Source organism: Chryseobacterium sp. Leaf405, from assembly GCF_001425355.1.
Taxonomy (GTDB): domain Bacteria; phylum Bacteroidota; class Bacteroidia; order Flavobacteriales; family Weeksellaceae; genus Chryseobacterium.
Map to the genome: position 1 here is coordinate 403699 of NZ_LMQN01000012.1, position 57671 is coordinate 461369.

Genomic DNA, 57671 nt, shown 5'->3' on the forward strand with positions numbered 1-57671 from the left:
AGACAGGTTTGTCGAGATCGGAAGCAAAACAGATGATTGAAGCATACTACGAAACCTATCCCAAATTGAAAGAATACATGGCTGCACAGGTACATAGAGCCCGTGAACAGGGATATGTTGAAACCATTTTAGGGAGAAAACGTCATTTAAAAGATATCAATTCAGGAAATTTTGTTGTGCGCGCACATGCTGAAAGAAACGCGGTAAATGCTCCAATTCAGGGAAGTGCGGCAGATGTAGTAAAAATGGCGATGATTAAAATCCAGAAAGAACTGGAAAAAGAAAAGCTGCAGACAAAAATGTTGCTTCAGGTACATGACGAATTGGTTTTTGAATCTCCAATTGATGAGGTTGAATTAGCAACCAATATTATTAAAATGGAAATGGAAAGTGCGATTGAAACGCAGGTTCCCCTATTGGTGGAAGTTGGAGTGGGAGATAACTGGTTGGAAGCGCATTAATTTTGAAATAAATTAGATGCTTTGACTTCGCTCAGCATGGCATTCCTAATACTAACTTTTTTTAAGCAGTAAATTTTAGGAATGCCATGCTGAGCGAAGTCAAAGCATTTTTTATTAGTTTTTTTTAATTGTAAGAGGTAATAATATGATTTTCACCAAAATAAAAACAAGAAGGATCATAATCATACCAACAAGCCTGATAATTGAGTCCATCCCCATAATTAGAAGTATTAACATTATTTGGTTTTCCTCTCATATAAACTAACATTTCATAACTCATCCCAATCCAAATTTTACGCTCTGAAATTCCAATACAATCCTCTTTTGACCATTCCGGATGCTTTTTGTAGATTTTTCCAGCTTTCGTTTTCATAAATTTTTCTTCTTCAATTTTATCTTTTTTATCAATACTATCAATACGGGCTTGATTTTTAATACTATCTTCTTTTGAAATTTTTGTTTCAATTTCAGTTTTAGTTGAAATATCAGTGTTTTTCTTAGTATTAGAATCGGAACATTTATTTACTAAAAATATTAGAAATCCAAAAATAATTAAAATTAATACTACAATTCCACAGCCATTGTTTGGCTTTTGAGCAGTATTAACATTTTGAGATTGAAGTGGTAGTTTGGTCTTTTGAATAGAATCCAGATTATCTTTTATAGAATAACCGCATTTTGGACATTGCACAGCAGTATCACTTACAAAATTACTACACTCAGGACATTTGATTAATGACATAATAGTTATTTATTTTTATGCCTCAAATTTATATGAGTAATTAAAAATAAACATATGGTTTCCCGTAATAAAATACTATTTCATTAATTTTTTTCCAAGAGTATTCATTCTAATCTAAAGCGAATGTTGAGCGGAACCGAAGCATTATGAGATTTATTATTTGATTTCCCATTCAAAAACTTTTTCCAATCCGGGTCTGTTGTTTTTGTATTGGCTTTCTGTTTTTGTTCCTGAAGACATTTTGCTGAGTAATTCTGCCAATTCTTTGTTTTGAGTTCCTTCTTTCATTTCGACAAATTGTCTCATATTCATTTTAGGATAGCGGCTTAATTTTGGAGTGAAATTTATTTTCGGATCTACGGTTAATTCAACTTTTTCTGCTTTCCAGATATTATAATTATTATTGTCTTCCCGGATATCTAAAATAAGTCCAGGCAAACCAAAAAATTTATAAGGTCCCGTAGAATAGGGAAGTTCTTTGGTAAAATAGGCAGTAACTTCAGAACCTCTGAAATTGGTGGTAGCTTTTATGCAACTGTAACCCAATATTTTTTTTGTCTTTGTTTCTTCAATTTTCCAGATCGGCTTTGAAACTTCATCGTGTACAAAATACTTGGTCTCTCTATCCAAAACTGTAAAAAAAATATCTTTAAGATTATTATTACTTTGTAATTGAGAAATGAAATAGTTTTTAGTTGCCGGTTTATTACTTTTTCTAACGGCAGAAATGCTTCCGGTTCCATTTAAATTAACATTCATAATTGAATCCTGAACCGAGATCACATTATTATCTTTAATGTATAAATCTTCATATAAAGTTGCAATAGGAGACCTTACATAATAATATTTTACATGGACTTGCTGTTGAGCAAATCCACGTAAAAAAAATAGTATGACAAAAATTGTAAATGATATTTTTTTTAAATCCATAATTACTTATTATTAAGGAGTGATCGTATAACCACCTTGTGTTAGATTCCACTGAACAAAAGACTGATATGCCTGACAAGATGATAAAGTAGGTGTGTCAGTTAGAAACCATTGTGAACCTGTGGGATTATTATCACTATCATAAAAAGTAACGAGTACACCACAAAGCCTAAATTTTGCTTCTTTTTTCTCAGTCTGCTTTTCAGATTTCTTTACAAATGTAGGTTTTGCGCTTACTAATCCGGCAATGCCAAAGGCAGCCAATAAAATCATTTTCTTCATGTTTTTAGAATTAAAATTAAAAATAAATTGTAGATATCAAAAGTATTTCGCGAAAACTTTCCTCAAAATTGTGGATATTTAGGGTTTGAGACAATTCGTTTTCGAATAAAAGATATTCGAGATCGAATAAAATGAAAATCGTAGAATTTTATAAAAAAGAATTATCTTTATCCTTTAATTTTTCAACAAATGAACAGTGTAGGCTTTAAAATAAAAAGACTTAGAGAAAGAAAAAATATTTCTCAGGAAGAATTAGCATATAAATTGGAAGTTTATCAGGGAACTTTGAGTAAGATGGAAAACGGAATGGTTGAAAGAATCGATTTCAGTTTTATGCAGAAAGTCTGTGATTATTTTGAAGTTGATCCTAACTATTTTTTGGAAGGAGAAACTGTTATTAACGAAGTTCAGACAAATAATGGAGTTGTTTATAATAAGGGTACATTTAATAATTTCTCTGAAGAAATATTGAAAAATCAGGAACAGATTACAAAACTTATTGAATCTCAGAATAAACTTATTGAAAAACTGCTTAATAAATAAAAACTTTCGCTCTTGGCGAAAGTTTTTGTTTTGTACATTAAATATTTTTAAACATTATACTCAATTCCTCCAATATAAACCAAAGAAAACAAATCATTTTCCACAGAAACCGGTTTTGGAATTTGTTTGTTTAAGAAAATAATAGCATTGATATCGAACTTTAAATCGAGTTCATTCAGTCTGTTTACTAAAATTGGAAGCCATTGTTCAGCAAAAGAATATTCTGAAAATTTCTCGTAAATCGTTCTGTTTCCATCTTCAAAACCATATTCTACAAAATCGTGATCTAGCCAAAGCGTATCCTGAGATTCTGCAAATTTTGAAATATACGTTTCGTCAGATTCTTCTTCCATATAAAAATTTTCATCCTCTTCCACAAATTCATGAAAATCTTCTTCACTCTGGAAATTTCCTACCCAAAAATCTAATGTATCTGTATTCATAATTGTTTGATTGTTGTTCCTTTTATTTAGGAAGTTCAAATTTATGATATTATCATGAAATTTTCAGGTGTAAACAAATAATAAAATTTATTGTACTCTTTTCCCTGATTCACTTTCCTTAATCGTTTTCTCCAACCTCGACAGTCTCGTTTTTTCCTGTTTTGCACGCATAATCCAGTGAAGCATTACTTTTTTGTACGACGGCGCCTGATTGTTGAAAAATTCCCAGGCTTTTCTGTTGGCTTTAAATTGTTTCTCATAGTCAGAATCCAGAACCGCAGGTTCTTTTTCGTGAGAATAAATTCCGGATTTTTCTTCTTTTCGCAATTCAAAAGCTTTTATGCCCTCTGCAGTCATTAATCCGGCTTTTGTCAGTTCTTCAATTTTTTTAACATTAACCGTACTCCAGATGCTTGTTGATTTTCTTGGAGTAAATCTGATGCTGTAACTTTCTTCGTCAATAGATTTTCTCACCCCGTCGATCCAGCCGAAACATAATACCTGATCCACAGATTCCGGCCACGTCATAGAAGGTTTTTTAGTGTTGACTTTGTAGAAACCGACCAATAATTCTTTTTCTGTTTTGTAATGATTTTGCAGCCATTTTCTGAATTTTTCCGGTGTTTCAAAAAAGGTAGCCGATTGCTTTTGATTATCTGCCATATGTTTCGATTTTCTGTTGTAATCGTTGTTCAAGATAATCATTTCCGCCTTTCAGTTCATGTAAAATTAATTGAGCTTCAGTTTTATACTTTTTAATTTTTTCTTCCGACCAATCAGGAGGTGGAGTCTGAAGATTCGTAATTCTGTCGGCTAATTTTACTGCCCAAACCTCTTTTGGCTGTTGTTTGATTCTGAATAAACTATCCGTCATTTGATGAGATTTTTCTAAACTTGAATTTTTAGTTAATGCTAAAACTCCCTCCGCAACAGATTTCCCGAAAATATTTTCGAGTTCCTGAAAAGTGGTGTCTGTATCTTCTAAAGAATCGTGAAGTAAAGCAACCTGAACAGCAAATTCCAAATTAAAATCTTTTGACTTTTCAAAAGCAATCAAAATTTCCATAGTTACATTGCTCAGATGAACTACATACGGAAGATTGGTTCCCGGAATAGTCTGATTTCTATCGGTGTGTTTTTGGGTTGCAAGTTTTATAGTTTCCTGATAAATGGTTTGAATATTCATATCATTGTGATTGAAAGTTGAATTTACGGATTAATGATAGAATAATATGACTTTGAAAAGTTCCTTTTAAAGGTTAGTCATTAGTCTTCTTATTTAAAACAGATTCCAAGAGAATTATCTGCTCATTAGTAAGATTTTTTAAATATAATTTTGAGGTTTCAAACATCAATCTATCTCTCATGAAAACGATTTCTATATTATTTTTGTTGACATTAAACTCTCTTACTTGCTTGGGTTTTCTGGTTTGCTTTAGATATTTATTATTCGAAGTTGAATAAACCAAATTGATTAAACGACTTGGAATAAAGTAAAAATTCTTTGTAAATAAGAAAACAGAATTTTGATTGACTAATATGTCAAATTTACACCATTCAAATCTCTGGCGAAGCATTCCGCTTTTAGTAACAATTGTACCGTAAATGTTTTTAAATTCTATGGAATTTACTTGTTTATAGTTTTCAAGGATTGTCTTTTTTTCGATGAAATAATAAATGCTTTTGCCAATAGCAAATAAAACAAAACCTATAAAGAAATAGAGAAATATATTATCAGGCATTATTTAATTTTATTGTCGTTACTTAAACTGCTTAAAATTTCTTTAGGATTTGTTAGAAATTTATAACTGTTGGAAATTTTGGCTAATTTATAAACTTCTTTTTGTTCGGGAATGACAAGATTTCCCTGAATATCCATCAAAAGGCAATCATATTTTTTTGCAATTCCGATAAACTCATTTAAAAATTTTAAACCATCTTCTCTAAGATCTGCCCTAAAGTGAGGCATCATGATCTATTGTACTTTTAACTGTGATTTTGTAATGCTTCCAGTAATAATAGTCGGATTTGCTTTCCAATGGTTTTCTGGGAAATAATTTGTTGATATAATAAATAATTTCTGTAGGAAGAATATCAACAGAATCCCAAAATTTCATAGTTAAAGCATCAATGAAAAAATCATTCGGTTCCAATAAATTATCTTCGCTAAGGTAATAATGCTCTTCTCTTTCCTGAAGATTGATATTTAGTTTATTAGGAATAAATCCAAATTCATTAATAATTCCTTCTCTTGGAATTAAGTTTAATCGAAATTGATAAATTGCCATGATCAAATATAGTAAATAACTAAGCCATCGGCAACACAAAATAAAAACTACTTCCCTGATTTAATGAACTCTCTACTCCAATTTCCCCATGTTGTTTTTCTATAAAGTTTTTGGAAATGGCTAAACCAAGACCTGTTCCGTTCTGATGATCTCCCGGAACCTGAAAATAGCGGTCAAAAACCTGACGGTGGTATTTTTCCTCAATTCCCTTGCCCGAATCTGTAACGCTGAATCTGATTTTTGAATCAATTTTTTCAACTAAAATCTGAATATTTTCATCCTGAAAAGAATGTTTAATGGCATTGCTTAGAAAATTATTCATTACCCAAACTGTTTTGTCAAAATCTGCGGTGACAAAGTCATTTTCATTCAGAAGAATTTGAGAATTGATGGAAATATTTTTCTGTTCGGCTAATTTTGCAATATTTTTTACGGCTGTCTGCACAATTTCTGTGGGAGAGCAGTTTTCAATATTCAGACGGATATTTCCGGTTTCAACTTGTGATAAATTCAATAATTCTCCAGTGATATTTAACAATCTCTGACCGTCTTCATTGATGCCATTTAACAGTTCTTTTTGCTGTTCATTCAATTCTCCGAATTTTTGATTTCCTAATAATTGAACACCCATTTTTATCGCAGAAATCGGGGTCTTCAGTTCATGCGAAATGGTGGCAATAAAATTAGTTTTCGCAAAATCAAGCTCTTTGAAAGGCGTAATATTTCTAAGCAGAATTACTCTTCCGATGTACTTTTTTTCTTTTTCGCCTGTCTTTACAATATTAATCGGAATGATATCCTGCTCGAAATAATTTTCTTTGTGATCCGAAACAATTTTAATGGGTTCTTGTACAGGATGATCGATATTTTTTAATAATTCTCGTACCAAATCATTGTTTACCGCTACTTCATGAGCCGTCTTTCCGATGATTTCATCTTTATTTAAATTGGTGATTTTCAAGGCTTCATCGTTAATCATGTAGATGAAATGATTTTCATCCAGACCAATCACGGCATCGTGCATATTGTTGACCAAAGTCTCGATGCGCTTTTTATCCATCAGCTGTTCCGATAGAGTACTGCTCTCATATTCCTGAAGTTTTTCTGCCATAATGTTGAAAGAATTGGCAAGATCATTAAATTCTTCACTTCCTTTAAAATGAACTCTTTCGTTGTAATTTTTATTGGCAATCTGCCGGATACTGAATGTCAGCTGGTTGATGGGTTCCGCAATCGTTTGAGGAAGATTAAATAATAAGACAACAGCAATTAAAAAACAGACCGTTCCTAAAGTGGCAATCCAAAAAGTAGCATTTTCTGCGGTAATAATGGCAATGTCACTTTTCCGTTCGATCCCTTTCATGTTGAGCGACATAATTTTAACCAAATCTTCACGAATCAGTTTTTCTTTTTCAGGAGAAGGCTGATTTATGTAATTATTAAAATGTAAATTGAGATTTTGGGTAGCTTCTTTTTCACCAAATTCGGTTAAATTTTTTTCCTGTAAAATATTATTTTTCTTAAAATCTTTAATCGCAATGGCGCTGTCGGTTTTTATTTTATCTAAAGCCAACAACATATTCTGGGAAAATTCGAGACTGTTGTAATTGGCGGTGAGAATTTTTTCTGTATCGGATTTTAATTTGTTGATGTACACCGAACCAATCACAGAAAGTAAAACGATCAGCACAAACAAAAGACCGACTCCCAAGGTGAGTTTTGTTTTAATTTTCATTGTTTTAAGATAAAATAATAATGTCTATTTGTCTTTCGTTCAATCGGTTCATCAGGGTATAAATCCAGCTGTAGCCGAAGATTCTCAGCCAAAATTTCGCATGAGGTTTTCCCATACAAACGGTTGTAATGTTATGTTCAACTACATAATCTAAAATTCCTTTGTGAATACTGTTTTCCTTTAATCGGATTACTTTTGCTCCCAATTCCTGTGCTAAATTAAAATTATTAATCAAATATCGCTGTTTATTCAATGCAATTTTTTCAGGATCTTCAGATGATTTTTGAATATATAAAACCGTCCACGGACTGTTATAATAACTCGCCAGTCTTGCCGTTTTTCGGATAATATTTTTTGCAATTTTCTCATTACTGCTTATACAGGCGAGAAATTTTATAGGTTTGAAATTTTCAGTTTTAATTTCCGTTTCTACTTTTCTTTCGACGTGGGTTGCGACTTCTTTTAAAGCCAGTTCACGGAGCTGTAAAATATGTCCGCTCTGAAAGAAATTGTTTAAAGCAGTTTGAATTTTTTCTTTTTTATAAATTTTTCCTTCTTTTAACCTTGTCAGCAATTCGTCTGCAGTCAAATCAATATTCACCAGTTCATCAGCAAGTCCTAAAATTTTATCGGGAACCCGCTCTGTAACTTCAATTCCTGTTATTTTTTTTACTTCCTCGTTTAAACTTTCAATATGCTGAATATTCATCGCACTGATAACGTTGATTCCGTTATCGAGAATTTCCAGAACATCCTGCCATCTTTTTTTATTTTTTGAACCTTCAATATTCGTATGCGCCAATTCATCCACCAAAACAACTTCGGGATGAATATTGATAATCGTCTGGAGATCCATTTCTTCCAGATTTTTACCTTTATAAAAAGAAGATCGTCGCGGAATTTCAGGAATTCCATCAACCAAAGCCACGGTTTCTTTTCTGTCATGCGTTTCAATATAGCCGATTTTTACATCAATACCGTTTCGCAAAAGAGAATGAGCTTCCTGGAGCATGCGAAAAGTTTTCCCCACACCCGCACTCATTCCGATATAAATTTTAAACTTTCCTTTTTTGGATTTTTGGATGAGTTCTAGAAAATCTGTTGCTGATGACATGGGTTTTATTCTTTTTAATTTAATCTTTTGAAGCATAAAAATAAGGAAAGTCAGAAGCTGGAAATCAATCTTAGCTTCCGGCTTCTGATTTATTTAAAACCAAGCTGCAATACTTGTGGTAATGAAAAAGTTCCCTTGTTTAAATTGATCGTTTTTCATGAAAATAGCATCTTTAGAAGTAAATCCTCTTGCTTCTGTACGGAAAACAACGTTCTTTAAGATGGCATAATCTACATTCAGAGAATATCCGAAGGTTTGAAAGCCATTGGGTGTTTCCGTGCTGATGATGACTCCTTTTTTATCATTATAGTATTCAAATCTTCCTGCCAGAGCCCATTTGTCATTCACCTGATATTTCATCAGAACATTGGGAGAATACCACAGATTATAGCTGTCACTTCTTTTTTCTTTCTGTTCGGCTCCGATATCAAAACCCAGCAAAGCTGAGAATTTATCCGTCAGCTGAAAATTTCCATATAAATCATGAAAATAGCGCATTTTTTTCTCTTCTTTAGATTTATCATTTCCGATGAATGAACTGCTGTTTAATGTAATTTTTTCATTCGGTTTGTATGTGATCTGATGTCCGAAAGAAATAGTTTGGTTTCCTTCCGGCTTAGCAATTCTCTGCCATCCGTTTAAAACCAATCCGCTTAAAAACCATTTCCCGTTATCCGAAGTATAGGAAATTTTTGCTCCGGTTTCAAAATAAGGAGAATTTTCTGCTGCAAAACTTCTTGTAAGACTTATATTATCCTTTCCGATGGCACTTTCCCAGCCAATGTGTGAAGGCATAATTCCGGCATCGATCCACAGATTTTTTGTTTTTGAAATTTTAATTCCAATATTAGCTTCATTTACATACCGTAAAGCATCCTGTTCGGCAGCCATGTTATCCTGAGCGTACGTTCCTGCCATGAGCGCAAGATTGGCCCGGAGATTATCATTTTGATAAGCAGCTTTTACAAGTCCTAAATTAAGATTTAATTCATTGTGACGGTTATAGGAATATAAAAAATTCTGACGGATATGATTTGCAGGTTCATTAAAATCGTAAGTGTAAAACAATTCTGCATAAGCTGAAAAAGTAACTTTATGATCTGCTTTTAATGAATCCGAAGATTGTGCCTTCGGAAAAAATATCCCAACCATAAATCCAATGACAATATACTTTTTCATTTTCAAATTGTTTTTTTAAGAATTGTAATTTGTTTAATAACAGCTCGAAACAATTAAATTTAATTATTTCGAGCTTGTAGTAAGTATTAAAATGTAGTTCTATCAATTAAAGTCTAAACATTACCGCTAAAGTCAATCTGCTGTCAGATTTTTTTAAATCCGGTCTCCAAGAGTCAACCGGCGTATCGATCCATCCATCGGGGCTTGTTGTTCCTTGAGGTCCTGCGAAATAAGGGATATTACTTTTTCTGAATCCGTACTCTAACCTGAAAGTTACGAATTGATTCGGCATTAAATCTACTGTTGCAGTTCCCTGAAACATTTTCAGTTTTTCTCCATTTGCAATTGCGTCATTAAAATCGTTGTTGGTAACCGGAGAAGGGGAGAATGCCAGATAAGCTCCCGGATTTGAAACGGCATCTGCTCTTAAAGATAAAGCGACTTTATTATGATGAAACCAAAGTCTGTTTGAAATAGAAGTTCCGATCATGTAATTGTCTTTTGCCTTCAAACCACCTCCGCTTTGAAACCCATAATGATTGTTGATACTGAATGCAGCCTGCGACAATCCATTGCTTTCTTTATTGTGGAAATATCTTGCAACAATACTGTGGTCGTGATGAAAACGGCGTACCTCGGAGTTATTTCTCGTATCTTTTCCGTTTAAATAAAAATTGGCAACCAACTGCAGATTTTCATTCGGACGGTAATAATTGGAAACTCCTAATCCAAGACCTTTGTTCCATGAATTATAACTTTGCCAACCGTTTAATATCCAAAGTTCAACCTTGTATTTTTTTGAAGGATATGCCTGAATTCTTGCTCCCTGAAAATAGAACGGTGTAAAATCACAAACCAAACTTCTTTGGTAATTCCAGTTTTCGCCCAAAACATAACTTTCCAAACCGATGTAGCTCATGAAAATTCCGGCTTCAACATTTAAACCATGCATTACATTGAAATGATAACCTGCAGCTGCTTCTCTGATGTTTTTTAAGTTATTGACGCTGGTATTTTTACCATGGTTTACCGTTCCGTCCAAATCCTGAACAATAGAACCCATCTGCCCGTATTGCAGCCATAAACGCCCGATCGTATTTTTGTAATTGGTTTCTAAACCGATACTTGCCATATTGATGGTAAATTCGTTGGAACGACCGATCGCTGCTGAAATCGTATGAGTATTATCTTTTGGATTTCGGAAATCGTAGTTGTAATAGGCATCTACATAGGTTACACCCGTTAAAATTGTTTCTCCATCCTTATCTTTTAAGGTTAAAGGAAAATCTGTCTGACGGTTTTGACCGTTGATCCAGGTCAGATCGTAGCCGTCAAAAGGAATTTTAGAATCGATTTTTGTAGTTAAAGAATCTTTAGGTTGTAAGGAAACAGAATCTTTCTGAGTTTCCTGTGCATTCATAGGATTTAAAGCAAAAAATCCCAATAAAAAAATAACCTGAATAGTTGTTGATTTCATTATATAGATATTGATAACAATGTGTTATTTTGTAAGTTATTTTAATTGGTCTAAAGCAATATTCAATTTCAAAACATTTACTTTAGACGGTCCGAAAAATGATTTTTCTGTTTGATTTTTAATAAGGTTTTCTATTTTTTCAGCAGAAATATTTCTGTTTTTTGCAATTCTTTTTGCTTGATATAAAGCCCCGTCCTCCGAAATATCAGGATCTAATCCGCTTCCGCTGGCTGTTACTAATTCCACCGGAACTTTTACATTTTGCATTTTCGGATTTTGCATTTTCAGCGTGTCAATTCTTTTCTGAACAGTCTGTAAATATTCTTCATTCGTAGGTCCTTTATTGCTTCCGGCACTTCCTGCGGCGTTATAATCAACAGCGGACGGACGACCGTGAAAATATTTCGGAGAGGTAAAATTCTGACCAATATTGGCATAAAATTTCTGACCTTTATAATTGATAATCTCTGCATTTCCTTGATTTGGAAGGACTTTAGAACCTGCGTAAACTATTCCTAAGTAAATTCCAACGATAACGAGCATGACAAGTGTTAATCTTAATGCTGATAGAATATGATTTTTCATTTTAATTAAATTTTAAAAGAATAAACTGATAAATAAATCGATGAGTTTTATTCCGATGAATGGAACGATCACCCCGCCTAAACCGTAGATTAAAAGATTTCTTCGTAACAATGCACTTGCGCCGATTGGTTTGTAAGCAACTCCTTTCAACGCCAATGGAATTAAGAAAGGAATAATGATCGCATTGAAAATAATAGCAGACAAAATCGCAGATTCAGGGCTGTGCAAATTCATAATATTCAACTTTTGAAGTGCCGGAATAAATGTGATAAACAACGCCGGAATTATGGCAAAATATTTAGCAACATCATTCGCAATACTGAAAGTTGTCAACGTCCCACGAGTCATTAATAACTGTTTTCCGATTTCTACGATTTCAATCAATTTCGTCGGGTCATTGTCCAGATCCACCATATTTCCTGCTTCTTTTGCAGCCTGAGTTCCGCTGTTCATGGCCACTCCGACATCGGCTTGGGCTAGTGCGGGAGCGTCATTCGTTCCATCACCCATCATGGCAACCAGTTTTCCTTCCTGCTGTTCTTTTTTGATGTAATTCATCTTATCTTCAGGCTTGGCTTCGGCGATAAAATCATCCACACCAGCTTTTTCTGCGATAAATTTTGCGGTTAAGGGGTTATCACCTGTAACCATCACGGTTTTCACACCCATTTTTCTCAATCGTTGGAAACGTTCCTGAATCCCGGTTTTAATAATATCCTGAAGTTCAATGACTCCCCAGACTTTTTCATTTACGGAGACAACCAAAGGAGTTCCTCCGTTTTCAGAAATTTTGGTCGTGGCTTCCTGTGTTTCGGGAGGAAAAATATTTCCTGCTTTTTCTGTCAGTTTTTTAATCGTGTCATAAGCTCCTTTTCGGATTCTTGTGTTTTCAAAATCAATCCCTGATGTTCTGGTTTCAGCCGTAAAATCAATGTAAACCGGATTGGGAACGAGTAAATCTTCGGATTTTAACTGGCTTAATTCTATAATTGATTTTCCTTCCGGGGTTTCATCGGCAACAGAACTTAATGCTGAAGCTTTTATAAATTCATCAAGCTGAATTCCGTTTGAAGGATGAAAATGTGTCGCTTTACGGTTTCCGATTGTGATGGTTCCTGTTTTATCTAAAAGTAGAACATCAATGTCGCCCGCAGTTTCTACAGCTTTACCGCTTTTCGTGATCACATTAGCTCTCAACGCTCTGTCCATCCCCGCAATTCCGATTGCAGAAAGCAGACCGCCAATCGTTGTGGGAATCAAACAAACGAAAAGTGATATAAATGCCGCAATGGTAATTGGCGTCTGCGAATAATCTGCAAAGGGTTTTAACGTAACAGTAACGATAATGAATGTCAGGGTAAATCCCGCTAACAATATGGTTAATGCGATTTCGTTGGGTGTTTTCTGTCTTGAAGCTCCTTCTACAAGGGCAATCATTTTATCAAGGAAAGATTCTCCGGGTTTTGTAGTAACTTTCACTTTTATTCGGTCGGAAAGTACTTTTGTACCGCCCGTTACGGAACTTTTATCTCCACCCGATTCTCTGATTACGGGTGCACTTTCTCCGGTGATTGCAGATTCGTCGATTGTTGCCAAGCCTTCGATAATTTCGCCATCCATGGGTATTTGGTCGCCTGTTTCACAAAGGAAAATATCTCCCAGTTTCATTTCGGCTGACATTCTTAATGTTGTTTCTACCTGAAATCCGGGTTTGTTTTCAAGGATAACTTTTGCCGGAGTTTCTTCCCTGGTTTTTCTCAGCGTATCTGCCTGTGCTTTTCCTCTTGCTTCAGCAATAGCTTCGGCAAAATTGGCAAATAGAACGGTGAAAAATAATATGATGAATACTAAAAAATTATAGATGAAACTGCCTTGCGATTTGTCTCCTGTTAAGCTCAATAAACTTACGAATAACATAACCACCGTTCCGATTTCCACCAGAAACATAACGGGATTTTTAAACATAATTTTCGGATTCAGTTTAACGAATGACTGTTTTATGGCTTCGTTTACCAAATCTTTTTGAAACAATGTCTGAGATTGATTTTTCATTGCTTTGAATGATTTTTTTTATTTGAACCATTAAAATTTATTAAGGAGTTAAGTTTAATTAAGAAATATTCTTTAAATATTTTTCAGCTTAATTTGATTCCCTTAATATTCTTAATTCTTAAATAAATTTTAATGGTTTAATTATTTGATTTTTATTTAGAAAAATATTGAATCTGTTCCGCAATCGGTCCCAAAGTAAGGGCAGGAAAGAAAGACAGGGCGGCAATCAGAAGAATGACGGCTAGAGTCATAAATCCAAAAGTTGCAGTATCCGTTTTCAACGTTCCTGAACTTTCCGGAATGTATTTTTTCTGTGCTAAACATCCTACAATCGCTATCGGACCGATAATTGGAATAAATCTTGAAAATAAAAGGATAATTCCTGTTGAGATATTCCACCAGGGCGTGTTGTCGCCTAACCCTTCGAAACCTGAACCGTTGTTGGCCGATGACGAAGTAAATTCATACAATATCTCACTGAATCCGTGAAAATTTGGATTGTTCAGTGTTTTTGCTCCGAATTCCGGGAAATAAGCTGTTAAAGCTGTTCCTACAAGAATTAAAAAAGGATGAAATAAAGCAACAATCATCGCAATTTTCATTTCTTTTGCTTCAATCTTTTTACCCATAAATTCAGGTGTTCTTCCTACCATCAGGCCACTCATAAATACGGCGAGAATAATGAAAATAAAATAGTTCAGAATTCCGACTCCGCAGCCGCCGTAGAAACAGTTGATCATCATTGCCAACAGTTGATTCATGCCTGAAAGCGGCATCATGCTGTCGTGCATAGCGTTCACAGAACCTGTTGAAATTACCGTTGTTGCGATACTCCAATACGCTGAAGCGGCGCTTCCGAAACGAATTTCTTTGCCTTCCATCGCTCCGAGATGAGGGTCAGTTCCCATTTGGGTAATTAAAGGATTTCCGTGGGTTTCATTAATGATCGTTGAAACTGTTAATGCCAGAAAACCGATTGTCATCACCGTAAAAATCGTCCATGACAGTTTTCTTTTCTTTAAATAAAATCCAAGCGCAAAAACCAGTGCAAACGGAATGATCATCTGAGTTACCATTTCGGTCATATTCGTCAGATAATTCGGGTTTTCAAGGGGATGTGCTGAGTTGGCTCCAAAAAAACCGCCACCATTTGTACCTAAATGTTTGATTGCCACAAATGCGGCAGCAGGACCTCTGGAAACGTCAACTTTCTGACCTTCCAGTGTTGTAATATGGTCTTTCCCTTCAAAAGTCATCGGAGTTCCGCTGGCAGAAAGGATAAAAGCAATTACAATACTGATCGGGATCAATATTCTGATGATTGATTTGGTGAAAAAATCATAGAAATTACCTAATTCTGTAGTAGTTTTTTCTTTAAATGCTTTGAAAAGTACCGCCATTGCAGCCATTCCGGTTGCCGCCGTTACAAACTGTAAAAACATTAAGTATAACTGACTGAAATAGCTGACTCCCGTTTCTCCTGAATAGTGCTGCAAATTACAGTTAACCAGGAAAGAAATTGCTGTATTAAAGGCAAGATCGGGTGACATATTCGGGTTTCCGTCGGGGTTTAGGGGAAGCCAGGATTGATTTGATAAGATAAAAAATCCGATAATAAACCAAACCAGATTAATGGTCAACATGGCAAACATATTTTGTTTCCAAGTCATTTGCTTATTTGGATTGATGCCTGAAATTTTATAAATCAAATTTTCAACAGGCTGAAAAATTTTATCTAAAAAAGTCTTTTTGTAGCCATACACATCAGCAATGTACTTCCCTAAGAAAATACCAATTACTAAGGTGATTGCAAACATCATAATTATGCCTAAAATTTCTGTATTCATGATAATCGGTTAAAATTTTTCAGGTTTGATTAAAACATAGCAGATGTACACAAATGCAAGTATTGAAAGGAAAAATAAACTCCACATAATTTTATATTTTGTCAAAAAATTCAACAGATTTGTATAAAAGCCAGAACATGATTGCGCAAAGCAGAATTAAACTAATGAGAATCATATCAATTTTATAATTATTGTTACTACTACCATTGAAGCATAAAGTGCTATCAAAACTTTAAATCCCGATACTTTTGACTTTGGTCGGTTTGTTTTTAACATTGCCATTTTTAATTATTTAAATCCTATATGCCAAAAGAAAGTCCAATATCTTGATGTGTTTATTAAGTTGTTGAATTATAGTAATTTGTGTTGTTTTAAGATAATGTAGGAAAATGAAAAAGCCTATCAAAATGATAGGCTCGTTATTAAAATGATAAGGATAATATTCTTAGTTCCTAAATCTTAATGGTTCAATCAGAAATTTTATCTCAAATTATATTCTTCCAATTTACGGTACAGCGTGGCAATCCCGATTTCAAGCAATCTTGAAGCTTCAGCTTTGTTGCCTTTTGTGTATTGCAGGACTTTTAAAATATGTTCTTTTTCTAAAGATTTTATACTCAGAGAATCACTTTCGGCGGCGATTTTTTCCGAATAATGAGGAAGGCTTTCTATATCTAAAATATTGTCATTCATTAAGATTAAACTTCTCTCGATCGTATTTCTTAATTCCCGAATATTTCCTTTCCAGTCGTTCTTTTCTAATGCTTTATAATATTCCGGAGTAACTTGAACGGTTGTTAAATGCAATTTTTGTGAAAAAATATTAACAAAATTTTTCGCCAATGCCCTAAGATCTTCTTTTCTTTCGCGAAGCGCAGGAAGGGTAATTTCGAAAACATTTAATCTGAAATATAAATCTTCACGGAAATGTCCCTGTTTTATTTCGTCTTCCAGATTTCTATTGGTGGCAGCAATCAATCGGAAATCGGATCTTGAAACTTTCGTTTCTCCCATTTTGATAAATTCCTTTGTTTCTAAAACCCGGAGTAATTTTGCCTGAAGCTCGATTGGCATTTCGCCAATTTCGTCTAAAAATAAAGTTCCGGCATTGGCTTCTTCAATTAACCCTTTTTTATCTTTTATGGCTCCTGTAAAAGCTCCCGCTTTGTGTCCAAAAAGTTCACTTTCCAGAATTTCTTTACTGAATGCAGAACAGTTGATTGCCACAAAATTATTTTTCTTCCTGTCACTTCCTTCATGAATGGCATTCGCAAAAACTTCTTTTCCGGTTCCCGTTTCTCCGGTTAAAAGGACGGTAGCATCTGTTAAAGCAACTTTTTCTGCCAATTTTTTAGCCTGAAGAATTAATGGAGAAGTTCCGATGATTTGATTAAAACCTTTCTGAACTGTACTTTTTTGGATAATTTTAGATTTATTGTCCTTTACTTTTTCCAATGCTTTGTAAACCAACGGAATAATTTTTTCGTTGTCATCACCTTTCACCAAATAATCGTAAGCACCGTTTTTCATTGCCTGAACGGCATCGGTGATATTTCCGAAAGCAGTCATTAAAATGATTTCCAGATGAGGGTATTTTGCTTTGATCGATTTAACCAAATCGACACCAAAACCGTCGGGAAGCCGGACATCACTCAGTACGACATCAAAATCATATTGCTCCAGCATCGTCATTGCAGACCGTGCGGTAGAGGCTTCTTTTACGTTAAAATCTTCTTGGGAAAGGATCATTCCTAATAATTTCAGGAGCTTGATCTCATCATCGATGATCAGAATGTTTCCGTGCATGATATATTTATTTGGAAAACTAATGCAAACTTAAATATAAAAAGCGAATGTTAATAATAGATTTTACTATTTATAAAGTAAAAGGATTACTTTTTGATTGCTTACATTTGTATTCATTCTGATTGTAAGGATGAAAATGAGTTTATTTATGACGGACAAAAGATACAACGAGACGACACATACAGATAAAAATAACTACGAATATATCACAATTCCCAACGACGAAAATAAAGTAAGAATTTATACCTTAAAGAATGGTTTAAAAGTTTTTCTTGCCCAGAATTTCGATGCTCCAAGAATCCAGACTTATATTCCAGTGAGGACGGGAAGTAATAATGATCCTTCTGATAACACAGGTTTGGCCCATTATCTTGAGCACATGATGTTCAAAGGAACTTCAAAATTAGGAACTCTCGATTGGGAAAAAGAAAGTGAATTATTAAGTGAGATTTCAGAATTATACGAGCAGCACAAAGCTGAACAGAATCCTGAAAAAAAGAAAGAAATCTATACAAAAATAGACGACGTTTCTCAGCAAGCAAGTAAGTTTGCAATTGCCAATGAATATGATAAGGCGATTTCTTCTCTTGGTGCGACAGGTACAAACGCCCACACTTGGTTTGATGAGACTGTTTACAAAAATAATGTTCCCAATAACGAGTTCGAAAAATGGCTTAAAGTTGAAAAAGAACGTTTTTCAGAATTGACATTAAGACTTTTCCATACAGAATTGGAATCGGTTTATGAGGAATTCAACAGAGCGCAGGATAATGATTCCAGATTGGTGAATTATGAATTGATGGATGCTCTTTTTCCTACACATCCAAATGGTCAGCAAACAACACTGGGAGATCCCGATCATCTTAAAAATCCTTCCATGAAGGCGATTCACAAATATTTTGATGAATATTATGTGCCTAATAATTATGCGATCGTTTTGGTGGGAGATTTTGATTTTGAGCAAACGATTCAGCTGGTAGATCAATATTTCGGAGCAATTCCTTACAGAGAATTACCGAAAAAAACACCGATTATTGAAAAACCTATTACTGAAATTGTAAAAAGAACGGTAAAAAGCCCGACTACGCCAAGAGTTCAGTTAGCCTGGAGAACGGAAAGTTATGGATCAAATGAAGCAATATTAGCAGATATTACGGCAAATCTTTTAAGTAACAGGGGAGAAGCAGGATTATTAGATTTAAATATCAATCAGACGCAGAAAATGCTTTGGGCACAGGCATATTCGGTAGGTTTGAAAGAATATGGCTATTTTTCAATGGTGGCTGTTCCGAAGGAAAATCAGACGTTGGATGAAGCCAAAGATATGATGTTGGAGCAGATTGAACTGTTAAAAAAAGGAGAGTTTCCGGATTGGATGCTTCCTGCAATCATCAACGATTTCAAATTGCAGAGAATGAAAGCGCTGGAAACTGCAGACGGATTGGCAACAAATCTTTATGACACTTACATCAAAGGCAGAACCTGGGAGCAGGAACTAAACGAAATGGACGATTACAGCAGATTTACGAAAGAAGATGTTGTTGCTTTTGCCAATGAGTTTTTCAAAGAAAATTATGTCATTATCAATAAAGAAAAAGGAATTAATGATAAATTATTGCGGGTTGAAAACCCTGGAATTACGCCGGTGAAAATCAACCGTGAAGACCAGTCAGAATTTTTAAAACAAATTATTTCTGAAAAAACAGAAGATATTCAACCCGAATTTATCGATTATCAGAAAGAAATTAAGACAGATTTAATTAAAGATAAAAAATTAAGTTTCGTTAAAAATAAATATAACGATATTGCTCAGGTTCATTTTATTTTTCCTTTCGGAAGTGATAATGACCGTGATTTAGGGATTTCTACACAGGTTCTTCAATATCTGGGAACAGAAAAACTTTCGCCGGAAGATCTGAAAAAAGATTTCTTTAAAATAGGAGTGAGCAATGATTTCAAAACATCAAATAATCAGTTGACGGTTTCTTTGAGTGGCTTAGAAGAAAATCTTGAAGAAGGAATTGCTTTGCTTCAAAACTGGATGAATAATGTGCAGCCAGATCAGGAAATTTACGGTCAGTTTGTTGAAACTGTTTTGGAAAATCGTGCTGCCATGAAAAAGGATAAAAACAGCATTATGAAAGGGTTAACAAGCTATACGAAAGTGGGCGGATTTTCCCGTTTCACAGATGTTATTTCAAAAGAAGAACTTGAAAACAGTGATGTTGAGGTGTTTACAGAAAGGATGAAAAAGCTGTTTAAATTTCCTTATCAGATATTTTTCTATGGAAAAGATATTGAAAATTTTAAAGGATATATAGGGAAATATGTTGAAGATGAAAGCCTTCAGATTCCTGAACCGAAGGAATATCCTGAACCGGAAACCATTGGAAATGTATACTTTACTGATTATGATATGGTTCAGATGGAAATGAGTAAAATCGGAAGAGGGAATGAAGTCAATACCGGAAATTTCGGAAAAATAAATGTTTTTAATGAATATTTCGGACGTGGTTTATCGTCAATTGTTTTCCAGGAAATCCGTGAGAGTAAGAGTTTGGCTTATTCTGCGTATGTTTCTTATTCTGCTAATTCGGAATTAAATCATCCGGATTACATTTCAACTTACATTGGAACGCAGCCGGATAAATTGCAAATTGCAGTGGATACGATGGCGGAATTGATGCACGAACTTCCGCAGGTGCCAACACAGTTTGAAAATGCGAAAAATGCAGCCTTAAAACAAATTGCATCCACAAGAATCACAAGAACAAATATCTTTTTTAATACTTTACGATTGAAAAAATTAAATATTCACCATGATTTCAGAAAGGATATTTATCAACAGATCGAAGCGTTGAGTTTTGATGATTTGAAACAATTTTACAATACTGAAATTAAACCTATCGATTTCAATACCGCCATTATCGGGAAAAAAGAAAACCTGAATATGTATGCAGTCAATCAAATGGGAACATTTAAAGAATTAAGTTTGAAAGATATTTTCGGACATTAAAAAAGAGGCTTTTAAAAGTTTCTTTTTGAGTATTTCTTATACTGTTTATATTCTAATTTTAATGTAAAACAAAAAATCCCGAAAGCTCGCTTTCGGGATTTATATTTAATTTTTTTTGAAATTACTTAACGATTTTCATTTCGTCAATCAGCCATTTAGAATCGGCAAATTTATCAATGATAAAAAGAATATATTTCGTATCAACCATAATGTTTCTGCTGAAACGAGGATCATAATTAATGTCACTCATCGTTCCTTCCCATTGTCTGTCGAAGTTTAGCCCAACCAGATTTCCGTTGGCATCCAGAGCCGGACTTCCGGAATTTCCTCCTGTTGTGTGGTTGGTTGCCGTAAATCCTACGGGAACATCGCCGTTTTTATCCTTATAATTACCGTAATCTTTTTTGTTGTAAAGATCAATCAGTTTTTTAGGAACATCAAACTCATAATCACCAGGAATATATTTTTCAATTACTCCCGCCAAATGGGTCTGATAATTGTAAGAAACCGCATCTCTAGGCGAAGAACCTTTCACTTTTCCGTATGTTACACGAAGCGTAGAATTGGCATCCGGAAAGAATTTTCTGTCTTTATCCGTAGACATTTGCTGTGCCATAAACGTTTTCTGAAGCGCATCAATTTTTGTTTGTAAAGACGTAAACTGAGGATCAGCTTTTGTCATATAAGTATCTCTTATCGCAACATACAATTGATAAACAGGATCTTTTTTCAATGTTTTGATTAATTTATCCTGATTAGAAAATGCTTTGTCAATATCTTTGCTTAAAGAAGCACCGTTCACATCAGTTCTTCCTGTAATAATCGAATTTTTAGAAATTTCTTCAATTGAAGTAATATTCTGAGCTTCGTTTTTATATTTCTCAAATCCGGAAGGCAAGAATTGTGGAGCCGTTTTATTAGCATACAATGCCAGCAATTTTGCCGTCACTTTTGCATCTAATTCTGCGCTGTAATCCTTGTAGAAAGAAGTCACTTTATTTTTAAAAGCGATTGTTCCTTTTTCATCCATTCTGCCAGCTTCAACCGAAGTAATATAAGTATAATAATCTCCTGCCAGCTTTAAAGTTTCAGCATTTCTGATCACTTCTGTGTAATAAGCATTGTTTAATGCAAACGGAGCTTGATCGTTATACAATTTGTTTAACTGATCTAAAGTTGCTTTAACCTCATGATTTTTAGCAACTAAAGAACCTTCATACATTACTTTTTTCTCAACTGCATTAGATTTTTTCAACCCTTCAACCTCACCGATCCATTTTTTCCAGTAATTGGCTACTGAAGCGTATTTTGAAGCATATTTGATGCGGGTTGCATCATCAGCACGCATTTTTTCGTCTAAAGTTTTCAAAGCAATATCTCTCACCGCAATTCTTGCAGGATCAATCTCTTTCATGATCTTTTCTACTGCAATTGCCGGAAGATATTCTGTCGTTCTTCCTGGAAATCCAAATACAAAAGTGAAGTCGTTTTCATTTTTATCTTTGATAGAAACCGGAAGATAATGTTTCGGAACATAAGGTATGTTGTCTTTCGAATATTCTGCGGGCTTGTTGTTTTTATCAGCATAAATTCTGAACATCGAGAAATCTCCAGTATGTCTTGGCCAAATCCAGTTGTCGGTATCGGAACCGAATTTTCCGATGCTTTGTGGTGGTGCGCCTACCAAACGAATATCTTTAAATGTTTCGATGGTGAAAGCATAAAATTTATTTCCGTAATACATCGATTTTACAGAAATCGACTGGTATTGTTCTGTTTTTTGAGAATTTTTATAAATCTCAATATTTTTAGCAATTTGTTTAGATAATTCAGGTTCGGTAAGGTTGTCTGTACCTTCTAAAATCTGATGGGATACTTCTTTAATATCAACAATAAAATCTACGGTTACTCCAGGATTTGGAAGTTCGCCGTCAGGATTTTTTGCCCAGAAACCATTAGATAAAAGGTCATTTTGAACGGTTGAATGCGCCTGAATTTGTCCGTAACCGCAATGATGATTTGTTAAAAGTAAACCTTTTGGCGAAATAATTTCAGCGGTACAACCTCCGTTGAACTGTACAACCGCATCTTTTATACTTGGTTTTTGAGGATTGAAGATGTCTTTTGCAGAGATTTTCATTCCCAAATCTTTCATTTCCTTTTCATTAAGCTCTGTTGGGATCCACATTCCACCGTATTGCTGTGCAAAAGTCATTACAGCCGGCAAAAGAAATACGGATAAGAGTATCTTTTTTGTCATAATCAAAATTTTGCCCAATTTACGAAGAAATTATGAGTTTCATAATTTGACGTTTGTTGTATTTCTTAAGTTTTGATTTTAAGTGTTTTATGATTTAATTGAATGTGTTTTTTGAGTAGATTTTTTAACATTTAGAATTGGTAAGCAATAATTTTTTCATCTTCGATAAGATTTTTCGTCAAAGCTTCGTGATAGCTGCTATTGCCTGAAATAATCCATGTGGTTGCCAGATTTCCTTGTGTATATTGTTGTTTGGAAAGCAGAAATTTCAAATTGTTTTTCTTAAAAAGTTCTTCACAATATTTAAGATCATGATAATCTACCACCGCAATCTTATATTCACGTATTTTATGTTTTTTATCAATAAATCTTTCAAAATAAGTTAAGGAATTTAGCACCAGTAAAATCAAAAGGGTTCCCATTAGAGAAAGATAGACATATCCTGAACCGACTGCCATGCCAATAGAAGCTGTCGCCCAAATGGTAGTTGCAGTGGTTATTCCGTCTATTTTATTTTCACCTTTAAAGATAACTCCCGCACCCAAAAAACCAATTCCTGTAATAATATTGGCTGCCAGACGATCCGGATTGTTAACCCCGATTTTAATGGAAAGAATAGTAAAAAGGCAAGATCCGAAACACACCAGAATGAAGGTACGTAACCCCGCAGATTTATTTCTGTATTCACGCTCTGTCCCGATAAAAATCCCGAGAAGTACGGAAATGAATATCAGTACTAATTCGTTTTGAATAGAATGATCCTTTAAAAATTCCATCTTTTATATTTTATAACTTCCTCGAATAAAAATACGATAAAATCTTAATCACATTGTATTTTAATAAAAAAGACTGCCTAAAAGACAGTCTTTGCTTTGCTATTTACTTCAAATTAATTCTTGATAAACTTCTGAGTGAATGATTTATCTTTTGCAGATAATTTGATGATATAATTTCCTTTTGGAAGTTCAGAAACGTTAATAACATTCGCTTTTACGGAAGTTGAATGTAAGATTCTGCCTGCTGAATCGTAGATGTCTGCTTTTAAAATTTCATGCTTAGACTGAATATTTAGAACATCTTTTACAGGATTCGGATAAATAGCGATACTGCTGTTATCCTTGCTGATTTCCGATGTTGCCAATGCGGTATTCTGAACGCTTGTTGTATACGTATTGGTGATGATTGGATGGTTATAATCAAAGTAAATTTTAGCCGTATTGCTGAAACTGTCTCCGATATTAAGTGTAGATTTTGTTTTAATCTTAAATGAAACATATCCATCATTGTTAGCATCATCAAATGGAAGCTGAATGTTTTCAAAAATGAATTCTACCGTATTCCCGGTAATTCTTGTAACAAAATTATGGCTGCCACTCAAAGTAATTAAGCTTGCTAAATCAAATTTTGAAGTATCAATTTCGTCTGTTACTATAACATGCTGTGCATTTGTGGTTCCTGTATTTTCAAATCGGATTAAGTAATGAACATAATCTCCGACTTTTGCTTGGGTAATTGAAGTTCCTTCCAAACAAGTTTTATCATTTGGATCAAAAGAATTTACAACCGTTTGGTTTAATGTAAATGTATTATCAGAAGGCATTTCATCAGTTGCTCCATTTACCTGCGCTGTGTAATGAAGAATGTCGCCATTGCTCAATGCAGGATTTTGTGTTGGAGCATTTAATTTTAAAGTTACTGTAATTTCTCTGGTCTCGAAAGGCAGGAGGTTGGTGAAATTCCAGTTTAATAAACCTGTTGATTGAGAACTTGGATTTACTGTTGAAGTTAAATAATCTGTTAAGCTATCATTATAATTAAATGATAATGTTCCCGATTGTGTTGTATTCCCTTTATTTTTATAAATGATTTTATATTTTGCATCAAAACCGGGACGAGCAATTGTAACCGGTAAAATTACCATTTCAAGATCATTGTGAATGCCGTTTGCAGTAAGGCAGAAATTTTGAGTTAAAGGACTTGTCTGTGTTGGAAAATTTGTATTTACAAATGGCGGCGTAATATTAAAATATGAAGGGTTTTCTAACACAGGAACAATATAATTCGTTCCAATTGTTAATGCTAAAGAATGAATTCCGAAAGCATCTGATATTGCAGTAGATTGTCCTAAAATATTAAATTTTTGAAAAGGCTTTATGACATCATTGACATCGCATCCGTTTACATTCATATCGTATCTTGTCACCCCTTGAAATACATAATAATTGCCTGCAGGATTTAGAGAGCAATAAGAATTCACTACAACATTGGGCTGATTATAGTTGATACTTGACACTAATGAGTTATACCAACCATTTTCTATAGGGTCTGTACAGATATATTGTAACTGTGATGTATTTGAAAAACCAATGCCTTGGTCAAGCTTCCCGTTTTTAACATTTAAAGTTTGTAAGCTAATATTATCATGAAGTGCAGCGCTTAATAAAAAAAAATTTTGAGATAGATCAACATTTGTAAGCGAATTCCCATTAAGCTCAATAACCTTAATATAAGGTGTTTGATTAAATGCAATATTGTTGGTTATATGATTGTTATTTGCATATAGATAACCTAATGCTTGGTTGTTTTGGAATATTAATGTATTTAAGTTGTTATTATAAATATAAAGCATTCCAATTAGAGGACTTGAGCTAAAGTCCAAACTTGTGATTTGGTTGTCGTTAGCAAGAAACCTTCCCAATCCAGTATAAGGAGTTACATCAAAAGTCTGGAAAAGATTGAAACTTATACTCAAATAGTTTACTAGAGAAGGATTAGGAATCGAAAGACTACTTAGTTTATTACGATATAATTCTAGTTTTTTTAAAGCCATATCTCCTGCAAAATTTATGTTTGTCATCAATGAATTATCACTAACAAGTACTTCTTCGAGCAAAGGTTGATTACTTAAATTGAGAGATGAAATTGTAGAATTATATAAGGAGAATTTTTTAAGATTTGGAGTAGATGAAATGTTTACACCATTAATATTTTCAAGTTTAACTTCTTGTACGGTAGTATTCTGTATATCAATAATATTTCCAGTTGCTTCAAGGTTTGCTATATTTAATGCACTACAGTTTTCAATGGTTACATTTCCCACTCCTCCTCCTAAAAAGGTTAGTTTCTGAAGATTTGGGTAATTACTGAAAATAAGATGATAAGCAGATATATTAGGATTATCTAATGTCAATTCACGCAAATTTGGAAATTCATTAAGTCCGGATAGACTGGTAATTGCATCTGTAAGGTTGAAGATTGTCATTTTGTATACCATTACGGCTTCTGAAACTTGGATTTCACCATCTCCATTGGTATCTATATTGATGAAATTTCCATTGGAATCACTTGCGGCTCCATAAATAAAGAGCTTAGATTTTAGATGGTCATCCGGAATATTCACAATCTGCGCCTGAAACACAGCAAACATAATCATACAAAAGATTAAGTAAATTTTTCTCATGGTTATTATTGGTTATATTTTTAAAATTTTTTGCAAAAGTAAGCCATTGAAAGTAAATTCCAATGGCTTATTATATTAAATATTGTCCAGAATTTTATTGCTTCTCAACCAAATCCAGAAATTGCTGCTCGTCCAGAATTTCAATCGTTCCGATATCCTGAGCTTTTTTCAGTTTGCTTCCTGCTTTTTCACCTACGACCAAGAAATTAAGATTTTTAGAAACGGCTGAGATATTTTTCCCACCATGTTTTTCTACCATTTCTTCTGCCGCTTCTCTTGTGAATAAAGATAATTTTCCAGTGAATAGGAAGGTTTTTCCTTCTAAAATATTGGATAAAACTTCGTTAGTGCTTTCCCCTTTTTCCAACTGAACTCCGTAAGATTTTAATCTTTCAAGCATTAAAATATTCTCAGAATTAGCGAAGAATTCAACAATACTTACTGCGATTTTTGTTCCGATATCTTCAACCTGACAAAGTTCCTCAACAGTAGCGTTTTTTAACTCTTCAATGGTTGCGAAATTTTTGACTAATTTCTTGGCAACCGTTTCTCCGACGTGCTTTATTCCAATTCCATACAATACTTTTTCAAAAGCAATTTCTTTGGATTTTTCGATTCCTGAAATGATATTTTGAGCAGATTTCTCTGCCATTCTTTCCAGCGGAAGAAGCTGTTCCTTCGTTAACACATAGAAATCGGCAGGATTTTCAACCAATCTTTCTCTGTAAAGCTGTTCAATCGTCTCGCTTCCTAAATTTTCAATATTTAAAGCTTTTCTTGAAACATAATGAATCATTCTTCCCACAACCTGTGGCGGACAATGCAAATCATTCGGACAAAAATGAATCGCCTGATCAACAATTTTCACCAATTCGGTTCCACATTCAGGACAATTTTTGATATATTCGATTTCTTTGCTTTCGTCGGTTCTTTTTTCAGTATTTACTCCAACGATTTTCGGAATAATTTCACCTCCTTTTTCAACAAAGACAAAATCATGTTCATGTAAATCGAGTTTTTTGATGATATCTTCATTATGTAAAGAAGCTCTTTTTACAATTGTTCCGGCTAATAAAACGGGTTTCAGATTGGCAACCGGAGTAATGGCTCCTGTTCTTCCGACCTGATAAGATACGCTTTGTAATTCTGTTTCTACTTTTTCAGCTTTAAATTTATATGCCATCGCCCAACGAGGAGATTTTGCCGTGTAACCAAGTTGTCTTTGCTGTTTCAATGAATTGACTTTTAATACAATACCATCAATTTCAAAAGGTAAATGATGCCTTTCAACATCCCAGAAATTAATGAATTCTTTCACTTCATCCAATGTTGTGCACAATTTTGCCTGCTGAGAAGTTCTGAACCCCCAATGTTGCGATTTTTGAAGCAGTTCCCAATGTGATTCTGCAGGAATATTTTCAGAAATAAACTGATATAAAACAGATGATAACCCACGTTTTCTTACTTCACCGCTGTCCTGCATCTTCAAACTTCCGCTTGCGGTATTTCTTGGATTCATAAACGGGTCAAGACCTTCTTCTTCACGTTGTTTATTAATTTTATCGAAATTTTTTTGCGTTAAATAAATTTCACCACGCATAAAAAAATGTTCGGGGAAATCACCTTTTAATTTTAATGGAATATCAGAAATGGTACGGACATTTGACGTAATTTCATCGCCCTGAAAACCGTCGCCACGAGTTACCGCCTGAACGAGTTTTCCGTTTTCATATAAAATAGAGATCGAAGCGCCGTCGTATTTTAATTCTGCTACAAATTCTACTGGCTCATCAATGGTTTTAATAATTCTTTTTTCCCAGTCTTCGAGATCATCAAAATCATAAGAATTATCAAGAGAATACATTCTAAACTTATGCTGAATTGTTGGGAAAACCTTTGTGATTCCTCCGCCGACACGTACGGTAGGGGAGTTTTCGTCGTAAAATTCGGGATGCTTTGCTTCCAGATCTCTCAGCTCTTCCAACAACATATCGAAATCGAAATCTGAAATTGTTTGGGTATCAAGGATATAATAATTTTCGTTATGCTGGTGAAGTTCCTTACGGAGCTGTTCTATTTTTTGTTGAATGTTTTCAGACATTGGGTTTCTATCTTTTGAGCAAAAATAACTAAAGTAATTTCATTTAAAAAATAAGAGAATTAAATAATGTAATAAAATTAAAATCATGTAATATATTTTAATAAACTGATATTCTTTAGAATAAATTTAATGTTTACAATGATTTAACATAATGTTATAATTTAATTGAGAAATTGTTAAAATTCCCTTAAACACTAGGTTGTAAAAGTCAGCATACCTTTGTGCACAGCTAATTTAATAAAATGAAAAAAGTAAAGATTGTATTGGGAATGTTGTTTTTAAGCTTCGGAACACTGGCTTATGCGCAAACGACTCAGGCTTCGATTGTAGGAAAAATTACCGGTGTCGGGAATACTGCTCAGGAAAAGGTGAAAGTGACGATTATCAACGAATCTACAGGTTTTAAAACCGAAACGGAGACCAATTCAAAAGGGGAATATATTTTCAAAGAAATCCCTTTGGGAGGACCTTATACAGTGATTGTAAATGATGAAAAAAAAGAGGGATATAGTGTCAACTTTGGAGATCAGGTTACGGTAAACGTAGATTTGGGAAAAGAGAAAACCATTGAAGAAGTTGTAGTCGTAGGGAACCTTAAAAATAAAATAGGAAACCTAGGAGCAGCAACTGCAATTACCACTAAAAACATTGGAATTTTACCGGTAAATGGAAGAAATTTTACCAACCTAACAGATTTATCTCCTTTAAGTGGTAAAAATGGAAGTATTTCCGGTCAGCTAGGTTCTTCTACCAACTTTACAATAGACGGAATGACAGCGAAAAACCCAACTTCTGCAGGTTCTACCACGAGCCGAAGCGGTGCACCTTTTTCGATTTCTATTGAAGCAGTTCGCGAATTTAAAGTAACAACCAATCAATACGATGTTACATTGGGGAGAAGCGGTGGTGGAACAGTAAGTGCCGTAACAAAATCAGGTACCAATAAATTTTCGGGAAGTGCCTGGGAATATTTAAGAACCAACTGGCTTTCCAGCAAATATGACATCAGAGGAAACAAAATCAATAATGATTTCTCTACTTCTCAGTTTGGTTTTTCTTTGGGAGGACCAATTATTAAAAACAAATTACACTTCTTCATGGCTTGGGATCATCAGTTGGATTCCCGACCGTTGCAGATTGCCGATATCAGATCGCATGAAGATGAGGTGAGATTAAACACCACAACCGCTACTTTAAATAAATTCTTAGATATTGCGAGAGCAAAATATGGAGTTGGAAACACGCAGCAGTTTGGAAGTTTCGATAAAGTAAGAAATTCTGATGCCGGATTTTTACGTTTAGACTGGCAGATTAATGATAAAAACTTATTGACATTAAGAAACAATTTCACTTACGATTTAAATAAAAACGGATTACAAGATAATACGGCAATTAATGCATTTGAATCTTATGGGAACGATAAGAACCTTGACAATAGTTTACTATTAACTTTGAGATCGAACGTAAAGCCTAATATCACAAACGAATTAAAAGCTCAATATCTTTATACTTTTCAGAACAGTTATCAGAATGATGAATTGGGGCACGCAGTTCCCAGAGCTATTGTTGAGAACATTGTTTCTACTATTGATGGAGCTGGTAAAGCAACAAATATCCAGATCGGAGGTCACCGTTTTGGGCAGGAAAGTTTTAAAAATAATGTTTTCCAGCTTGTTGATAATTTATACTACAATACAGATAAAATTAAATACACTTTTGGAGCAGATTTAATGTACACCATGGCAAAATCTATCTACGGAAGTGAGGTAAACGGAAGATTCCATTTCAGAGAAAACCCTACGGTGAACGGCGGCGATAACTTGTTTAACTTTAATAATCTTATTTCCAACAGATTCTACAGAGAGGTTCCGTTGGTAGCAGATCCGTCTGTAAAATCAAATATATGGAATATTGGTCTGTACGGTCAGATTCAGACTAAAATTGCAAGAGGTTTAGATTTAATGGCTGGTTTAAGATTAGATTACGGAGGATATCCAAAAGCAGAATTCAATCAGAAATTGTTTGACGAAATGGGAATCAGAACAGATAATCAGATCAAATCATTTATTATTCAGCCAAGATTTCAGTTCGAATGGAATATGAATGAAGCAAACAAAGATTTCCTGAAATTCGGAGCCGGTATTTTCTCTTCTGATATTAATAATTATATGGTAATCAATAATTTGGTATTTGACGGAAGACACTTAGCAACAGTTGATGTCAATCCTTCGCAAATTGGCTTGACACCTGATTTTAATAGCTACAGAAATGATTACGGAACGGTTCCTACTTTATCTCAATACCAGCTTCCTACAATTAATTATACCGGAGAAGATGCAAAAATTCCAATTGTTTATAAAGCAAATATCTCTTACACGCATTTCTTCAACGAAAGATTCAGGGCGGGACTTGCGGGATATATGACATTGGGAAGAAACAACTATTTCTATTACGACAGAAATATGAGAAAGGATCCTTTCTTTACGTTAGATGCTGAAGGTGGAAGGGGAGTTTTCGTTCCCGCTAATTCGATAAATACGAGTAGTGGTGTAATGAATTGGAAAGACGGAAGAATTAACCAGAATTTCGGAAGAGTTTTAGAACTCGTAAGTGACGGAAAAGTTGATCAGTTCTCGTTTGTTGTTGATACAAGCTACCGTTACTGGAAAGATGGAGAAATTACAGCAAGTTACACTTGGTCCGACATTAAAGACAATACCTCTTATAACGGGAACGTAGCCAATTCAGCGACATTATCCACTTTAGTTGAAAGTGATCCTCGAAATCTGAAAATGACGTACTCTGATAATCAGTTCAGAAACAAAGTTGTATTATACGGAAACTCACCGACAATTGCAGGATTTACATTAGGATTAAGATATTCAGGGATTGGAGGAACTCGTTTCTCTCTGACTTCGGGTGGAAACGTAAACGGAGACTTCGTTGATACTAATGACTTGGCTTACATTTTCCCGAATCTTACCCAAACTTTAATCGACAATCCTGAAGTGGGAAGCGCATTGAAAAATTATATTACTGATTATAATAATAAAATTGCAGAAAGAAACGGTGGAAAGAACGGATTCTACGGAGTCTGGGATGTTCGCATTGCAAAGAAAATCAAGTTTGAAAAAATTGGAGCGTTTGAACTTTCCGTGGATATTTTCAACGTGGCAAATTTATTGAACAGAGAGTGGGGAGTTAATAAGTCTTACAACAATATGTCTCTTTACAGAATTTCAGGGTTTGATCCGGTTACAAAAAAGCTGACTTACAATCTGAATACGGGAGGTCTTGCGCCATTAACAGGAAATCCTTATCAAATCCAGATTGGGGCAAAATATTCATTCTAAAAATGTGAAATGTGAATGGTCAATTGTGAATTAGCTTGTAATTAACAATTCACTTGCAAAGCAAAATTGACCATTCATCTTAATTTTAATTACCTTTATCTAAAAGTTGAAAAGCTTTTGATTTAAATATCTAATTTATATTATGAAAAAAATTATCTTAGGGTTAGCAGTTTTAAGCACAGTTATCATGAAGGCACAAACCCAGATTATTGCCCACAGAGGATATTGGCAAAGCCAGCCTCCAACCACGGAAAATTCATTAAAGTCATTGGAAAATGCACAGAATTTGAAGATTTACGGTTCAGAATTCGATGTGAGAATGACGAAAGACGGTGTTTTGGTGATCAATCATGACGAGCATCACGCGAAAATGGAAATTTCTGAAACTGATTTCAAGGAATTGGAAAAAGTAAAATTATCCAACGGTGAAGATTTTCCTACGTTGAAAGCTTATTTGAAGCAAGGAAAAAAAGACAAATCATTAAAACTGATTGTTGAAATAAAACCTGATAAAACAAAGGAAAAAGAAGACGAGTTAACAGCAAAAACGATCAAAATGATCAAAGATATGAAGCTGGAATCTCAAAGTGAATTTATTTCTTTCAGCTTAAATATCTGTAAAGAAATTAAAAAATTAGCACCGACTTTTAAAGTTCAGTACTTAAAAGGAGAATTATCTCCGCAGCAAATCAAGGATGAAGGTTTGGACGGAATTGATTATCATTACAGCATCTTCCAGAAAAATCCAACATGGATTGCTGATGCAAAAGCTTTGGGATTAATCACAAATGCATGGACAGTAAATGATGTTGTAATTTCAGATGAATTGAAAGCGCAAGGAATCGGATTTATTACCACTAACATTCCGGATCAATTGAAAAATAAGTAATATTTCTTTACGGAATAATTATATAAACCTGTTTCGAAAGAGACAGGTTTTTGTTTTTTTCTATGATAATTTTACTGATAAATAATGTCGGAATTCTGTTTTTAAAAATGATCTTTTCGTAAGTTTGTAATACATAAAAATTCAATTAAAATGAATATAAACGGGAAAAATGCCATCATCACAGGTGGTGGAAGAGGTTTAGGAAAAGCGGTTGCTTTGGCGCTGGCAAATGAAGGCGTAAATGTGGGGATTACAGGTCGAAATGAAGAAAACCTTAAAATGACAGTCGAGGAAATTAAGAATCTTGGTGTACATGCTGTATATGCGGTTTTTTCTGTTGATAACGAAATTCAGGTGAAGGCGGGAATAGAATCTTTAGCCGAGCAATTAGGCGGAGTTGATATTCTGATTAATAATGCCGGCATCGGTGACTTCGGGTCAATTGAAGAAATGTCTTCCGAGACTTGGGAGCAAGTCATAAAAACCAATCTTTTCGGAGTATATTATGCCGCAAAAGCGGTGCATCCTTTCATGAAAGCAAAGGGTGAAGGTGATATTGTAAATGTAGCATCAACAGCCGGTTTGAAAGGTGGGCCGAATATGTCGGCTTATGCAGCCTCAAAAGCAGCAGTTGTTTCATTATCACAATCGATGATGGCAGAATGGAGAAAACAAAATATCCGAGTAATTACATTAACGCCAAGTACAATTGCTTCTGATATGTCGATTCAGGGAGGTCTGACAGACGGAAATCCTGAAACTGTTCTTCAGCCGGAAGATTTCGCAGAATGGGTAAGAGATATTCTGAAAATGAATAGAAGAGCTTTAATTGCCAACGGTTCTATTTTCTCTACAAATCCATAAAATAGAAGCTAGAAACTAGATGTTAGAAATTAGTTTTTTAGAACTATCAAAATAATGGCGGACTTCGGTTCGCTTTTTTTGGTTTAATCCGTCATTGCGAGGAGCGAAGCGACGAAGCAATCTCAATAAAATTTTTAACCTTTAAGATTTTTTCAGGAAAACAAAACATCAACTCTTTGCTGAGTGAAACGCCTTTGCGAATGAAAAATATGCAGAACAATATTAGAAAAAAACCTTGGGCACTTTGTGTTAAAAACAAAAGAACAATATTTCAATGAAATCAAAAAAGTAGTTTTATTTTTGCAACAAATTATTCACATGCAAAATTATTTAGAATTCGATTTCAGAATTTCTCCGCTTCAGCCCTGGAGTGATATATTGATGGCAGAGCTTATTGAGATAGGTTTCGACAGTTTCACAGAAGAATTGGAAGGTATTTTAGGATATATTCAGAAAGATCTTTTTAACGAAGAAGACTTGAAAGCGTTGCCGCTTTTTCAAAATGAAGAGGTGAAAATCGAATATTCTTTCAAAGAAATGCCAAACATCAACTGGAACGAAGAATGGGAAAAGAATTTCGAGCCAATTAATATTGATGATAAAGTTTTGATAAGGGCAGAATTTCATGAATCTGTTGAAGGAATGCACGAAATTATCATTCAGCCAAAAATGTCTTTTGGAACGGGGCATCATCCGACGACACATTTGATGATCCAGCAAATGATGGATATTGATTTCAATGGCAAAAAAGTCTTAGATATGGGTTGTGGAACTTCGGTATTGGCGATTTACGCAAAACAAATCGGAGCCGGAGCTACCAAAGCAATTGATATCGACGAATGGTCGGTTGAAAATTCGAAAGAAAATGCCGTAAGAAATGGAGTAGAACTTGATATTGAATTGGGAACTGCAGAAAATTTAGGCAAAGAAAATTATGATATTATTTTAGCAAATATCAATAGAAATATTTTGATTTCAGATATTCCGACGTACGTTTCTGTATTAAATGAAGGTGGAAAATTATTACTTTCAGGATTGTGTTTCTTTGATGTGGATGATATTTTAGAGGTTTGTAAAGAGAATAATTTAGAACTGAAAAAGAAATTGCAGCGTGAAGAATGGGTAAGTTTGTTGCTTGAAAAATAAACATTGCAAAATATTAATATGAAAACCTTATTCACCGTTTTATTTTTATTCACTGTTCAGCTACTTTCTGCACAGGAAGAAGATGATGTTTATGCCAACGGAGTTTTCAGTTTTGAAGAAAATAAAATTCAGAAAATATTTACCGACCACACGAGAATCCGACAATCACCAAACGTCAGTGCTCAAATTTTGGATTCTTTGCAAACCAATCAGCAGGTTTTAATTCTTAAAAAAGATGAAAAGATCCTAAAATTGGGCGAAAGAAAAGCTAATTGGTATAAAATATCATATCAGAAAGGCGATAAAACTTCTGAAGGCTACATTTGGGGTGGAAATCTCGCTGTTGAATACAAAAATAAAAATGGTTATGATTTTCTTTTCGGTTTAACGAAAACGATCAATAAAAAAGATAAAGAATATCCTGATATTATCATCCAGCAAAATATTGCAGCAATAAAAGCTGTAGAAGGAAATACTTTGATTGATGAGGTTTCTTTTGAAACGGGTTCCGGTGAAAGTTTAAGCTACGGAACTTTTACTATTGAAAGCAATCATAAACTTCAAAACGTGGAATTAACCTTAAAGGCGGTAGTTTCCGGTGAAGCGTGCGGAATTGCAAGTTATGATCAATATGTTTTGTTTAAAGATAAAAAACTGATTGTGCTTCCGCAATTAATGAACGTTGGCGATGCTGATATTTATCATCACAGCGAAGAATTTATTTTTCCAAATGACAAAGGCGGAATTCCCAACACTTTTATTTTTAAAATGGAAGAAATGGAAAAAGATGATCGTGACAGAGAAAAGAAAAAACGAGCTTTAAAAACATATATTTGGAATGGAAATTCTTATAAGCTGAAATAACAATTTTCAACAATAAATTAAAAAACCACTGTATTATTTACGGTGGTTTTTTAATTGATAAATTCATCGATTTTTATTTTTCTGTTTTCATTATTTGCAGCTTCTATAGCTTTCAAAATAGCTTTAATCTTGTTTTTATCAATCATATATCGATTAGAAAATACGTATTCAATAGTTTTTGTGTTTTTAATATCTTCTAACGGATTTTTTGTCAGTAATACTAAATCTGAATGATAACCGATTTTAATTTTTCCCGTGTTCGTTTTCATCCAGTTGCTTGGTGCAACAGTTGCCGAATACAGAACTTGTGCATTTGTAAGTCCGGATTTAGATAAAGATTCCATTTCGTCGTGAAGTGAAAAACCAGGAACAACGGTAGCTACATTAGCATCTGTACCAGCCATTATAGTGACTTTATTTTCCACTAATGCTTTTGTCATAATATGGATTGCTTCTGCATAGGTTTTCCAGAAAGTCAGTGATAATTTTTTTGCATCAGGTTCATTTTTACCATCATATTCATATCCATTTTTACCGGGCAACCAACCTAATTTATATAATGTTGTTCCTTCAATAATTTTTGGATTGACATATTTTAATTCTATTTCTTTCAATTTAGATTTTAAGTCAAATCTTTGGTGCAAAAAACTTTCACATAACCAAATAGTCGAAGTAACGCTAATGTTATTCTCTTTTAGTTTTTTTGCAATTTGTTCTGAATGCGCTTTTAAATAATTGAGATATTCTTCAGGATTTTTAGCTACTGATTTTCCAAAATCATCAATCGTTTTTACGGTTATTTCTTCAATATGAGCTACTTCATTCTGCCCTGATGTGTAAACTGTTTCCAAATTAACTAATGGAAGATGTCCAATGACGGGAATGTTGTTTTGTTTGGCAATCGCTATTGTAGTTTTAAACATTTCGGGGTTTACAAAACCGTACATTTTCACGGCATCATAACCTTGATCTTTTATCTTTTTTATCGATTTAGCAGCATCACTTTTAGTTGAATAGTTAATGGATTGCCTTGTCCAGCTATAATAATATCCAGCCACTCCGCTTTCGCTGAATATAGGAGGTGATGCAACGAATAGCCTTGGACCGATGGCATTATGTTGTATCTCTTTTTTCCAATCCAATGAAATTGGCCTTCCTGCCATTTCTCTTACGGAGGTAACGCCATTGACTAAATATAAAAATAAATCGTTTTTACTTTCTTTTAGATGAACGTGAGAATCTATAAACCCGGGAATCAGATATTTGCCTGTTCCATCGATAACGGTAAAATTATTGTCTAAAAGTTGATGTTTTCCTAAAGTAATAATTTTACCATTTTTGATAATTACATCTTGGCTTTTGATAAAATGGGTACAATCTTCTGAAAGTATATTGGCGTTTTTTATTTGAATAATGTCGGAGGGTTTTACAATGGATGTAATATCAATCACCTTGGTTGATTGACCTAAAACCTTATTTAATTCATTATCTGCCCATATGAAGATGCCAATAAAAATACCTGATACTATCATAACTGCACATAACAATCTCTTAAACCATCTGCTTTTCATAAATTAATTATTTTGATTTATGATGCGAAAATAAAGGCAAATCAGCCCTCAATCATTATGTGATGCATGTTTAGGTACCAAATGTAGGGTTTTAGGGATGAAAATTATAAAGACAATAGATGCTCCCTGTAATTTTTAGAAACTGGAAGTTCAATTTGAGTAAGAGAAATGGTATCCTGATTTTTCCAAGCCTTGAAATGGGATGGATTTATTAAATGTGAACGATGGATTTGAATCAAAAAGTCAAAATCATTCTGAATTTTTTTAAGCGTACTGCGAATTAGTTTTGTTTTTAATTGATGCCCATCTAAAAAGAAAATTTCAACATAATTTTGTGCATTTGAAACACAGATTAAGTCAGATTTTCTTATTTTTAAAATATCTAATTTATTTTCTCCTCTAATAATGATGTCATCATTTTCGGGTAAAATATTTTCAATTTTAGCAGGAATTAGTTTTACAACATATATCCTTGCCAAAATTATGATCGGCGTTGAAATCAATGCCAATTTAAGAATGATTATTCTTACAAATTGTAAAAAAATATATCCTCCGTTTAAAACGAATTTATAGTAGGCATAAGTGCTGATTAAAAATAGCAGTTGAAAAAGTATAATGCTGGCTATTTCAAAACCAATATTCCATTTTGATATTCTTTGATATACCCATTTTTGAAAAATAGCTAATAATGCGTAGCAAAGAAATGCAATCATGCTGAATCCTACACTAATAAGGATCCATATTTTAAAGCTTATTGTCCCATCGTCAAAAGGTCTTATGAAAAATGCGAAAATGAAAAGCCATATACTGATAAAAAATCCGATTAGTAAATGATTTCTGAGTGATGGGTTTAGTTCTTTCATTATAATGAAAATGATGACTATTATATATTTATTTTAAGATCAATATCTGCCTTGTTTTTGTCACTTGGTTGAATCCTTGATGTGTCGATTGATGCAAGTGTATTTTTTATTAAAGGCTAAATTACATAAAATCAAAATTTGATCGATAACTATCTGGTTGGATTTCAAAATATTTTCTTAGAATGATGATGTAATGATTTTTTCTGATAATTTTGAATAAGAAGGGTAGAATACTAACAAAAAAACTCACAATAAAAATTGTGAGTTTTCGTGAGCGCGTCAGGATTCGAACCTGAGACCGTCTGCTTAGAAGGCAGATGCTCTATCCAGCTGAGCTACGCACCCATTTGTAATTTTGAGAAAATTATCTAAAACTGTCGGGGCGGCAGGATTCGAACCTGCGACCTCCTGGTCCCAAACCAGGCGCGATGACCGGACTACGCTACGCCCCGATTGAGGTCATCTTTTAACAAGAATTACCTTGTTTTTTGTGGTTGCAAATATATAATTTTTTTTTTAATTGTGAAAGTAAAATGTGAAATAATTTTCAATAATATTTTGATGTTATTTTTTGTTGACTTTACGTGATTAATAACCATTATGTTAAGTGAAAATTATAAAAGAAAAAATTTACGATTCAAAATATACACTTGTAGATTTTGTTTATTCTAAACAGAAACTTTAAAGAGAAATTTGATTATAATGAATCTTCTCCAATACCAAGATTTATAGATGATAAAATTTTTGACAAGAATGTATCTTAAGAAATCATGTTGGAGCACTATCAAAAAATTCTTGGAGAAACGATTTCTCTTTTGATTATTATTCAAGTAATATTAATTGTGAGAAAAAGTAGAAAAATGGTTTAAAAGTTTTTGCGAAAGAAATACTTTAACGATGATCTCTGGATATAATAAGCTAAAACTTTTTGAACGAATATTGTTAACCAAAATGAAATAAACAGTATAAAAACAAAAGACTCACAATTGAAAATTGTGAGTCTTTTGTGAGCGCGTCAGGATTCGAACCTGAGACCGTCTGCTTAGAAGGCAGATGCTCTATCCAGCTGAGCTACGCACCCATTGAGTAATTTTGAGAAAACTACTAAAAACAGTCGGGGCGGCAGGATTCGAACCTGCGACCTCCTGGTCCCAAACCAGGCGCGATGACCGGACTACGCTACGCCCCGAGGAATAATAAATGCGGAGAGTAAGGGATTCGAACCCTTGGTACCGTTTCCAGTACGCATGTTTAGCAAACATGTCCTTTCGGCCACTCAGGCAACTCTCCTTTATTATTGTATTTTAATGATCTTTTGTTCTGTTATTGCGAGTGCAAATATAGAACAGATTTCCTTATTTACCAAATATTTTTCAAGAAAAATTTGTGTATTTTTGAGCTGATAAACGACTAAAAAAATAAACCAATGCGTAATACATTATATATCATCGGATTAAGCGCTTTTGTTTTTTCGTGCACTTCACAACAGAATGCAAAAAAAAAACAATATATCCCTAGAACTCCCGTGGTACAGCCAAAAAGCGGAGTAGGCAAGACCGGTGAAAAACCAAAACCTCAAGTGACATCTGATCACGGAATCGATTTTTTTACAACCAATATAGCAGATCCTACAAAAAATGATAATACCGTAAGTTACGGTTCTATTGTTTCTGCAAAACCAATGGGTTATAAAGTGGTAAAAACATATTTTCCATCCATTGCGCAAAACTTCAGACAAAAATATTTAATTCTACATTATACAGCATTACCAGATGATAAATCAATTACGGTACTTACTCAACAGGCGGTAAGTGCTCACTATCTGGTAAACAATACAGGAGATAACGAAATTTATCAGCTGGTAGATGAAAACAAACGTTCTTATCATGCGGGTGTAAGTGCCTGGAGAAATGATAAAAATTTAAATGATAACTCTATCGGAATTGAAATTGTAAACGCAGGTTACACTGCAGATGCTTCTGGGAAAAAAGTATTTGCCCCGTTTGATGATGCCCAGGTGAAAAAAGTAGCCGCTTTGGTGAAAGACATCAGCACAAGATATCAGATTCCGTCGACTAATATTTTAGCACATTCAGATATTGCTCCGACAAGAAAGCAAGATCCGGGACCACTATTTCCCTGGAAAAGACTATACGACGAATATCAGATTGGTATGTGGTATGATGAAGCGACTAAGCAGACTTTTTATACTTCCGCCACTTCTACAGATTTTCAGTTAAAATATAACGATCCCGCTTTTATTTATAGTGTTCAGGCACAGTTACAGAAATTCGGATACGGATTAGACATGAGCGGAAAATGGGATGATGCAACTAAGAGAACCATAGAAGCATTACAATATCATTTCCGTCCGCAAAATTATGACGGAATTATGGATCCAGAAACATTCGCAATATTACAGGCTTTAATACAGAAATATCCGGTAAAATAAAATAATTAAAGCGCATCGGTTTCGGTGCGTTTTTGTTATATTTAAATCATTAAAAACTTAAAAAATCTGTAATGGAAAATTTCAGAAGAGAAAGCGATTTGCTGGGAGAATTAGAAGTTCCGGTAAATGCTTATTATGGAGTTCAGACACAAAGAGCAATCAATAATTTCAAAATTTCGGGACAGCTTTTATCTTCTTATCCTGAATTTATCAAAGGATTGGCTTTCGTTAAAAAAGCGGCGGCAAAAACCAACTACGAGTTGGGATTGCTTGATGAAAGTTTATATTTTAAAATTGCAGAAGCATGCGGCGAATTAATCAACGGACAGTTTCATGAGCAGTTTCCTGTAGATATGATTCAGGGTGGAGCAGGAACTTCAATCAATATGAATGCGAATGAAGTGATTGCCAATATCGTTTTAGAGAACTTAGGGAAAAATAAAGGACAATACGAATTCTGTTCGCCAAACGATCATATCAACCTTTCTCAGTCTACCAATGATGCGTATCCTACAGCCATCAAAATAGGATTGCTTCAGATGAATGTTGCTTTAGCTGAAAAATTGGAGAAAATAGTAGATGCTTTCAGAGCAAAAGGGAATGAATTTCATGATGTGATTAAAATGGGAAGAACGCAGCTTCAGGACGCAGTTCCCATGACGTTGGGTCAGGAATTTGAAGCCTTTGCGGCAACGCTGGAAGAAGATATTTCTAAATTAAATAACAATGCCAATCTTTTCGTAGAAGTGAATATGGGAGCAACTGCCATCGGAACGGGATTAAATGCTCCGATTGGTTATGCTGCGCTTTGTGCTAAAAATTTAGCGGAATTAACAGGTTTTCCTATCGTTTCTGCACCAAATTTGGTTGAAGCAACACCGGATACAGGTTCTTATGTGATTTATTCTTCTGCGATGAAACGTCTTGCCGTAAAACTATCAAAAATCTGTAATGATTTAAGATTGCTTTCTTCGGGACCGAGAGCCGGACTTTTTGAGATTAATTTACCTCCGATGCAGCCCGGATCATCAATTATGCCGGGAAAAGTGAATCCAGTAATCCCTGAAGTGGTAAATCAGGTTTGTTTTAAAGTTTTCGGAAACGATCTTACGGTGACTTTCGCTGCGGAAGCGGGACAATTGCAGTTAAACGTAATGGAACCCGTACTTTCTCATGCTATTATGGAAAATATCCATTTTCTTTGCAATGCTTTGGATACGCTTCGTGAAAAATGTGTGGTCGGAATTACCGCAAACAAAGAAATTTGTTTAAACATGGTAAAACACAGCATCGGAATTGTAACAGCTTTAAATCCTTATATCGGATATAAACAATCTACGGCGATTGCCAAAGAAGCTCTCCAGACAGGGCAAAGTGTGTATAATTTAGTGTTGGAAAAAGGAATTCTTTCTCAGGAAAAGCTTGATGAAATTCTTGATCCGAGAAACATGTTGAAACCTCACAATATCTAAGATAATTCATAAGCGGTGAACGAGAATTGATGTAAATTTGCAGTTGTCATTTATCGCTTATTATTTCATTAATATCATTTCATATTGAGATTTTTAATCATTATTCCTGCACACAACGAAGAACATAATCTTCCATTTACACTGGATTCTTTACAACAGCAAAGTTTTAAAGATTTCAAAGTGATCGTTGTTAATGACGGTTCTACGGACGGAACTTCAGATGTTATCAAAAAATATACAGACAATGATTCACGATTTGAAACCATTACTCTTCAAAAATCGGCACATCAACCGGGTTCAAAAGTGGTGAATGCTTTCAAAAACGGGCTGAAAACTCAAGATATTAATGATTTTGACATCATTTGTAAGTTTGATGCAGATATTATTTTGTCTGAAAATTATCTGAAAACAGTTGGAGAAGCTTTTATTAATAATCCGAAATATGGTTTGGTCGGAGGATTGTTATACGTGGAAAAAGATGGAAATTGGGTGTATGAAGGTAATTCTAATAAACATCACGTTCGCGGTCCGATGAAGGCATACAGAAAAGAAAGTTTCATTCAAATGAACGGAATTCGTGAAACGTTAGGTTGGGATAATATTGATTCAATTTTGCTCGAAAATTTAGGTTGGAAAGAAGTCGTAATTCCCGAATTGCACGTTAAATTAATTAAAGTAAAAGGTGCCGATTACACGATAAAACCGGCAGATTATTATGGGAAGTATTTTTATTTTTTAGGATTGAACAGATTCTTGGCATATATCACATCATCCAAAGAAGCCATGAAGAGTAAATCTATTTCTTTTTTCTTTCAGATCATCAAATCTTATGAAAGCTGCTATTCTCAAAAATTAGAATTAAAAATCTCCAAACAGGAACAAAAGATCATCAATAATCAACGTTGGAAGATGTTAAAGAAAAAGTGGCTGAAAATTGAGTAAGTGAACTAAGAAATTGATAAGAATTATACAACCTTTGAAAAAAATAGCCTACATAGAAATCGACACGCACGCAGAAATTGCGCAATCTTTCATGGATATTATGGAAGGTTCTCAATCTTTTTCGGTGAATTATTATTTTTCAAAAAAGATTAAAGATCAGATTGTTGATAATGGAGAAACTATTTTTTTGTCAGACAGTTCAATGATTTTAGATCAGTTAAAAACGAATAATTATGATCTGATAATTATTGGAACAGTTCATCGTTATTTCAATGTTTTTCAGATGATTACTGAAAAATATAATGCTTCAGTAATTGTTCATAATATCAATTTTATGAATACTTCGAAAGTTGATTTGATCAAAAGTATTTTCAAGTCAGATATTATTTTCAGGTTAAAGTTGTGGTGGAAGGAAAGTTTATTTTGTGCTTCAAAACCATATCAAAATGCGAAAAATCTTTTGGTTTTAGATGAAGATTTATCTTTAGGTAAATTGAAATTTCTTCCAATTTTTTATATAAAAGATTATAAAAAATCATCAAATTTAGATTCAATAATTGTAATTCCTGGTGGAGTTTCTCAAAAAAGGAGAGATTATAATCATGTTTTTAACATTATTAAAAATTTAAAGACTGAAGAAAAATTCACCTTTATATTTCTTGGTAAAGCAAAGGATCAGGAATTAGAATTATTGGAAAATTTATCTTCAATTCTTCCTTCAAATATTAGTGTACAATACTTTTCAGAAAGAGTTTCAACAAATGAATTTGAAAGCTGGATGCAAAAAGCCGATATTTTATGGTGTCCGATTCAGCAGGAAACAGAGTTTTTTAGCCAGAAAGAAATTTATGGTAAGACAAAAATGACAGGAAACTTGGGAGATGCTATAAAATTCGGAAAATTTGCTGTTTTCCCTGAAAATTATTTATCTAAATTAGATTTCATTATTCCTGAGCGTGAAAATATCATTGAGCAATTTAATGAACTTAAAAATACTCAATTCGATTTTCAGAAGAATTACAACAAAAAGTTGGTTCAGGAAAAGCTGGAAAAAGTTCTAAGTGGTTTGATTTCTATTTAAATTTAAAAATACTTTTAATAAAGTTTTTATTGATATAATCTTCAATTGGAAAGACTTTAGTGAAATAATTTCCAATAAAAATCAACAATAAGACAACTGCTGGTTTGTACACTAAGTTGATGAAAGCATTATTGAAATTCGGTAAAACAATCGCCACAGTGATTGCCAAAGTACAGATAATCGAGACGAAAATCATCTCAATACTTAACGGAGAAACTTTAAAAACAAAGTAGTTAAATGCAATTTTGATCACGTTATATGTTGTAAGGGAAATTGCGGTAGATAAAGCGATTCCGATCAGTTTTAAGTCTGTATATTTAATGAAATAAAAATTCAGTCCAACGGTTAATCCTGCTAATAAAAGCATCATCAGAATATTGAATTTGTAGTACTTTGAAAGTGAAATGATGTTGCCGTTAAACCCAGTTGCTAAATCCACCAAAACGGCAGATCCCCAAATCCAGATCACCGGTTCGTATTCTCTCAGCATAACGCCGTTTTTAGGCATGAAATGAGTTAAATACGGAAATCCGACCATAATGCACGAAAATAAAACGGCTCCTAAAAAGTAGATAGTTAACGATGTCTTCTTATGAAATCTGTCAAGATCTTCCATGTCACCGTCTGCCAGATTTTTACTGATAATTGGTGCTGAAATATTAAAAAGACCAAGCTGAGGGATAGAAATCAATGAAACTAAAGCAAGCAAAACGCTGTAAATTCCGTTTTCTTCCATTCCTAGATATTCACCGATCATAAAGCTGTTGATCGCCATATAATTCCCGAAAGTTCCCAGAAATCCGAAAAAACTATACGTCGCAAATTGTTTATAAAAATTATCTTTCTTAAAATAATCTGTATTGAAATTAAATTTAATTTTTTCAAGACGATTGGCGTAATAAATATATCCGAAAAGCATCAGCACAAACATTCCAAAAAAGAAAAGAAATGCCGTGTTTTCAGGTGTTGATGAACTTTCCGCATAGTGTGAAGTCAGATACAAAAATATCAGAAATGCTCCTATATTGGCAATTTTAGGAAAAAGATTATCGAAAATATTAGTAACAACAATTCTTTTATAATTAGAGATGTATTTGTTGAAAATTGCACAGAACGACAGCAGCAAAATCAGTGGGAGAATAGTTTCTTTGATCTTCCAGACTTTCATGTTTTTGAGATTCGGATAAATATAGGGAAGAAGGAAAAAAATGATCAGGAAAATAATAAAATTAATAAAAACCGTCGCTAAGGAAAGGGATAACATATTCTGTTGTTTTCCGTCTTCTTTTACTTTGTGGAAAAACTTGACATTGGAGTAGGAGATTCCGAAAACAACAAAAGGAACCAGCATTTCTGCAGTCGACATAATATATCGAAGTGTTCCATAAAATCCAAGATCAATCGGAACAATAAAAAGTGCCGAAATCATCCCGATTAAAAAACCAATATATCCGATAATCGAATATTTGAAACCCTGTCTTGCCACTACACTCATCTGGATTTATTGGTTTTTAGGTATAAAAATAATGTTGTTGATATATTCTGTTTTATTTTTTTCGTCGCTTGTGTTTTTTAATAGAATTTCTTCCGTTAACTTTTCAAGATTAAAAGTATGTCTGTTTAAGAAATTGGCATCATATCCCCAGGATATAACTTCCGAAATTTCTTGCCAGATTGGAGTTTCATGGTGTCTTTGTTCCATTTCTACCATTAAAGTCGGTGAAAATCGTCTGATAATTTCTCTTGCACCAAATAAAGTTTTCATTTCATTGCCTTCAACATCAATTTTAATGAAATTTAATCTGTGGAAATTTTCAATCGCTGCCCAATCGTCCAATTTTATTACTTTTACTTTTTCAGTATAGCTTTTTTCTTCGCCTTTTTCCTTATACTCGGTGTTTAGGGTTCCTCTTGAAGCGATCATTTTTCCGTTGATGATCGGGACTTTAAATTCGGCTGTCGTGTTTTCATTAGAAAGTGCCAAAGGAAGAACTTTCATCGTCGGAAATAATCTTTTCAGGCGATAATATAATTTTTTATTGGGTTCAAAAGCGTAAATGTTTTCATGATTCAGGCTGTTTTCCAATTGATACAGAAATGCTCCTACGTTGGCGCCAATATCAAGAATTACATCATTTTTAGACAAATATTGTTTGATCCAGACTAACTCCGGTTCTACATTTCTTTCCGAAAAGTTATCTTTATTAAGATTGTTTAAACTCTTAAAAAATCTTTTTTTATAAAAATCCGGACTGATATATTGTAGTTTTTCTGCAATTCTTTGGTATAAAGACATGGGTAGCTTTTTGAGGAACCACAAATATAAGGAAAAATGTTAAACTAATGTTAAAATAGTGGAATTCTAATTTGCTGATTATCAGCGGGTAATTTTAAATTAATATTTCTTGAAAATTTTATTGAAAAGGTGTATTCAGAAAGTCATTAAGCGGTTTTATCAACTTGAAAATTTCAGCAATATTTTTTGCGGCATTTTTATCAAGAATTTCTTTGTCTTTGAGATTGTAAACCACAATGAAACTTTTTAGTTTTAAATATTCTGCCATCGGATCCTCTTTTTCAAAACCTTGTGGGATTTTTTTCAGTTTATCATCCTGATCAAGTTCTGGGAAATGTTTCTTGAAATCTTTATGGTTTAAAATTTTGATAAAATCATCTCCGTATAAAGAAATTTCTTTTCGTACTTCTTTTAAAACAGAAGATTCGGGCATATAAACTCCTCCTGCAATGAAAGATTTTCCGGGTTCAGCATGAAAATAATATCCGCCTTTCTGACTTCCTTTTCCCATTCCCAGAGAAGCGCCGAAATTGGTCTTGTAAGGAATTTTGTCTTTTGAAAATCTCGTATCTCTATAAATTCTGAATAAAGATTTTTTAGCATCGAGTTTTGCTAATTCTTGATCAAATTCGGCTATTTCTTTAATTAGGTCTTCAAGAAAAGATATGACGTTTTGCTGAGATTCTATATAAAGATTTTTATTTTCGTTAAACCATTCTCTGTTATTATTTTCTTTGAGTTTTGCCAAAAAATCGAAGGTGCTTTGTGATAAGGTAGCAGACATATTTTATAATTTATACTCAAATTTAGCTAAATATCACCACATCACAAACTTTAATATTTTTAACTTTTGATAAGCATATGTACTAAAAATGAATGATTCGATAATGGAGATTGAATTTGAAATATTATTAAATTTAAAATAAAAAAACTGTGGTTTTTCTGCCGAAATTTAAAAATGATTATGGTTTTGTAAAATAAAATTATTATATTCGTAATATTATATAATGCAAAGTCCAAATAATTGTTGTATCTTTGCAAAAATTTTAAAATATTTAATGAATTTATTTACGGAAACCAATTTAAGACCTGACATTCTAAAGGCAATTGGCGAACTGGGTTACGAAAGCCCGACAGAAATCCAAAAACAGACTATCCCTTTCATTCTTTCAGATATTCGCGACTTGATCGCACTTGCGCAGACGGGGACAGGCAAAACAGCAGCGTTTTCGCTTCCGATTTTGGATATGATTGACGAAACGAGTCGCAAAATCCAATTTTTGGTGCTTTGTCCGACACGAGAATTATGTCTTCAGATTACAAAAGACATTAAAAATTATTCTAAATACATGAAAGACATCAAAACTACAGCAGTTTACGGTGGAAGCAGTATTATGGATCAAATGAGGTCTCTTAAGGATAAACCACAAATTATTGTAGGTACTCCTGGTAGAGTAATCGACCTTATCAACAGAAAAGCATTAGATTTTTCTGCTATTCATTGGTTAGTTTTAGACGAAGCTGATGAAATGCTTTCAATGGGTTTCAAAGACGAATTGGAAACAATTTTGAGCGAAACTCCTGAAACAAAACAAACTTTCTTATTCTCGGCTACGATGAGTAAAGAAGTGGAGAGAATTACTAAAAATTACCTGACAAAACCACACAGAATTTCTGTAGGTTCTATTAACGAAGTTAAGAAGAACATTAAGCATCAATATTACGTGGCTGGTTACCGTCTGAAAAAAGAAGCTTTGAAGAGATTAATTGATTCCAACCCGAATCAATATTCTATTATCTTCTGCAGAACAAGAATGGAAACTCAGGAAGTTGCCGATTTCTTGATGCAGAATGGTTACGCAGCAGATGCGCTTCATGGTGATCTTTCTCAGGCTCAGAGAGATACGGTAATGAAGAAATTCAGATTGAAAAACATTGATATTTTGGTAGCAACAGATGTTGCAGCTAGAGGATTGGATGTAGACTCTCTGACGCACGTTGTACATTATTCTTTGCCTGATGATCCCGAAGTATTCGTTCACAGAAGTGGTAGAACGGGTAGAGCAGGAAAAGACGGTATTTCAATTTCTTTAATTAAGCCTGAAGAAAGCAGAAAATTAAAACAAATAAAGGCAGTAACTAAAATTGAGATCAACGAAGCCAGAATCCCTACGGGAGAAGACATTGTAAAAGCTCAGGTAGGTGGTGTTTTTGAACGTTTATTGGAAGTACATGAAGATTTCTTTGAATTTGATGATTCTTTAATCCCTGATTTGTCAGCGTTTACAAAAGAAGAATTGGTTCACAAGTTACTTCAGTTCCAGTTGAAAGATCTTGCCCTTTATTACAAAGACAAGCACGATATTCTGGAGCAGAAATTCAACAGTCGTGATGATGACTCAAGAAGAGGAGATCGTGACAGCAGAGGAAGAGACCGTGACAGAGGAAGAGACCGCGACAGAGGCGATAGAAACGACAGAGGAAGAGATCGCGACCGTGGTGGAAAACCTAGACAGAGAGACGAAAATATGACTAGATTTTTCTTCAATCTTGGTAAAAAAGATCAGCTGAAAAAATTAGATGTATTAGAAATCATCAATAAAGCGACTTCTAGCAAAGGAAGCAAAAGAGCTGAGATTGGTAATATTGAAATTCTTGAAAAATTCTCATTCTTTGAGGTTGAAAAATCGTTTAAAGGAGAACTTTTAGGTAATATTCAATCTATGAAATTTAAAGGTAAAGATATGAGAGCTGAAGAAGCTAACTAAACTCATCTTTTAACAATATAAAACCGGCTGAAAAGTCGGTTTTTTTGTTTGATAATCAGGAAGTAAGACAATGTTAACAAAACTTAACGTCATATGCTTTTTGGTAAGGTGCTTTTTTAAGAAATTTGCACCAAATTATAAAAACTTAAAAATGGGAATTGGTAATATTTTCCACGCTTTTCAACCGAAAGACAAAATCTTCTTCGTATTGTTCGAAAAAGTAACTGAAAACCTTGTGGCAATGTCTGAGGAATTCAACACAGGTATCAAAGACTTTGATGTAAATGACGATACGATGTTGAAGAAAATGAGCGACTACGAACATAAAAATGATGAATTGACTCATGAAATTTTCGTAGAATTAGGAAAGAACTTCATTACACCTTTCGACAGAGAGGACATCCATACACTGGCAACAGGATTAGATGATATCGCAGATTATATCTACGCTTCTACAAAATATATTTTCTTATACAAATCGCCTGAAATGAAGGCATATTCAGATTTCTCTTTATTGATCCACAAAGCATGTCTTGAAATTCAGAATGCAATGAAAAATCTTAAAGGTTTCAAAAATATGGAGCAGGTAAAAGAAGCTTGTATTAAAGTAAATTCTATTGAAAATATTGCAGACGATTTATTGTCGAACTCAATGGTAGATTTATTCGAAACAAACGATGCGATCAACATTATAAAAGTTTCATCTGTACTTAATTATCTTGAAATCGTAACTGACAAAGCAGAAGATGTTGCCAATACTATTGAGAACATCATGATTAAATACGCTTAATTAATAATTATAATTAAACAATGGAATTTCCTATTTTACTTATAGTTATTATTGCCTTGGCATTGATCTTTGATTACATTAATGGTTTCCATGATGCTGCCAATTCTATTGCGACTATAGTTTCTACAAAAGTTTTGACTCCATTCCAGGCTGTACTTTGGGCGGCACTTTGGAATTTTGCGGCTTTCTTTATTGCTGCCTATATCATTGGAGAATTCAAAATTGGTAATACGATTGCCAAAACAGTTAATGAGAATTTTATCACGCTTGAAGTTATATTTTCAGGATTGGTTGCAGCTATTGCCTGGAACCTTTTAACATGGTGGTTTGGGATACCTTCATCATCATCACACACATTGATTGGCGGATTTTTGGGCGCGGCATTAATGCACGCTTTCATGTCAGATTTTCATGATGTGGTAGCTTCTCAGCCTAATTTGGGTTTATGGGAAACAATAAAAGAAGCAGCCGTTCAGGTGACACACCAGAGCGTTGTGAAGTTTGATAAAGTGATTCCTATTTTCCTGTTCATCTTCATGGCTCCGATTATTGGGATGATTATTTCAATCATTATTACCTTAATTATTGTTCACCTTTATAAAAGATCAAATCCTCACAAGGCAGATAAATCTTTCAAGAGATTACAGTTGGGATCTTCGGCATTGTTCAGTTTAGGACACGGTCTGAATGATGCGCAAAAAGTAATGGGTATTATTGGTGCTGCGATGATTTATTATCATGTTGAAATGCTTAAAGATCCTGTTTATTTAAATATTGAAGCAGCAGGACGTTTTGATTATTTCGCACAACATTACATCTGGGTTCCTTTGGTTTCCTTTATCGCAATCGCATTAGGTACCATGAGCGGTGGTTGGAAAATCATTAAGACAATGGGAACTAAAATTACAAAGGTAACTTCATTGGAAGGGGTAAGTGCAGAAACTGCCGGTGCAATCACTTTATTCATCACAGATCACTTTGGTATTCCTGTTTCTACGACACATACAATTACAGGTTCTATCATCGGGGTTGGTTTAACGAAAAGAATTTCTGCCGTACGATGGGGGATTACCGTGAGTCTTCTTTGGGCTTGGGTATTAACAATTCCTATTTCGGCAATAGTTGCGGCAATTACTTATCTTGTTGTAACGTTTTTATCTTAAATAGAAATTTTAAATAATATTAAAACTTTGCTCATTTGGGCAAAGTTTTTTGTTTTATAAAGCCCTGAAAATCGTATTTTTGCTTAAACTATAGAATTAATTTATGGAATTTTTAGACAGATACCAGCAGATTGTTGCGGATGCTATTACCAAATATACTTTTAAGGACAAACCTACCGAATTATATGATCCGATGAATTACATCATTTCCCACGGTGGTAAGCGTCTTCGCCCGATTATGGTGTTAATGGCTTGTGATTTATTTGGTGGTGATTTGAAAGAAGCAATTAAACCAGCTTTGGCAATCGAGTTTTTCCATAATTTCACGCTGATTCATGACGATATTATGGATGAAGCGCCTTTAAGAAGAAATAAACCGACAATTCATACTTTACACGGAATCAACGTTGGAATTCTTTCAGGAGACGGGTTGATGTTGAAAGCTTACAAATTTTTTGAAGATCTAGAGCCCGAAATTTTCAAAGCTTGTATCAGAATTTTCACCCATACAGGTTTGCTTTTATGCGAAGGTCAGCAGTATGACATCAATTTTGAAACTCAGGAAAATGTAACTTTTGATGATTATATTAGAATGATTACCTATAAAACCGGAGTGCTAAGTGCATCGTCTTTTGAGATTGGCGCATTGATTGCAAAAGCAAATTTTAAAGATGCAAAATCGATTTTCAACTTTGGAAAGCATATCGGAATTGCATTCCAGATTATGGATGATTATCTTGATGTATTCGGAGATCAGGCGCAGTTTGGTAAAAAACATGCGGGGGATATTTACGAAAACAAAAAAACAGTGCTTTACTTAATGGCGAGAGAGCACGCAACAGACGAAGAAAGAAAAGAACTGGATTACTGGTATTCTAAAAAGACCGATAACGTTGATAAAGTTTATGGGGTAGAAAAAATCTTCAGAAGAACTAAAGTTGACGAAAAAGCATTACGCCTGATCGAAAAACATAATGAGATCGGACAAAGTTATTTAGAAAAAATCAATATTCCTGAAGAGAAGAAGAAGCCGTTCGCTGAACTTGCCAATTATTTGTTAAGAAGAGAGAGCTAAGTTATGATTATTGGTCATTGTTTAATTCGTACCTATCGGAAATTTAAAAATCAGGGGCTGGGGACACGTTTTGTTATTGTAGGGATTCCACTTGTACCTGTTCAGAGTTATTATATTATTAAAGATACCAACCAATCTATTGAGGTCGATCTTTACTGGAAACAGGCTGTGAAAGTATATGTTATTATGGCTTCGGTGTTTTATCTTTTTATAAAGTATATTACAGGACAGCAACATTACAATGATATGAGTTTCCAGAATCTGTTTCTTATTGTATTGGCAATTAATGTTTTGGTGTATTTTCTTCTTGATATGTATACACCGAAAGATAGAAAAATAAGAGAGCTTTTGAGCAGATCTGTATCTATCAATGCGTTACCAAAGTTTTTAGGACAGACGGTGGCTTTTGATGTTCAGAAGGGTTTTATCAGTAATTTTCAAAGTCAGTTCGGAATATCCTGGAAGGAACTTGTGAAAAATAATACATTTGAAGATCGGCACTTGCCTTATCTATTTCCGATTATTGTTTACGAATTGTATCTGTATAAGAATGAAACAACAAAGAAATTTTTTGATCAAATCTTCCGCAGATATAAAGAAATCGAACATTTGAGCTAGCTTTACAAAAAGTAAAATGAAATTCAGAACAGAGGTTGAGATTAAAGAATCGAAGAAGAAAATTGATGTTGAAGATAGAATATTTTCAATAGGATCTTGTTTTGCTTCAGAAATGTCAGATTTATTTCAGGCGGGACAAATTCAGGCTTTAAATAATCCTTTTGGAACGATTTTCAATCCGTTTTCAATCCATAATTCAATTAAAAGACTTCACGATGCAGAATCTTATCATGAAGAAGAATTAATTGCTTTTAATGATGAATTTATTTCTCTGGATCATCACACAAGTTTTGATACAAGATATATTCACCAGACTTTAGATAAAATTAATGTAAAGCTTGATGAAGGCAGTTTTTTTCTTCAGGAAACCAATTGGGTTATCATAACATACGGAACTTCATTTATTTATGAGTTCGTTCCAAAGAATAAACTGGTTGCGAACTGTCATAAGATTCCTCAAAAATTCTTTGAAAAAAGATTATTGACATATCAGGAACTGACAGATTCTATTCATCAAACAATCTTGAGTTTAAATGATATTTGTAAAGACGATGTTCAGATTCTGTTTACAGTTTCCCCCGTTCGTCATACAAAAGACGGGATGATTGAAAATCAGTTAAGTAAGTCAAAATTGATCACTGCTATTCATGAAACAATTCCACAATTTGAAAACTGTCATTATTTGCCGGTTTATGAAATTTTAATGGATGATCTCCGGGATTACCGTTTTTATAAAGAAGATATGATTCATCCTAATAATCAGGCGGTTAATTATATTTTTGACAAATTTGGAAATGCTTATTTTTCTGAAATAACTAAAGATTTTATTAAGGAGAATTTTAAAATTAATCAGGCTTTAGCGCATAGAACTGACGACGAAAAAGATCCTAAATACATTGAGTTTAAAGAAAAACTAAACCAAAGAATTGAAGATCAGCGACAAAAAGTAAAGCATAAAATATTTTCAAATGATTGATTTTACAACAATTGATTATCTGAAATCAGGAAATGAAAGGCAGAAAAATGCCTATGAAATTCTTACAAAACATCATATTTTTGAAAAATTAAAAGATTATTCGCCGATTTTAACGGGAACTGTACCTATTGAAGTTGATATTGAAGGAAGTGATCTGGACATCATCTGCGAGGTTGATCTTAGATTTGAGGAAGATTTTCTTGATGATTTAATGTTTAGCAAATTCATTCCTCACGGTACAGAAGTTAAAGTTGAGTATCCAATTTTAAAAGATGAAAAGTGCATTACATTAAATTTTATACTGGAAGGATTTCCGATAGAAATTTTTGGACAAAATAAACCGACAACAGAGCAGAATGCTTATCTGCATATGATTGCCGAATACAAAATATTACGGGAAAAAGGAGAAGATTTTAAACAAAAAATAATAGAATTAAAGAAAAAAGGAATCAAAACCGAGCCCGCTTTCGGAATGTTGCTGGGTTTAAAAAATCCTTATGAAGATCTATTAAAATTGTAAATAAAATGATTGATACACATACACATTTATACGCAGAAGAATTTGATGAAGACAGAAAAGAATCCATTCAACGGGCTTTAGATAAAGGGGTTAATGAATTTTATCTTCCTGCAATTGATTCAGAATCTCACGAAAAAATGCTTCACTTGGAAGCTGAATATCCCAACCAGATTTTCTCAATGATGGGATTACATCCTTGCTATGTAAAGCCGGATAGTTGGGAAAAAGAACTGGAAATTGTTAAGAATTATCTTGATCACAGAGATTTTCCTGCTATTGGAGAAATTGGAATTGATTTGTATTGGGATAAAACTACGTTAGATATTCAGGTAAAAGCTTTTGAAAAGCAAATCGACTGGGCAATCGAAAAAGATTTACCGATTGTGATTCATACCAGAGAAAGTTTTGATGAAACTTTTGAAGTATTAGAAAGAAAAAAACATCCGAAACTTCGTGGAATTTTCCATTGTTTTTCAGGAAATGTGGAACAGGCGAAACATGCAATCGATTTGAATTTTATTTTAGGAATCGGTGGAGTAGTGACCTTTAAAAACGGTAGAATTGATCAGTTTTTAAATGAAATTCCTTTAGATAAAATCGTGTTGGAAACAGATTCACCTTATTTGGCTCCCGTTCCGAATAGAGGTAAAAGAAATGAAAGTTCATATCTTGATCTGGTTGCCGGAAAGCTAGTTGATATTTATAAAACTGATTTCTCTGAAATTGATAGAATTACCACTGAAAATGCAAAGAAAATGTTTGCTTATTAATACAAAGTAAATCCAACATAAAAGCCTTCCGATGGGAAGGCTTTTTTTATTTCTTTCTTGTGAAATTCTTATTTTTTGGTTTTTTAAAACCTACCGACGGTGCTGCCGTGCCCGGCTTTTTATTTCTATTGGGTGAAGAAGAATTTTGAGGTTTTGGCCTGTTTACTCCCGCACCGGCAGGTCTGTTATTGGAGTCTCTTTTCTGCGCAACCAGATTATCCGTATGGAAAGGATGATCTTTTACAATAGGAATTTTCATTCCGATCAGCTTTTCTGTATTTTTCAGGTTTAATAAATCTAAACCGTCTACAAATGAGATCGAATTTCCTTCTGCTCCGGCTCTTCCTGTTCTTCCGATTCTGTGAACATAGGTTTCAGAAACGTCGGAAAGTTCAAAATTGACAACATATTTCAGTTCATCAATATCAATTCCTCTTGCAGCAATATCAGTTGCCACCAAAACTCTCGTTTTCCCGGATTTAAAGTTATTTAAGGCGTTCTGACGTGCATTCTGAGATTTATTTCCATGAATGGCTTCGGTTGAGATATTGCCTGACTGTAATTTTCTCGCAATCTTATCAGCGCCGTGTTTTGTTCTCGAAAATACCAACACAGATTCTGAAATATCATTCTGCAAAATGTGTGTCAAAAGATCTAATTTATTATCTTTTTCAACAAAATAAACCGATTGGTTAATTGTTTCCGCCGTTGATGATACTGGCGTAACTTCTACTTTTACAGGATTGTTCAGAATAGAATTTGCCAGTTTCTGAATTTCTGCAGGCATTGTTGCCGAGAAAAATAAAGTCTGTCTTCTCTGTGGCAAAAGTTTGATAACCCTTTTTACATCATGCACAAACCCCATATCCAACATTCTGTCGGCTTCATCCAATACGAAAATTTCGATATTTTTTAAGCTGATAATTCCCTGAGCGATAAAGTCTAATAATCTTCCCGGAGTTGCTACCAGAATATCAACACCTTTTCTCAAAGCTGTTTCCTGGCTTCCTTGCTTTACTCCTCCAAAAATTACCAGATGCTTTAAAGGTAAATATTTTCCGTATGCTTTGATATTTTCCTCGATCTGTATCGCCAGTTCTCTTGTGGGAGTTAATATCAATGTTTTAATATGCCTGTTCGGCGTTTTATTTTTAGAAAGATTCTGTAAGATCGGGATGGCAAAAGCTGCCGTTTTTCCTGTTCCTGTCTGTGCACAACCCAAGAAATCTTTTCCTTGTAAAATTTCAGGAATAGATCTTTCCTGAATGGGAGTTGGGTTGGTATATCCTTGTTCTTCAATTGCTTTTGCAATAGGATCGATTAAGTTTAAATCTGTAAAATTCAAATGAACTGTTTTTATATTAAATAAAAATTCCTTCAAAAACGAAGGAATTCTATTTGCAAAGGTAGTCTAAATATTTTTAAGTATATTAATCAACTTTTTTCCAATCTTGATTGGTTCTTAAATCTTCAAAAAACTTATACAATTGAGAAAGTTTTTCGGTTCCTCTTTTTCCGTAATCTTCTACATTTTTAGAAGTTCCGTCTGTAAAATTAACTCTTAAATAAGAAGTCGGAAGATCTGTTACATTTCTTTCTCCGTATTTTTCGTTTAAAGTTTTTACGTTTAACCCGTCTAGCAGAGCAACTAATTTAATATAATCTGCTTCTTTGATGGTTCCTTTGAAAGTTCCTTCTCTTGGTTTGTCGAATTCACTTTTTGAAAATCCTTTAGAAAAATTAAAATGTTCAGCTTCTAGTACCGCAGTTCTGTCAGGATTAATTGTAATTTTGAAAATAGGACAAGATCCGAAACAAGCGCCTGCCTCGTATTCAATTTTAGAATACTTTGAATTTACTTTTTGGGAACCGCACGAAAATAAAAAAACAAGTGCGAAAAGGCTTAATAAATATTTCATAATTTAAATTTTGAATGAGGTCTTCAATAATTGTTCCAAAAGTGAGACGGTCATATTAATTGTTAGTAAATTTTTATGATCGGAAAATTCATTTACGGGATTTTTTTGTTATTTTGAAGATTGTAATTTTACACTTTTACTATGTACAATTTCTTAAAGTCGGTTGCTAAAAATATTATTCCTCAAAAAGCGCTTATCAATAATGAAGAAAGATTCAGAAAACTGCTGATTCCTTTTTATAAAGGGAAAAATCATCAGTGTAATGTTTGCGGAACGAAGCTTAAAAACTTTGCACAACTTCAGAACGGAGATCTTATTTGTCCTGTTTGCGGAAGTATTTCGAGAGCGCGCAGACTTTACCAACTTCTTAATGAAGAATTCATGAAACCTGAAATGAAGGTTCTTGATTTCTCGCCATTCAGGATTTTATATAAAAAATGGAAAAAGAAAAATGATATTCAATATTTTGCAACTGATTTCGGGACTGATTTTATTGCAGATTATCGGTATGATATTACTAAAATCGATAGCAAAGATGAAAATTTTGACCTGATTATCTGTTATCACATTTTAGAACATATTATTGAGGATAAACTGGCGATGAGTGAATTATACAGAGTGCTGAAAACAGGAGGGAAAACGTTAATTCAAACTCCGTTTAAAGAAGGCGAAATCTATGAAGATTATTCAATTACCACTGAAGAAGGAAGATTAGAACATTTCGGACAGGAAGATCATGTAAGAATTTATTCTGTACACGAATTGGAGAATAGATTAAAAGAAGCCGGTTTTAAGGTGGAAGTCAGGACTTTTGCAGGAGATCTTTTTTATGGTTTTTCTGCTAATGAAAAAGTGCTGGTCTGTACAAAATAAATGAACGCTGGTAAAGTTAAAATATTAAAAAATAAATTACAGTTTTAAATTTTAGCATAAAAAAAGGAGAGACATTTACGTTTCT

At 33.8% G+C, this 57671-nt stretch carries 49 protein-coding genes and 5 tRNA genes (1 of these 54 running past the window's edge); 21 read left to right on the forward strand and 33 right to left on the reverse strand.

The annotated features are described in order from the left end of the window. A protein-coding gene (polA, locus tag ASG22_RS08015) for a DNA polymerase I (RefSeq protein ID WP_055983486.1) crosses the window boundary here: on the forward strand, positions 1–461 show its 3' end. It extends 2374 nt beyond the left edge of the window; only the last 461 of its 2835 coding nucleotides appear in the window; the start codon falls outside the window, past its left edge; its stop codon occupies positions 459–461. Positions 462–585: 124 nt separating this feature from the next. Here polA and ASG22_RS08020 read toward each other — a convergent pair whose 3' ends face one another. The 3 genes from ASG22_RS08020 to ASG22_RS08030 all read right to left on the reverse strand — a co-directional run bounded on the left by ASG22_RS08020 (position 586) and on the right by ASG22_RS08030 (position 2415). Next, positions 586–1203 (reverse strand): hypothetical protein, encoded by a 618-nt coding sequence (locus tag ASG22_RS08020; protein ID WP_055982843.1) that lies wholly within the window; start codon positions 1201–1203, stop codon positions 586–588. Positions 1204–1359: 156 nt separating this feature from the next. Further along, entirely contained in the window at positions 1360–2133 is a 774-nt protein-coding gene (locus tag ASG22_RS08025; protein WP_055982845.1) for a GLPGLI family protein, read from the reverse strand. A 12-nt stretch (positions 2134–2145) separates the two neighbouring features. Beyond that, positions 2146–2415, reverse strand: coding sequence for a hypothetical protein (locus ASG22_RS08030; protein ID WP_055982848.1), 270 nt, complete (start codon positions 2413–2415; stop codon positions 2146–2148). Positions 2416–2604: 189 nt separating this feature from the next. Between ASG22_RS08030 and ASG22_RS08035 the strand changes: the two genes are divergently transcribed. Next, positions 2605–2958, forward strand: a complete 354-nt coding sequence (locus tag ASG22_RS08035; RefSeq protein WP_055982850.1) for a helix-turn-helix domain-containing protein — start codon at positions 2605–2607, stop codon at positions 2956–2958. A 47-nt stretch (positions 2959–3005) separates the two neighbouring features. Here ASG22_RS08035 and ASG22_RS08040 read toward each other — a convergent pair whose 3' ends face one another. The 14 genes from ASG22_RS08040 to ASG22_RS08105 all read right to left on the reverse strand — a co-directional run bounded on the left by ASG22_RS08040 (position 3006) and on the right by ASG22_RS08105 (position 17484). Further along, a complete protein-coding gene (locus tag ASG22_RS08040; RefSeq protein WP_055982852.1) occupies positions 3006–3401 on the reverse strand; it encodes an immunity 22 family protein in 396 nt (131 codons plus the stop codon). A gap of 87 nt (positions 3402–3488) precedes the next feature. Next, positions 3489–4064 (reverse strand): YdeI/OmpD-associated family protein, encoded by a 576-nt coding sequence (locus ASG22_RS08045; RefSeq protein WP_055983488.1) that lies wholly within the window; start codon positions 4062–4064, stop codon positions 3489–3491. Next, positions 4054–4587 carry an HD domain-containing protein gene (locus tag ASG22_RS08050; RefSeq protein ID WP_055982854.1) on the reverse strand — a complete coding sequence of 178 codons (534 nt, stop codon included), beginning with the start codon at positions 4585–4587 and terminating at the stop codon, positions 4054–4056. The genes ASG22_RS08045 and ASG22_RS08050 overlap by 11 nt, the downstream gene beginning before the upstream one ends. A gap of 73 nt (positions 4588–4660) precedes the next feature. Further along, the gene (locus ASG22_RS08055) at positions 4661–5143 is read right to left on the reverse strand and encodes a hypothetical protein (protein ID WP_055982856.1); all 483 of its coding nucleotides are present in this window, start codon (positions 5141–5143) and stop codon (positions 4661–4663) included. Further along, a complete protein-coding gene (locus ASG22_RS08060; RefSeq protein ID WP_131726169.1) occupies positions 5143–5373 on the reverse strand; it encodes a hypothetical protein in 231 nt (76 codons plus the stop codon). Before ASG22_RS08060 ends, ASG22_RS08055 begins: the two co-directional genes overlap by 1 nt. Further along, positions 5357–5689: a hypothetical protein gene (locus tag ASG22_RS08065; RefSeq protein WP_055982860.1), complete on the reverse strand. Its 333-nt coding sequence runs from the start codon at positions 5687–5689 to the stop codon at positions 5357–5359. The genes ASG22_RS08060 and ASG22_RS08065 overlap by 17 nt, the downstream gene beginning before the upstream one ends. A gap of 19 nt (positions 5690–5708) precedes the next feature. Beyond that, positions 5709–7424, reverse strand: a complete 1716-nt coding sequence (locus ASG22_RS08070; RefSeq protein WP_055982862.1) for an ATP-binding protein — start codon at positions 7422–7424, stop codon at positions 5709–5711. A 4-nt stretch (positions 7425–7428) separates the two neighbouring features. Continuing rightward, positions 7429–8538, reverse strand: a complete 1110-nt coding sequence (locus tag ASG22_RS08075; RefSeq protein ID WP_055982865.1) for a histidine kinase — start codon at positions 8536–8538, stop codon at positions 7429–7431. A gap of 93 nt (positions 8539–8631) precedes the next feature. Then, positions 8632–9717, reverse strand: a complete 1086-nt coding sequence (locus ASG22_RS08080; RefSeq protein WP_055982867.1) for a porin — start codon at positions 9715–9717, stop codon at positions 8632–8634. Between the two features lie 106 nt (positions 9718–9823). Beyond that, positions 9824–11194 carry an outer membrane beta-barrel protein gene (locus ASG22_RS08085; protein ID WP_055982869.1) on the reverse strand — a complete coding sequence of 457 codons (1371 nt, stop codon included), beginning with the start codon at positions 11192–11194 and terminating at the stop codon, positions 9824–9826. A gap of 36 nt (positions 11195–11230) precedes the next feature. Then, positions 11231–11779, reverse strand: coding sequence for a K(+)-transporting ATPase subunit C (gene kdpC / locus ASG22_RS08090; protein WP_055982871.1), 549 nt, complete (start codon positions 11777–11779; stop codon positions 11231–11233). Between the two features lie 12 nt (positions 11780–11791). Beyond that, a complete protein-coding gene (gene kdpB / locus ASG22_RS08095) occupies positions 11792–13831 on the reverse strand; it encodes a potassium-transporting ATPase subunit KdpB (RefSeq protein WP_055982874.1) in 2040 nt (679 codons plus the stop codon). 152 nt (positions 13832–13983) lie between these two features. Further along, positions 13984–15678, reverse strand: coding sequence for a potassium-transporting ATPase subunit KdpA (gene kdpA, locus ASG22_RS08100; RefSeq protein WP_055982875.1), 1695 nt, complete (start codon positions 15676–15678; stop codon positions 13984–13986). Positions 15679–16158: 480 nt separating this feature from the next. Further along, complete coding sequence (locus ASG22_RS08105; RefSeq protein WP_055982878.1) at positions 16159–17484, reverse strand: sigma-54-dependent transcriptional regulator; 1326 nt, start codon at positions 17482–17484, stop codon at positions 16159–16161. A gap of 148 nt (positions 17485–17632) precedes the next feature. Between ASG22_RS08105 and ASG22_RS08110 the strand changes: the two genes are divergently transcribed. Beyond that, positions 17633–20500, forward strand: a complete 2868-nt coding sequence (locus tag ASG22_RS08110) for a M16 family metallopeptidase (RefSeq protein WP_055983491.1) — start codon at positions 17633–17635, stop codon at positions 20498–20500. Positions 20501–20621: 121 nt separating this feature from the next. Here the strand turns inward: ASG22_RS08110 and ASG22_RS08115 are convergent, their stop codons facing one another. The 4 genes from ASG22_RS08115 to ligA form a co-directional block, all read right to left on the reverse strand. After that, positions 20622–22760, reverse strand: a complete 2139-nt coding sequence (locus ASG22_RS08115) for a S46 family peptidase (protein ID WP_082504970.1) — start codon at positions 22758–22760, stop codon at positions 20622–20624. 131 nt (positions 22761–22891) lie between these two features. Continuing rightward, complete coding sequence (locus ASG22_RS08120) at positions 22892–23536, reverse strand: MgtC/SapB family protein (protein ID WP_082504971.1); 645 nt, start codon at positions 23534–23536, stop codon at positions 22892–22894. A gap of 113 nt (positions 23537–23649) precedes the next feature. Further along, complete coding sequence (locus ASG22_RS08125) at positions 23650–26220, reverse strand: T9SS type A sorting domain-containing protein (RefSeq protein WP_055982879.1); 2571 nt, start codon at positions 26218–26220, stop codon at positions 23650–23652. A 94-nt stretch (positions 26221–26314) separates the two neighbouring features. Continuing rightward, positions 26315–28321, reverse strand: coding sequence for an NAD-dependent DNA ligase LigA (gene ligA / locus ASG22_RS08130; RefSeq protein WP_055982881.1), 2007 nt, complete (start codon positions 28319–28321; stop codon positions 26315–26317). A 242-nt stretch (positions 28322–28563) separates the two neighbouring features. Here ligA and ASG22_RS08135 point away from each other — a divergent pair, with 242 nt between their 5' ends. From ASG22_RS08135 to ASG22_RS08155, 5 genes are all read left to right on the forward strand, one after another. After that, positions 28564–31674 (forward strand): TonB-dependent receptor, encoded by a 3111-nt coding sequence (locus ASG22_RS08135; protein ID WP_055982882.1) that lies wholly within the window; start codon positions 28564–28566, stop codon positions 31672–31674. Between the two features lie 142 nt (positions 31675–31816). Further along, positions 31817–32563 carry a glycerophosphodiester phosphodiesterase family protein gene (locus ASG22_RS08140; protein WP_055982884.1) on the forward strand — a complete coding sequence of 249 codons (747 nt, stop codon included), beginning with the start codon at positions 31817–31819 and terminating at the stop codon, positions 32561–32563. A gap of 150 nt (positions 32564–32713) precedes the next feature. Continuing rightward, positions 32714–33427 (forward strand): 3-ketoacyl-ACP reductase, encoded by a 714-nt coding sequence (locus ASG22_RS08145; RefSeq protein WP_055982885.1) that lies wholly within the window; start codon positions 32714–32716, stop codon positions 33425–33427. A 318-nt stretch (positions 33428–33745) separates the two neighbouring features. Beyond that, on the forward strand, positions 33746–34573 hold the full coding sequence (gene prmA / locus ASG22_RS08150) for a 50S ribosomal protein L11 methyltransferase (protein WP_055983497.1): 828 nt from the start codon (positions 33746–33748) through the stop codon (positions 34571–34573). An 18-nt stretch (positions 34574–34591) separates the two neighbouring features. Further along, a complete protein-coding gene (locus ASG22_RS08155) occupies positions 34592–35437 on the forward strand; it encodes an SH3 domain-containing protein (RefSeq protein WP_055982887.1) in 846 nt (281 codons plus the stop codon). A 50-nt stretch (positions 35438–35487) separates the two neighbouring features. Here the strand turns inward: ASG22_RS08155 and ASG22_RS08160 are convergent, their stop codons facing one another. The 7 genes from ASG22_RS08160 to ASG22_RS08190 form a co-directional block, all read right to left on the reverse strand. Next, positions 35488–37008: an amidohydrolase family protein gene (locus tag ASG22_RS08160; protein ID WP_055982888.1), complete on the reverse strand. Its 1521-nt coding sequence runs from the start codon at positions 37006–37008 to the stop codon at positions 35488–35490. Positions 37009–37112: 104 nt separating this feature from the next. Beyond that, on the reverse strand, positions 37113–37871 hold the full coding sequence (locus ASG22_RS08165; RefSeq protein ID WP_055982890.1) for a LytTR family DNA-binding domain-containing protein: 759 nt from the start codon (positions 37869–37871) through the stop codon (positions 37113–37115). A 271-nt stretch (positions 37872–38142) separates the two neighbouring features. Continuing rightward, positions 38143–38216, reverse strand: a tRNA-Arg gene (locus ASG22_RS08170). Positions 38217–38248: 32 nt separating this feature from the next. Next, a tRNA-Pro gene (locus tag ASG22_RS08175) sits at positions 38249–38323 on the reverse strand. 555 nt (positions 38324–38878) lie between these two features. Further along, positions 38879–38952: transfer RNA gene (locus ASG22_RS08180), tRNA-Arg, on the reverse strand. A gap of 33 nt (positions 38953–38985) precedes the next feature. Continuing rightward, positions 38986–39060: transfer RNA gene (locus ASG22_RS08185), tRNA-Pro, on the reverse strand. 14 nt (positions 39061–39074) lie between these two features. Continuing rightward, positions 39075–39161: transfer RNA gene (locus tag ASG22_RS08190), tRNA-Ser, on the reverse strand. Positions 39162–39297: 136 nt separating this feature from the next. On the opposite strand from ASG22_RS08190, the gene ASG22_RS08195 reads away from it, so the two are divergent. From ASG22_RS08195 to ASG22_RS08210, 4 genes are all read left to right on the forward strand, one after another. Further along, complete coding sequence (locus tag ASG22_RS08195; protein WP_055982892.1) at positions 39298–40323, forward strand: N-acetylmuramoyl-L-alanine amidase; 1026 nt, start codon at positions 39298–39300, stop codon at positions 40321–40323. Positions 40324–40394: 71 nt separating this feature from the next. Continuing rightward, on the forward strand, positions 40395–41795 hold the full coding sequence (gene aspA, locus ASG22_RS08200; RefSeq protein ID WP_055982895.1) for an aspartate ammonia-lyase: 1401 nt from the start codon (positions 40395–40397) through the stop codon (positions 41793–41795). 84 nt (positions 41796–41879) lie between these two features. Then, complete coding sequence (locus ASG22_RS08205; protein WP_055982897.1) at positions 41880–42737, forward strand: glycosyltransferase; 858 nt, start codon at positions 41880–41882, stop codon at positions 42735–42737. A 34-nt stretch (positions 42738–42771) separates the two neighbouring features. Then, entirely contained in the window at positions 42772–43818 is a 1047-nt protein-coding gene (locus ASG22_RS08210) for a hypothetical protein (RefSeq protein WP_055982898.1), read from the forward strand. Here ASG22_RS08210 and ASG22_RS08215 read toward each other — a convergent pair. The 3 genes from ASG22_RS08215 to ASG22_RS08225 form a co-directional block, all read right to left on the reverse strand. After that, positions 43811–45313 (reverse strand): lipopolysaccharide biosynthesis protein, encoded by a 1503-nt coding sequence (locus tag ASG22_RS08215; protein ID WP_055982900.1) that lies wholly within the window; start codon positions 45311–45313, stop codon positions 43811–43813. The two genes, ASG22_RS08210 and ASG22_RS08215, sit on opposite strands and share 8 nt — an antisense overlap. A gap of 6 nt (positions 45314–45319) precedes the next feature. Further along, positions 45320–46114 carry an FkbM family methyltransferase gene (locus tag ASG22_RS08220; protein ID WP_055982902.1) on the reverse strand — a complete coding sequence of 265 codons (795 nt, stop codon included), beginning with the start codon at positions 46112–46114 and terminating at the stop codon, positions 45320–45322. Positions 46115–46232: 118 nt separating this feature from the next. Then, entirely contained in the window at positions 46233–46898 is a 666-nt protein-coding gene (locus ASG22_RS08225) for a DUF2461 domain-containing protein (protein WP_055982904.1), read from the reverse strand. 274 nt (positions 46899–47172) lie between these two features. Between ASG22_RS08225 and ASG22_RS08230 the strand changes: the two genes are divergently transcribed. From ASG22_RS08230 to ASG22_RS08265, 8 genes are all read left to right on the forward strand, one after another. After that, entirely contained in the window at positions 47173–48882 is a 1710-nt protein-coding gene (locus tag ASG22_RS08230; protein WP_055982906.1) for a DEAD/DEAH box helicase, read from the forward strand. 151 nt (positions 48883–49033) lie between these two features. Continuing rightward, positions 49034–49672, forward strand: a complete 639-nt coding sequence (locus ASG22_RS08235; RefSeq protein ID WP_055982908.1) for a DUF47 domain-containing protein — start codon at positions 49034–49036, stop codon at positions 49670–49672. A 20-nt stretch (positions 49673–49692) separates the two neighbouring features. Continuing rightward, positions 49693–50835 carry an inorganic phosphate transporter gene (locus ASG22_RS08240; protein ID WP_055982910.1) on the forward strand — a complete coding sequence of 381 codons (1143 nt, stop codon included), beginning with the start codon at positions 49693–49695 and terminating at the stop codon, positions 50833–50835. A 103-nt stretch (positions 50836–50938) separates the two neighbouring features. Further along, positions 50939–51910, forward strand: a complete 972-nt coding sequence (locus ASG22_RS08245) for a polyprenyl synthetase family protein (RefSeq protein WP_055982912.1) — start codon at positions 50939–50941, stop codon at positions 51908–51910. Between the two features lie 3 nt (positions 51911–51913). Continuing rightward, positions 51914–52528, forward strand: a complete 615-nt coding sequence (locus ASG22_RS08250) for a hypothetical protein (protein WP_055982914.1) — start codon at positions 51914–51916, stop codon at positions 52526–52528. A gap of 16 nt (positions 52529–52544) precedes the next feature. Further along, entirely contained in the window at positions 52545–53504 is a 960-nt protein-coding gene (locus ASG22_RS08255) for a GSCFA domain-containing protein (protein ID WP_055982916.1), read from the forward strand. After that, the gene (locus ASG22_RS08260) at positions 53497–54024 is read left to right on the forward strand and encodes a DUF4269 domain-containing protein (RefSeq protein ID WP_055982918.1); all 528 of its coding nucleotides are present in this window, start codon (positions 53497–53499) and stop codon (positions 54022–54024) included. The genes ASG22_RS08255 and ASG22_RS08260 overlap by 8 nt, the downstream gene beginning before the upstream one ends. Positions 54025–54029: 5 nt before the next feature. Next, positions 54030–54794: a TatD family hydrolase gene (locus tag ASG22_RS08265; protein ID WP_055982920.1), complete on the forward strand. Its 765-nt coding sequence runs from the start codon at positions 54030–54032 to the stop codon at positions 54792–54794. Positions 54795–54840: 46 nt separating this feature from the next. On the opposite strand, the gene ASG22_RS08270 is transcribed toward ASG22_RS08265, so the two are convergent. Further along, on the reverse strand, positions 54841–56139 hold the full coding sequence (locus ASG22_RS08270; protein ID WP_055983499.1) for a DEAD/DEAH box helicase: 1299 nt from the start codon (positions 56137–56139) through the stop codon (positions 54841–54843). A gap of 85 nt (positions 56140–56224) precedes the next feature. Beyond that, positions 56225–56713 carry a DUF6438 domain-containing protein gene (locus tag ASG22_RS08275; protein ID WP_055982922.1) on the reverse strand — a complete coding sequence of 163 codons (489 nt, stop codon included), beginning with the start codon at positions 56711–56713 and terminating at the stop codon, positions 56225–56227. A gap of 141 nt (positions 56714–56854) precedes the next feature. Here ASG22_RS08275 and ASG22_RS08280 point away from each other — a divergent pair, with 141 nt between their 5' ends. Further along, positions 56855–57586 carry a methyltransferase domain-containing protein gene (locus tag ASG22_RS08280; RefSeq protein WP_055982924.1) on the forward strand — a complete coding sequence of 244 codons (732 nt, stop codon included), beginning with the start codon at positions 56855–56857 and terminating at the stop codon, positions 57584–57586. Positions 57587–57671: the final 85 nt, after the last annotated feature.

Bases quoted from the DNA above. Each gene is read 5' to 3' on its own strand.
- ASG22_RS08020 (WP_055982843.1), bottom strand. From the start codon at position 1,203: ATGTCATTAATCAAATGTCCTGAGTGTAGTAATTTTGTAAGTGATACT.
- ASG22_RS08025 (WP_055982845.1), bottom strand. From the start codon at position 2,133: ATGGATTTAAAAAAAATATCATTTACAATTTTTGTCATACTATTTTTT.
- ASG22_RS08030 (WP_055982848.1), bottom strand. From the start codon at position 2,415: ATGAAGAAAATGATTTTATTGGCTGCCTTTGGCATTGCCGGATTAGTA.
- ASG22_RS08035 (WP_055982850.1), top strand. From the start codon at position 2,605: ATGAACAGTGTAGGCTTTAAAATAAAAAGACTTAGAGAAAGAAAAAAT.
- ASG22_RS08040 (WP_055982852.1), bottom strand. From the start codon at position 3,401: ATGAATACAGATACATTAGATTTTTGGGTAGGAAATTTCCAGAGTGAA.
- ASG22_RS08045 (WP_055983488.1), bottom strand. From the start codon at position 4,064: ATGGCAGATAATCAAAAGCAATCGGCTACCTTTTTTGAAACACCGGAA.
- ASG22_RS08050 (WP_055982854.1), bottom strand. From the start codon at position 4,587: ATGAATATTCAAACCATTTATCAGGAAACTATAAAACTTGCAACCCAA.
- ASG22_RS08055 (WP_055982856.1), bottom strand. From the start codon at position 5,143: ATGCCTGATAATATATTTCTCTATTTCTTTATAGGTTTTGTTTTATTT.
- ASG22_RS08060 (WP_131726169.1), bottom strand. From the start codon at position 5,373: ATGATGCCTCACTTTAGGGCAGATCTTAGAGAAGATGGTTTAAAATTT.
- ASG22_RS08065 (WP_055982860.1), bottom strand. From the start codon at position 5,689: ATGGCAATTTATCAATTTCGATTAAACTTAATTCCAAGAGAAGGAATT.
- ASG22_RS08070 (WP_055982862.1), bottom strand. From the start codon at position 7,424: ATGAAAATTAAAACAAAACTCACCTTGGGAGTCGGTCTTTTGTTTGTG.
- ASG22_RS08075 (WP_055982865.1), bottom strand. From the start codon at position 8,538: ATGTCATCAGCAACAGATTTTCTAGAACTCATCCAAAAATCCAAAAAA.
- ASG22_RS08080 (WP_055982867.1), bottom strand. From the start codon at position 9,717: ATGAAAAAGTATATTGTCATTGGATTTATGGTTGGGATATTTTTTCCG.
- ASG22_RS08085 (WP_055982869.1), bottom strand. From the start codon at position 11,194: ATGAAATCAACAACTATTCAGGTTATTTTTTTATTGGGATTTTTTGCT.
- kdpC (WP_055982871.1), bottom strand. From the start codon at position 11,779: ATGAAAAATCATATTCTATCAGCATTAAGATTAACACTTGTCATGCTC.
- kdpB (WP_055982874.1), bottom strand. From the start codon at position 13,831: ATGAAAAATCAATCTCAGACATTGTTTCAAAAAGATTTGGTAAACGAA.
- kdpA (WP_055982875.1), bottom strand. From the start codon at position 15,678: ATGAATACAGAAATTTTAGGCATAATTATGATGTTTGCAATCACCTTA.
- ASG22_RS08105 (WP_055982878.1), bottom strand. From the start codon at position 17,484: ATGCACGGAAACATTCTGATCATCGATGATGAGATCAAGCTCCTGAAA.
- ASG22_RS08110 (WP_055983491.1), top strand. From the start codon at position 17,633: ATGACGGACAAAAGATACAACGAGACGACACATACAGATAAAAATAAC.
- ASG22_RS08115 (WP_082504970.1), bottom strand. From the start codon at position 22,760: ATGACAAAAAAGATACTCTTATCCGTATTTCTTTTGCCGGCTGTAATG.
- ASG22_RS08120 (WP_082504971.1), bottom strand. From the start codon at position 23,536: ATGGAATTTTTAAAGGATCATTCTATTCAAAACGAATTAGTACTGATA.
- ASG22_RS08125 (WP_055982879.1), bottom strand. From the start codon at position 26,220: ATGAGAAAAATTTACTTAATCTTTTGTATGATTATGTTTGCTGTGTTT.
- ligA (WP_055982881.1), bottom strand. From the start codon at position 28,321: ATGTCTGAAAACATTCAACAAAAAATAGAACAGCTCCGTAAGGAACTT.
- ASG22_RS08135 (WP_055982882.1), top strand. From the start codon at position 28,564: ATGAAAAAAGTAAAGATTGTATTGGGAATGTTGTTTTTAAGCTTCGGA.
- ASG22_RS08140 (WP_055982884.1), top strand. From the start codon at position 31,817: ATGAAAAAAATTATCTTAGGGTTAGCAGTTTTAAGCACAGTTATCATG.
- ASG22_RS08145 (WP_055982885.1), top strand. From the start codon at position 32,714: ATGAATATAAACGGGAAAAATGCCATCATCACAGGTGGTGGAAGAGGT.
- prmA (WP_055983497.1), top strand. From the start codon at position 33,746: ATGCAAAATTATTTAGAATTCGATTTCAGAATTTCTCCGCTTCAGCCC.
- ASG22_RS08155 (WP_055982887.1), top strand. From the start codon at position 34,592: ATGAAAACCTTATTCACCGTTTTATTTTTATTCACTGTTCAGCTACTT.
- ASG22_RS08160 (WP_055982888.1), bottom strand. From the start codon at position 37,008: ATGAAAAGCAGATGGTTTAAGAGATTGTTATGTGCAGTTATGATAGTA.
- ASG22_RS08165 (WP_055982890.1), bottom strand. From the start codon at position 37,871: ATGAAAGAACTAAACCCATCACTCAGAAATCATTTACTAATCGGATTT.
- ASG22_RS08195 (WP_055982892.1), top strand. From the start codon at position 39,298: ATGCGTAATACATTATATATCATCGGATTAAGCGCTTTTGTTTTTTCG.
- aspA (WP_055982895.1), top strand. From the start codon at position 40,395: ATGGAAAATTTCAGAAGAGAAAGCGATTTGCTGGGAGAATTAGAAGTT.
- ASG22_RS08215 (WP_055982900.1), bottom strand. From the start codon at position 45,313: ATGAGTGTAGTGGCAAGACAGGGTTTCAAATATTCGATTATCGGATAT.
- ASG22_RS08220 (WP_055982902.1), bottom strand. From the start codon at position 46,114: ATGTCTTTATACCAAAGAATTGCAGAAAAACTACAATATATCAGTCCG.
- ASG22_RS08225 (WP_055982904.1), bottom strand. From the start codon at position 46,898: ATGTCTGCTACCTTATCACAAAGCACCTTCGATTTTTTGGCAAAACTC.
- ASG22_RS08230 (WP_055982906.1), top strand. From the start codon at position 47,173: ATGAATTTATTTACGGAAACCAATTTAAGACCTGACATTCTAAAGGCA.
- ASG22_RS08235 (WP_055982908.1), top strand. From the start codon at position 49,034: ATGGGAATTGGTAATATTTTCCACGCTTTTCAACCGAAAGACAAAATC.
- ASG22_RS08240 (WP_055982910.1), top strand. From the start codon at position 49,693: ATGGAATTTCCTATTTTACTTATAGTTATTATTGCCTTGGCATTGATC.
- ASG22_RS08245 (WP_055982912.1), top strand. From the start codon at position 50,939: ATGGAATTTTTAGACAGATACCAGCAGATTGTTGCGGATGCTATTACC.
- ASG22_RS08250 (WP_055982914.1), top strand. From the start codon at position 51,914: ATGATTATTGGTCATTGTTTAATTCGTACCTATCGGAAATTTAAAAAT.
- ASG22_RS08255 (WP_055982916.1), top strand. From the start codon at position 52,545: ATGAAATTCAGAACAGAGGTTGAGATTAAAGAATCGAAGAAGAAAATT.
- ASG22_RS08260 (WP_055982918.1), top strand. From the start codon at position 53,497: ATGATTGATTTTACAACAATTGATTATCTGAAATCAGGAAATGAAAGG.
- ASG22_RS08265 (WP_055982920.1), top strand. From the start codon at position 54,030: ATGATTGATACACATACACATTTATACGCAGAAGAATTTGATGAAGAC.
- ASG22_RS08275 (WP_055982922.1), bottom strand. From the start codon at position 56,713: ATGAAATATTTATTAAGCCTTTTCGCACTTGTTTTTTTATTTTCGTGC.
- ASG22_RS08280 (WP_055982924.1), top strand. From the start codon at position 56,855: ATGTACAATTTCTTAAAGTCGGTTGCTAAAAATATTATTCCTCAAAAA.